This is a genomic window from Anoxybacillus sp. P3H1B (assembly GCF_001560855.1).
GTDB lineage: Bacteria > Bacillota > Bacilli > Bacillales > Anoxybacillaceae > Anoxybacteroides > Anoxybacteroides rupiense.
Genome location: NZ_LPUG01000009.1, coordinates 115,344 through 172,365, shown reverse-complemented (window position 1 = coordinate 172,365; position 57,022 = coordinate 115,344). Strand labels below are relative to the sequence as shown.

Below are 57,022 nucleotides of genomic sequence, written 5' to 3'. Positions count from 1 at the left end.
GGGGAGGGAAGACTGTTGGCGTTGGCTTTTTCACGTAAGAAATCGTCCCCCTTTTTATCCAAAACATGAATCCAATACATTTGAATGGCTTAGATGATTGGAAAAAAAGGGGAGTGGAAAATCATTCAATATAGTATAATAAAAAAGAATATGATGAAGAGACGGGAGAGAAAAGAAATGGATCATCTAATGGAAAAAACGATTCACAAAGAAGAAATTTTCAAAGGCAAAGTCATTGATGTATATGTGGAGGATGTTGAGCTGCCAAATGGAAAGACGAGCAAGCGGGAAATCGTCAAGCATCCGGGCGCGGTGGCGATTATTCCAATTACAGATGAAGGAAAGCTAGTGCTTGTCAGACAATATAGAAAAGCGCTTGAACGGGTGTTAGTTGAAATTCCTGCAGGAAAATTAGAAAAAAACGAAGAACCTGCGATGACTGCACGCCGTGAGCTGGAGGAAGAAACCGGCTATGCTGCCCAAGAGCTGCATCATTTGTTGTCGTTTTACACCTCGCCTGGGTTTGCTGACGAAATCATTCATTTATACGTGGCGAAAGGATTAAAAAAACTAGAATCGGCTGCACCACTTGATGATGATGAATTTGTCGATCTGTTGGAAGTGACGTTGGAGGAAGCATTGGCGATGCTACAAAAACAAGAAATTTATGATGCGAAAACAGCCTATGCCTTGCAATATTTACAACTGCAGTATGCATTACAAAAGTAAAACGGGAGTTGCAAGCATGAAAAATTATTACGTGGATTTACATATTCATATAGGACGGACAGCTTCTGGCAGACCAGTGAAAATTACAGGCGCCCGAACGCTGACCCTTGCCAATATTATAGATGAAGCGGCGCGGATTAAAGGACTGAATATGATTGGCATTATCGATAGCCATGTTCCTGAGATCCTTGATGAATTGCAACGAGCGATGACTGAAAATGACTGGCGTGAAAATGAAGAAGGCGGGGTGTCAACGAAAGATCTTACCTTGCTACTGGGAAGCGAAATTGAAATTTACGACGAACACTGCCAAGGACCGCTTCATGTTCTTGTTTTTTTGCCGACGATCGCCGCCATGCGTTTCTTTTCAGACTGGTTAAAAAAACGAGTGAAGAATGTTTCGTTGAGCTCACAGCGAATGTATGGGACAGGAAGAGAACTGCAGCAGCTGATTCAACAATTGAACGGCTTGTTTATTCCGGCTCACGTTTTTACTCCATTTAAAAGCTTGTATGGAAAAGGAGTGAAACGAAGCTTGCAAGAGGTGTTTGATCCTGAATGGATCGACGCGATCGAGCTTGGGCTGAGTGCTGATTCGAGCATGGCTGATCAGATTGCTGAATTGCATCGCTATCCCTATCTTTCGAATTCAGACGCTCATTCGTTGCGGAAGATTGCGCGGGAATATCAAGTTATTCGCATGAAGAGCTTAACGTTTGCCGAGCTTAAAAAAGCGCTCAAAGAGGAAGAAAATCGCGGAATTGTCGCTAATTACGGACTAAATCCTAAGCTGGGGAAATATCATCAAACGGCGTGTGAGCGTTGTGCGGCACTGATGAAAATCTATGACGAATGCTGTCCGAGCTGTGGGCACGAGCGATATGTAAAAGGCGTATTTGATCGGCTTCAAGAATTAAAAACGGACACGATTCCACCCAAACGTCCGCCATACGTACATCAGGTGCCACTTGAATTTATTCCGGGCATTGGACACAAAACGTATAAAAAGCTGCTTGAGCGTTTCAAAACAGAAATGTACATTCTTCATGAAGCGACAGGATTACAGTTGGAAGAGGCCGTCGGTGAAAAGCTTGCCCAGCTCATTTTGCTTGCTAGAGACGGAAAGCTTTCCATGACAGCAGGAGGCGGCGGCAAATATGGAAGAATCGCTTCTCGATAGAAGCGATTCTTCTCTTTTCTCTTCAAGGTGTCATAGATTTGCTCTTTCCTCATACAATCTAGTAAGAGGCAGATAGGAGGACGGAGAGCAATGAGAAAACAGCCATTGAAGTCAGTGATTGCGATGCATTTAAAAGAGCATGCGTCGATTTATTTATTTATTATTGTCCTGTTTCTCATGGGCGTGATTTTTGGGGCGATTGTCGTCAATAGCTTGAATTTTAATCAAAAACAAGATTTATATTATTATTTAATGCAGTTTTTCGGACAAGTATCCAAAGGGCAGTTTGCGAGTGCGAGCGATATGTTTCAACAAAGCTATTTCCATAATTTACAGTATATTGGGTTTATGTGGGTGCTTGGTATTTCGATTATTGGATTGCCGCTTATTTTAATTTTGCTCTTTTTAAAAGGAATTGTTGTCGGCTTTACGGTCGGATTTCTAGTTAATCAAATGGGGTGGCAAGGGTTCCTATTATCGTTTGTTTCAGTTATGCCGCAAAACTTTGTTGTGGTTCCCGCTTTTATTATAATGGGAGCTGTCTCAGTTTCCTTCTCATTAAAAATGGTGCGGAATCAATTTATGAAGCGGATGCATGAACCGATTTTTCCCATGATTATCCGTTACACACTCATTATGTTGGCTATTAGTGCTTCCTTGATTGTGTCTGCTGGCTTGGAGGCATATATTTCTCCGGTCATTATGAAACAAGTCGTTCAACTAATCAATAACAAATAACAATAGCATGGAACGCATCACTTGATTCTTCAACCTTCGCTTCCCATGTCAGCAGTCGATGGTCAAACAAGTCACTGACTTGTCTTTGACCATCGAAAACATGAGGTTTCGCTTTTTGATGAGATATATGTCCATTTTCCAACTGCATCGAATCTAGGTGCTCAAAACAGCGCCATCTTCATGACCAATGAAAATTTTTAGCTTGTAATTATTTTTATATAATAACCATTTTACTTATTTACTAATAATGATTTTTATTTTGATACTTTCCTCTCTCTTTTGTTATAATGATATTTGAATGACGAGGGAGGGATAAAGATGGAAGAACGGGTTGAACGAATAAAAAAGCTCCTGCATACCGCTGGATACAAATTGACGCCACAGCGCGAGGCGACTGTCCGCGTCCTTTTGGAGCATGAAGAAGATCATTTGAGTGCGGAAGATGTCTACCTCCTCGTTAAAGAAAAATCTCCAGAGATCGGTTTAGCAACAGTCTATCGAACACTGGAGCTGTTAACGGAGTTGAAAATCGTCGATAAAATTAACTTTGGCGATGGTGTATCGCGATATGATCTTCGTCAAGAAGGAGCCGCGCATTTCCACCATCATTTAGTATGTATCGAATGCGGAGCAGTAGCGGAGATTCAAGAGGATTTGTTAGAGGAAGTAGAAGCCATTGTCGAGCGGGACTGGAAATTTAAAATTAAAGATCATCGTCTCACCTTTCACGGGATTTGTTATCGTTGCCAGGAAAAAGATAAACAAGAAGAATAACAAACCTTTTCCAGCGGGAAAGGTTTCACGTTGTAGACAAAGTCAAAACGGACTTTGTCTACAACCATTTTTATCAGATTGGCTTGAACATGCTTGGCAAACGAGGAACACCGCCAAGTGAAGACACGAATGGAACCAAAACGTTCATGAGCGGACGAACGAGACCCGTAACGCAGGATAAAAGCGTTTGTCAGCAGTCTAAACCTTTTCCAGTGGGGAAGGTTTTGATCATCATCAAATGATATCTATCATGAATCCAACAGATTTCTCACCCTGTCTATTTTATATATAAGGAAAAACGAAAGCATTCCAATGGACGAAGAAATGGAAAAGGAACGGGCGCTGATATAGTCGGATGGCCGAACGACACGGCTCTCAGACAAATGAATTTGTCTGAAAGTGGCTGGTTGTTCGGCGTTCGGTCACGCTTCGGCGTGACGGGGGCAAGCCGTCGCTTTTCCTCTGCCGCATATAGGTTTTTACACATATCGTTCATTCACAATTTATACAGTATAAGGAAAACGAGTGAATCGATTTTATCGGACACCAAGGGTATACATAGTATAAAATGAGAAAATAATGGCATATCCTCATAATAAATAGCATGAGCGAATGAGGAGGATATGCGATGAAAACGGCATGGCAAATGATCAAAGTATTTGTTTTATTTACGAGCTGCACACTTTTGTTTTACTATAGTCTTGTATGGTTTTATCGAGAATACGAGAATTACCATCGCTATAATGAGCCACAAGGATCTGCGGTAAAGGTGTCGACAACGGAAAGCGTATCAACGGATTGGGTAGAACGGTTGATATTTTTTTATAGAGACGGGGAGTAGAGAGCCTTGGAACATGAATTGAAGGATTTTCTTCATTATTTAACAGTCGAACGGAATTTGGCCCAAAACACAATTATTTCATATGAACGTGATTTAAGAAAATATGCCCGCTATTTGACGCATGCGGAACAAATTCATTCATGGAACGATGTGTCTAGGCTTCATATTTTGCAATTTTTAAAGTTTTTAAAAGAACAAGGAAGCTCTGCCAAAACGATCGCCCGCCATATTGCCTCTGTTCGATCATTTCACCAATTTCTTTTGCGGGAAAAAATAGCGGAGCAGGATCCTTCTGTTCACATCGAGACACCGCAAATGGAGCGAACGCTGCCAAAGGTGCTATCGATGGCAGAAGTTGAAGCATTACTAGAAACACCAAAGACGAATACGCCCTTTGGCATGCGCGATAAGGCGATGCTTGAGCTATTGTATGCAACAGGGATGCGTGTAAGCGAGCTTGTGAACTTGAATCTGTCGGATGTGCATTTGACTATGGGGTTTGTTCGATGCTACGGGAAAGGAAGCAAGGAACGGATCGTGCCGGTGGGGCGCATGGCTCTATCGGCGCTAAAAGCATATATCGAAGAGGCAAGACCGAAGCTGATTCAGCCAAAAAAGCGCGCGAATGACGCATTATTTTTAAATCATCACGGAGATCGTTTAACACGTCAAGGGTTTTGGAAAATTTTAAAAAAATTAGCGAAGGAAGCGAACATCGAAAAAGAATTAACTCCGCATACGCTGCGGCATTCCTTTGCTACACATTTGCTGGAAAATGGAGCAGATTTGCGGGCTGTTCAAGAGCTTCTAGGACATTCCGACATTTCAACAACGCAAATTTACACTCATGTAACGAAAACAAGATTAAAAGATGTGTATCAACAATACCACCCGCGCGCATAGCGGGTGGTTTTTTGTCCAAAATGTTCACAGCGGTTTTTATTGCGTATAAGCATGAAAACGTTTTATAATATAGTTGTCAGACTTCTGACAAATAAGGGTTTTATGGTTTTTGCAATCATTAGGATATGATCTACCAAGAACGTCACGCTCGATGAAGTAGGAGGAATCAATGATGAGCCATACATACAAACGCGTTTTTTTAATTGTGCTGGATTCCGTTGGCATTGGAGAAGCGCCTGATGCTGAAAAATACAATGATAAAGGAGCCGATACGCTTGGACATATTGCTGAGCATCGCGGCGGTTTAAACATGCCGCATATGGCGCAGCTTGGCCTTAGCAACATTCGAGAAATTCGGGGAATCGCGAAAGCTGAGAAACCGATGGCGTACTATACAAAAATGCAAGAAGCATCGGCTGGAAAAGATACGATGACTGGTCATTGGGAATTAATGGGATTGCGCATTGATACGCCATTTCAAGTGTTTCCAAACGGCTTTCCAGAAGAATTAATTGCGGAGCTTGAAAAACGGACAGGACGGAAGGCCATTGGCAACAAACCTGCAAGCGGGACAGCCATTATTGAAGAACTGGGAAAAGAGCATATGGAAACAGGTGCGATCATCGTTTATACTTCGGCCGACTCCGTCTTACAAATTGCTGCTCATGAAGAAGTGGTCCCGCTTGATGAGCTTTATCATATTTGCAAAATTGCTCGTGAGCTGACACTGGATGAAAAATATATGGTCGGCCGTGTCATCGCGCGTCCATTTATCGGCCATCCGGGCAGCTTCCAGCGCACAGCGAATCGTCATGACTATGCCTTAAAACCATTTGGTCGCACGGTTATGAATGAATTGCAAGATGCTGGATACGATGTGATTGCCATTGGCAAAATTTCCGATATCTATGATAACGAAGGCGTGACCAAAGCGTTGCGCACGAAATCGAACATGGACGGAATGGATAAATTCATCGATACGCTCAAAATGGATTTTACAGGTTTAAGCTTTTTAAATCTTGTCGATTTCGATGCTTTATATGGACATCGCCGCGATCCGAAAGGATATGGTGATGCGCTGGAAGAGTTTGATATGCGCCTTGCTGAAGTATTGCCGCTTTTAAAAGAGGATGACTTGCTCATGATAACGGCGGATCATGGCAATGATCCTGTGCACCATGGGACAGACCATACGCGCGAATATGTGCCGCTTCTTGTGTACAGCCCTAGCATGAATGGCGGAAAGGAACTGCCGCTGCGGAGCACATTTGCTGATGTTGGGGCTACCATTGCGGATAATTTTCAAGTGAAGCTTCCAAAATACGGTCAAAGCTTTCTAGCCAGTTTGAAATAAGGAGGAACATTCATGAATCAAGCAGCGATTGAACAAGCGGAGCAGTTTTTAAAGGAAAAATGGACCGAACCGCCGCAAATCGGGCTCATTCTTGGCTCAGGACTCGGCGTATTGGCTGATGAAATTGAACAAGCCGTAAAAATTCCCTACAACGCGATTCCTGGATTCCCTGTTTCAACAGTTGAAGGGCATGCGGGGCAGTTAGTATACGGTCGGTTGGAAGGCGCTGTCGTGTTAGCCATGCAAGGGCGATTCCACTATTATGAAGGATACAGTTTTGATAAAGTAACCTTTCCCGTTCGCGTAATGAAACGATTGGGCGTTCAACAATTAATTGTCACCAATGCTGCTGGAGGTGTCAACGAATCATTTCAGCCAGGGGATTTAATGATCATCGCAGACCATATTAATAATATGGGAACCAATCCACTCATTGGTCCGAATGATCCATCATTCGGCGCCCGGTTCCCTGATATGTCAAAGGCTTATAGCAAATCATTAAGAGAATTGGCCAAAAACGTTGCTTCACGTTTAGGTATTCGCATACAAGAAGGCGTATATGTAGCGAATACAGGCCCATCATATGAAACACCTGCAGAAATTCGCATGATTCGCGCTATGGGCGGCGATGCGGTCGGCATGTCAACCGTTCCTGAAGTGATTGTAGCCCGCCATGCCAATATGGAGGTGCTCGGCATTTCTTGCATTTCTAATATGGCTGCTGGCATTTTAGATCAGCCGCTTACGCACGATGAGGTGATCGAGACGACAGAAAAAGTGAAGGCCGACTTTTTACGTCTTGTCAAAGCGATTGTCGCCGAAATGCGTAAATAAAACGATCGTACGTATTTTTTAGACGGTGGGATGATCATGAGCCGCTTCACAGGATGATGAATGAATCGGAAACAACGTCGTTCGGATTTTTGTCACGCATTTAGGTGGCAAAGACAATCCAGTGGAGTTGTCTTTAACCGCCGATGTTTCAAAGACCATTCGTCCCCTCTTTAGATTGTATTTGATAGAGAAAAAAATCAATGAAAAGGTGATTTTATATGAGAATGGTAGACTTAATTGCGAAAAAACGAGATGGCCAGTCTTTGACGAACGAAGAAATCCAATTTATCATGAACGGATATACCAATGGCGACATTCCGGATTATCAAATGAGTGCATGGGCGATGGCGGTATTTTTTCGCGGAATGACAGAAGAAGAAACAGCCGCATTAACACTGGCAATGGTTCATTCTGGAGAAACGATTGATTTATCAAAAATAGAGGGAATAAAAGTGGATAAACATTCGACGGGAGGTGTAGGCGATACAACTACGCTCGTATTAGGCCCTCTTGTTGCTTCTGTTGGTGTGCCGGTAGCCAAAATGTCGGGGCGTGGGCTTGGCCATACCGGTGGCACGATTGATAAATTAGAATCGGTGCCAGGATTTCATGTGGAAATAAATAACGATCAATTTATCGAATTGGTTAACCAAAATAAAATTGCGGTCATTGGTCAAACAGGCAATCTAACTCCGGCTGATAAAAAGCTTTATGCGCTTCGAGATGTAACGGCAACAGTCAACAGCATTCCTTTAATTGCTTCATCCATTATGAGCAAAAAAATTGCCGCAGGAGCCGATGCGATTGTATTAGATGTCAAAACAGGGGCTGGAGCATTTATGAAAGATTTGGAGGATGCCAGAGCGCTAGCTGAAGCGATGGTGGAAATCGGAAAGCGTGTAGGTCGGAAAACAATGGCTATTATTTCGGATATGAGCCAGCCTCTTGGTTATGCAATTGGGAACGCGTTGGAAGTGAAAGAAGCCATTGATACGCTCAAAGGAGAAGGACCGGAAGATCTGCAAGAGCTCTGTCTTGTGCTCGGAAGCCATATGGTCTATTTGGCAGAGAAAGCGGCGTCTTTAGAGGAAGCGCGGGCCATGTTGGAAAAAGCCATGCAAGATGGCTCTGCATTAAATACATTTAAAAAGTTCTTGGCTGCTCAAGGGGGAGATGTGTCTGTCATCGATGATCCGTCCAAACTGCCGCAGGCGAAATATCAAATAGAGCTAATCGCGCAAGAAGATGGCTATGTAACAGAGATTGTTGCCGATGCAGTCGGTACAGCGGCAATGTTGCTTGGCGCTGGGCGGGCGACAAAGGAATCGTCCATCGACTTGGCGGTTGGGCTTGTGTTGCGCAAAAAAATCGGAGATGCTGTTCATAAAGGGGAATCGCTTGTGACGATTTATAGCAATAGCGAACAAGTGGATGAAGTCAAGAACATGTTATATGAAAACATCAAAATTACTCCAGAGCCTGTTCAAGCGCCAACGCTGATTTATGACAAAATTTTATAAGGAGGCTGTCTCAAAAGGTCGTTAAATCGACCTTTTGGGGACTGCCTCTTTTTTATTACTTGATTATTTATTTCTTTTTTGAATCAGGAATGGCTCCTTATTTCTGAATTTTATCCTGTTTTTTTCTTTGATGGATCGGTTGTGGTCGTCCACTTTCCCAAATGGTGGGCAGCACAAATAAGCCCCCATTCCAAGGTGATTTTTGGGAGCCCTCTTAACCAAAAGCGCTGAAATTGCTGGTTGTGCTTGATGGGCCCAAACACCGGCTCCTTTTCGATTGATCGTTTTCGATACGTCGCCGCTCCTTCTTCCGCGGACAGCTGTTCCCGGATCTCCTGCCGTTGTTATTGCGGATGGTTTTCGTGCTTTTGCCTTTGGCGCATGCTGTCTGAAACGGGTATCCGGCACAAGCCATACAACGATACGTCCGTTTGATGGCAACATACCCGTTGCCCGTCGTTTCTTTCCGTTCATACACAAACACCAACCGTCTCCCTTTGGCGCCAATCATTCATCCAGCTCCTCCTCATATGTCATGTCCTCGATTCAGCGGCTCTCTTTCGCCCACGCTTTCGTTGATTCCCGATCCAACGTATTGTACTTGATCAGGGCGACGATCTCCTTTTTCTCACAATACGTGTAGTTCTCCTCTTTATCCAAAAAAGTACTCCAAAAGCGAGCGCTATGCGAACACTTTTGGGACCCTCTTTTGTTGGGGACAAGCAGTGATCGATTTGCTTTTCAACATGATGAAATCTAAGCATTTTCGTTTGCGGACTAGCGTGCTTTAACAAGTTGTGTAGATCGAAAGTCATGGTTTGAAACCATCATGACAGCCGACGTTTTTGGCTGATCGCATAAATTAGCTTCTCTCACCACTCTCCACATGTATAAAAAAATAAAAATTGGAAAAGATGGCATGTATAAAGAATGGAGGGTTGGGAGATGAAGAAAGCCATTATTGGTTTGCTGCTCATGATTTGTTGGACGATACCAATATCAACAGGAGTTCAAGCAGCTGAAAAACAAGCGAGTCCAAATGCGGATCTCGTCAGTCAAGCAAAATCGGCTATTTTAATTGAACGCGATACAGGGACCATCTTGTATGAAAAAAACGTTCACCAAAAGTTGCCTCCTGCCAGCATGACAAAAATTATGACTATGCTGCTGATTATGGATGCAATCGATCAAGGAAAGCTCAAATGGAATGAAAAGGTGCGAGCAAGCGAGTATGCCGCATCAATGGGAGGCTCACAAATTTTTTTAGAGCCTGGTGAAGAAATGACCGTTGATGAGCTTATGCGCGGAATCGCGATTGGTTCTGGTAATGATGCAGCAGTAGCGATGGCAGAACGAATTGCTGGCTCCGAGAAAGCTTTCGTAGAAATGATGAATAAAAAAGCAAAACAGATGGGGCTTAAGGATACCGTCTTTAAAAACGCCACCGGTTTGCCTGCGGAAGGTCATTATAGTAGCGCATACGATATGGCGATGATGGCAAAGGAACTATTAAAATATGACGAGGTTACGAAGTATACGGGAAAATATGAAGATTATTTACGGGAAAATACAGACAAAAAATTTTGGCTTGTGAATACAAACCGTCTTGTGAAGTTTTATCCGGGAGTGGATGGAGTGAAGACCGGTTTCACAGCGGATGCAAAATATTGTTTAACAGCCACAGCCAAAAAAGATGGTATGCGTGTGATTGCCGTCATATTTGGAGCACCGACGCCAAAGGAACGCAATGAACAAATTACCAAATTATTAGATTATGCCTTTAGTCAATATCAAACCCATCCTGTTTATAAACGCAATGAAGTCATCAGCCACGTCAAGATCAGCAAAGGAAAGAAAAAGGAAGCTGAACTGGTGACAGCAGAGCCGATTTCTGTATTGACGAAAAAGGGAGCTAATGTTAAGGATATTCAGAAAGTGGTGAAGCTCAAGGAGAATGTAAAGGCGCCGATTCAAAAAGGAGAAGAGCTTGGCACGCTTGTTTTAAAGCAGAATGGAAAAAAACTTCTAGAGAGCCCGCTTGTTGCTAAGCAATCTGTCCAAGAAGCTAGTTGGTGGGATTTATGGAAGCGGACGCTGAGTTCGTTTGTCAAATCTGCTTAAATAAACAAATAGCGTCGATTTCTGTAGATTTTGCTCTACTTTTTTTGGATTCGCACTAGTTTTGTCAAACGGCAGGACTTCCCCGTCATTTTAGAGAAATAGTTCCATATCTGAAATGACAAGGGGGAAAGTGTAGTGAGTCTAGTGATGGACTTTGAAGTGAGACAAGATGTGTTGCTCATTCGGCTTGCCGGTGAGCTCGACCATCATACAGCGGAAGAGCTGCGGGAAAAAGTGACCGATACTCTTGAAAAAGAACATATTCATCATATTGTATTTAATCTTGAAAATTTAATGTTTATGGATAGCTCCGGACTTGGCGTTATTTTAGGGCGCTATAAGCAAATCAAAAATTTGGGTGGAGAAATGATTGTTTGTTCTGTTTCTCCAGCTGTTAAACGATTGTTTGATATGTCCGGGCTATTTAAAATTATCCGTCTAGAAGAAGATGAACAATTTGCATTACAGACATTGGGGGTGGCGTAAATGAGAAACGAAATGCACCTCCAATTTTCGGCACTTAGTCAAAATGAATCGTTTGCCCGTGTAACAGTGGCCGCATTTGTTGCCCAGCTTGATCCAACAATGGATGAACTGACAGAAATCAAAACGGTTGTGTCAGAAGCGGTGACCAATGCGATTATTCACGGGTATAACAATGATCCAAACGGAATGGTCTATATTTCTGTCGTGATAGAGGAGGGGGCTGTCCGCATTACAATCAGAGATGAAGGAGCGGGAATCGCGGACATTGAAGAGGCGCGGCAGCCATTGTTTACAACGAAACCTGAATTAGAACGATCGGGAATGGGGTTTACCATTATGGAAAACTTCATGGATGAAATCTCGATTCACTCGGAAGTGAACAAAGGGACAACTGTTCATTTAACGAAATATATTACGAAAAGCAAAGCGTTATGCAATTAAGGGAGACATGCCTATGGATGTCGATGTCAAGCAAGAACAGACGCCAATTAAGGATCAGGCAATGAAAGAGCTGATTCGACGCAGCCAAGAAGGCGACCAAGCAGCGCGTGATGAAATTATTCAAAAAAATATGCGGCTTGTTTGGTCTGTTGTCCAGCGTTTTTTGAATCGCGGCTATGAGCCGGATGATTTATTTCAAATCGGCTGTATCGGATTGCTCAAATCGGTGGATAAATTTGATTTATCGTATGATGTTAAATTTTCAACCTATGCAGTGCCAATGATTATTGGCGAAATTCAGCGGTTTATTCGAGATGATGGAACCGTGAAGGTGAGCCGTTCTCTCAAAGAAACGGGCAATAAAATACGCAAGGCAAAGGATGAATTATCCAAACGTCATGGGCGTGTGCCGACCGTAACGGAAATTGCCGAATATTTACAAATTTCGCCTGAAGAAGTCGTGCTTGCTCAAGAAGCAAGCCGATCCCCGGCGTCCATTCACGAAACGGTCTATGAAAACGATGGCGATCCCATCACTCTTCTTGATCAAATCGCTGACCAAGATGAAGATTCGTGGTTCGATAAAATTGCGTTAAAAAAAGCAATAGAAGAGCTGGATGAGCGAGAACGGCTGATTGTATATTTGCGTTATTACAAGGACCAAACGCAATCAGAAGTGGCATCTAGATTAGGCATCTCTCAAGTGCAAGTATCACGACTGGAAAAGAAGATTTTACAGCAAATGAAACAAAGAATGGATGAGTAAGCATCCATTCTTTTTCTTTTTTATAGAATTGATGGTAATTGACATCAAACCGAATGATTCCTTTTTTGTCCAAACATACTATTCATTAAGAAATTAATGAGGTTGAGGGTGTGAGGCAAATGGAAAAAGCCGTATTTGTGAAATTGCGCCACCGTGTTCAAGTCAAACCTGATGATGTCATATTGGTAGGAGATGTGGCGCAAATCATTGCTAGTGATAAGCAAATGCTTCAGCAATTAAAGCGAATTCCTTTATATCGTATCCAACGAAGCGACAAAAATATTGTCATTGTCGATGTAATGAAAGTGGTGGACGCGATTGTCCGTTTTGATCCTTCATTAGAAATTCAAACGATCGGCTCAGCTCAAACGATTGTAGAGGTGGTATATCCGAAACGGACGATTTCATTTGCCTATTTTTTAGCGGTTTGGCTGCTGCTTTTTATTGGCTCGGCCATCGCGATTATTAATTTTCATGAAGATGTGAGTATGCAGGAAACGCATCAGCATTTATACACGATCATTACAGGGAAAAAAGCCGACAAGCCTCTTCTCTTCCAGATTCCCTATTCGATTGGTCTGGGATTAGGGATGATTATCTTTTTTAATCATGTGTTTCGTAAGCGGATTAACGAAGAACCGAGTCCTCTCGAAGTCGAAATGTTCAATTATCAGCAATCGCTCGATCAATATGTGATTTTACATGAAAATAAGGAAAGCATGAAGCAAATTGACGACCGTTAAGGCGATTGCTGTTATCGTGATTGGCTTAGCGGGAGGACTGGCGGTAGGCACAGGATTTGTGGCTTTTTTGGCCGTTCTCGGCGTAATCCCAAGACTGACACAATTAACGAAAACAATGAAATGGATTTATGCCTATGAATGGAGTGCTGTTTTTGGAGCAGTAACTGGCGGATGGATGAGCCTTCGTTCTTCTGCTTTAGATATCTCTAAATATTGGCTTATTCCGTTAGGCTTATTTAGCGGAGTATTTATTGGGATGTTGGCAGCAGCGCTGACAGAGGTGCTGAATGTGTGGCCTATTTTAGCCAAACGGATCGGGATGGTAGATAAAATTATTTTATTGATGATGGCCCTTGTCTTCGGAAAAGTGTTTGGCTCTTTATTTTATTGGATGTATTTTGCAGAGGTGATGTCATTATGAAACTGCGCGATCATTACCAGCAGGCTGTCAGAAAATTTCAGCCTAAGCCTTCCTATTTAGCAAATAGCTTTCAAGCATTTATCAGCGGCGGTTTGGTTTGTGCCGGCGCAGAGGGGCTGCGGGCGTTATATATGAATAGTTGGGGATTTTCATCAGATGCTGCTCAACATTTAATGATGTTAACCGTCATGGGCTTAGCTGTTTTGCTGACAGCCATGGGACGATATGATGCTTTGAGCCAATTTGCTGGTGCCGGCGCGACCGTGTTGCTTACCGGCTTTGCGAATTCTTTAGCGAGCGCGGCTATGGAGCATCGAACAGAAGGATGGGTTAGCGGAATCGCTAATCATATGTTTAAAATCGGCGGTGTCGTCATCGTCTATGGAATGGTCATTGCCTATGTTTTAGGAGTGATATATTACATCGTGTAAATGAAAGGGGGAGTTCTGTGCGACTTGTTGGAAAACAAACATGGGTATTTGAGAACAATATATATATTCAGGCAACAGGAACGGCAGTTGGTCCTTTTGAAGCGGACGGCCCCCTTGGAAAGCAATTTGATGTAGGATATCGCGATTTGTATTGCGGAGAAAAAACATGGGAGCTTGCGGAGCGGCGTCTGATGAAAGAAGCGATTACTATTTGCATGAATAAAGGAAATGTGACAGCAAATGAAATTGATGTGTTTCTTGCTGGGGATTTATTAAATCAAAATGTTACAGCCAATTATACAGCGCGTGAGCTTCCAATTCCGTTTTTATGCATGTTTGGAGCGTGCTCTACTTCGATGGAAACGCTGGCCGTCGGGGCGGCTCTTGTCGATGGGGGCTTTGCCAGACAAGCGCTTGTGGCAACAAGCAGCCACAACGCGACAGCGGAGCGACAATTTCGTTATCCAACGGAGCTTGGTATTCAAAAACCGAAAAGTGCAACATTTACAGTAACCGGAGCGGGGGCAGCGCTTATCGGCAGCCAAAAGGGCCGATTTCGAGTGACGGCGGCTACCATTGGAAGAGTGATCGATGCCGGCTTAAAAAATCCGATGGATATGGGAGCGGCGATGGCGCCGGCCGCTGCCCACACGATCGAGCAGCACTTTTTGGACTTAAATCGTTCGCCCGCTGATTATGACTTGATTGTAACAGGGGATCTATCAGGAATCGGCAGTGTGATTGTCAAAGAATTATTGATGGAAGCAGGCTATGATATCACGGATGGTTACAGCGATTGCGGGCTCATGATCTACCGGCCGGATCAAAGAAAATTTGCCGGCGGAAGCGGGTGTGCCTGCTGTGCGGTTGTTACGTATGGCCATTTATTAAGAGAAATGGAAAAGGGGACGTTTCGCAAAATATTTGTTGTCGCAACAGGAGCGTTATTAAGTCAGACTATGATTCAGCAAAAACAATCGATTCCAGCGATTGCTCACGGCGTTGTGATCGAATCGGTAGGAGGATGAGAAATGGACTATTGGATGGCCTTTTTAGTGGGTGGAGCGATCTGCGGGGCGGCTCAATGGCTGATGGATCGCGCCAATATATCGCAAATCCATATGCTTGCCGGACTTGTAAGCGTCGGTGCTCTGCTGGGAGCACTTGGTGTATATGACCAATTAGTAGAGGTCGCAGGCGCGGGCGCTTTGCTGCCAATGAGCGGCTTCGGCTATTTGCTTGCCAAAGGGATCGCGTCCCATGAAGCTGGACAAGGATGGATGAATATGGGGGCCAACATGTTCCAATATATTGGTCTCGAGCTTTCATTTGTCATTACGCTATCATTTGTCGCGGCCCTTATTTGCAAACCAAGGGGATAACGATGATGAAAAAAAGACGGGTCATTATTGTAACAGATGGCGATGATTTTGCATGGCGGACGATTCAGCATATTGCGAAGGAAATTGGCGGCCGCTGCATTAGCCGCTCTCGGGGGAATCCATCAAAACTGACAGGTGAACAGCTCGTGGAGCTTATTTTACAGACGCCGTATGATCCTGTATTTGTGATGTTTGATGATTGTGGAGCAGTCGGTGAAGGCGCAGGCGAACAGGCGCTAAAGTACGTGGCGACCCATAAACAAATTGAGGTGATGGGGGCTATTGCAGTCGCCTCCAATACTCACCAGAATGAATGGACAAAGGTACATGTCAGCATTGATCGAAATGGAAAATTGACAGAGCGCGGAGTGGATAAAGAAGGAATCCAAGAAATGGAGTTGGGGCGTATCAATGGTGATACCGTTTATTGCTTAGAGCAGCTACCCATTCCGATTATCGTTGGTATCGGTGATATCGGAAAGATGGGCTATCGCGACCACGTTAAATACGGTTCGCCCATTACAAAAAAAGCGGTTGAGGTTATTTTAGAAAGGAGTGAAAATGGTGGCAGCAGACACAAACAGCATCCCGATTTTTGAAAAGCTTACGGATAATGAAGCCTATTTAAAAGAGAAAATCGGGATTGGAACAAGCTTTGATTTAGGAATTCGCAAAGTCTATGTGCTAACGAGAGAGGTGCACATTTATTATTGTAACGGCCTGTGTGATACACAATATTTAATTGAACTGCTTAAACAAATTGTGCAAATTAATGATAACGAGCGCCAAGAAGCTCGAGCGAAGCAAATTCTTGCTAATCGTCTTGTCCATCAGCAAGTCAGTCCCGTTCAGGATTTGAATGATGCGATTAATCAATTGTTGTCAGGGCTTATCATCATTTTAATGGAAGGAGAAACAAGCGGATTTGTCGTTGATGTCCGCAGTTATCCAGGCCGTCAGCCGCAAGAGCCCGATACGGAAAAAGTCGTACGCGGAGCACGCGACGGCTATGTTGAAAATATTATTGTCAATACGGCATTAACGCGGCGCCGCATTCGTGACGAACGGTTGCGCTTTGAAATTATGCAAGTAGGCGAACGTTCCAAAACGGATGTATGCATTGCTTATATTAAGGATGTAGCGGATCCTGGATTGATTGAGCTTGTAAAAAAAGAAATTCAACAAATTAAAATTGATGGTTTAACGATGGCGGACAAAACGATTGAAGAATTTTTAGTCAAGCAGGGATATAATCCATATCCCCTTGTGCGATATACGGAGCGTCCTGACGTAGCCGCAACTCATTTATTAGAAGGACATGTCATTATTATGGTGGACACTTCACCAAGCGTGATTATTACGCCGACCACCTTTTTTCATCATGTGCAGCATGCCGAGGAGTATCGGCAAAATCCTGCGGTTGGAACGTTTGTGCGCTGGGTGCGGTTTCTAGGCATTTTAGCCTCCATCTTTCTATTGCCGCTTTGGATTTTATTTGTGCTAGAACCTTCCTTGTTGCCTGACAAAATGGCATTTATCGGACCAAATAAACACACAAATATTCCAGCCATTGTCCAAATTTTCCTTGCCGATTTCGGGATTGAATTTTTGCGAATGGCAGCTATTCATACGCCGACCTCGTTATCAACAGCCATGGGATTGATTGCGGCTGTATTAATTGGGCAAATTGCGATTGATGTTGGCTTGTTTGTGCCTGAAGTCATTTTATATGTCTCTATTGCTGCGATTGGCTCATTTGCTACACCAAGCTATGAATTAAGTATCGCTAATAAAATCGCCCGTCTCCTGCTCGCTTTAGCAGTGGCTATATTTAAAGTGCCAGGGCTTATTATCGGAACGACCATTTATTTAATTTGGTTAGTTCGAATTCGTTCGCTGAACACCCCGTATTTGTGGCCATTTATTCCGTTTGATCCAGCTGCGTTTATGCAAATTGTTGTTCGCCGTTCACTGGCGGGCGGAAAAGTGCGACCAAGCATTGTTCATCCGCAAAATCAGCAAAGACGCCCCGTGTAAGGAGGGTCTCTTGGTTGCTGAAAGATTTTGCTGAATGAGGAAACAATAAAAATAACGGATTATTCACATTTGTATTGCAACTTTTTTTATTTTATGGTACGTTATACGTAATCTTTTCCGCAGAAAAGGCAGTTAATCCCTATTTGTTAACTGTCTTTTTTGCTTTCAGATCGCATAAAAATTTGTGATTTTGAATATTTAATCTTTTGGAATGAGGGATCGGCATGTTTTTTTACGGAACGAGTCGTGTGAATGACAAAGGACATTTAGAAATTGGCGGTGTTGATACTGTTGATCTCGCAAAGGAATATGGAACGCCGCTGTATATTTATGACGTGGCGTTAATTCGCCAGCGCGCCCGCGCGTTTAAAGAAACGTTTGAAAAGTACGGGGTAAAAGCGCAAGTGGCGTATGCTAGCAAAGCGTTTTCGACGGTTGCTATGGTTCAATTAGTGGAGGAAGAAGGATTATCGCTTGATGTAGTGTCTGGCGGAGAGCTATATACAGCCCTAAAAGCGGATTTCCCTCCTGAGCGCATCCATTTCCACGGGAATAATAAAAGCCGCCAAGAGCTGGAAATGGCGTTGGCGCATGGTGTCGGCTGTATTGTAATAGATAATTTTTATGAATTGCAGCTGCTCGAACAAATTTGTGCAGAAAGAGGAATGACGGCGTCTGTTTTAATTCGGGTAACACCAGGAATTGAAGCGCATACTCATGATTATATTTTGACAGGTCAGGAAGATTCTAAATTCGGCTTTGACTTAAACAATGGACAGGCTGATCGCGCGTTAAAGCAAGCCTTATCTTCTCCATCGTTCCACGTGCTGGGGATTCATTGTCATATTGGTTCACAAATTTTTGAAACAACAGGCTTTGTGCTGGCGGCGCAAAAAATTTTCCACAAAATCGCCGATTGGAAAGAGGTCTATGATTTTGTTCCGAAGGTTGTCAATCTTGGCGGCGGCTTTGGAATTCGCTATACAAATGAAGATACGCCTCTTCCGGCTGCGGAATACGTAGAAAATATTATTGCTGAAGCAGCAAAACAGGCAGCAGAGCTGGGCATTGCTATGCCGGAAATTTGGATTGAGCCAGGCCGTTCGCTTGTCGGTGATGCCGGAACCGCGATTTATTCGATCGGTTCGCGCAAAGAAGTGCCTAATGTGCGTCATTATGTGGCTGTTGATGGGGGAATGAGTGACAATATTCGGCCAGCATTGTATGAAGCAAAATATGAAGCAGTGTTGGCGAATCGAGTTCTTGATGAGAAGCAAGAGGTTGTGGCGATTGCCGGAAAATGCTGTGAATCAGGTGACATGCTGATCTGGGACTTGCCGCTGCCAAAGACAGAAGCAGGTGATTATTTGGCTGTATTTTGCACCGGGGCATATGGCTATTCGATGGCCAATAACTATAATCGCTTGCCTCGCCCGGCTGTTGTTTTTGTTGAAAACGGCGAGGCGCAGCTCGTCGTTCGCCGAGAAACGTATGAGGACTTAGTTCGTTTAGACGTGCCATTACGGGCGAAAGTCAATAGATGACCATGCTATAGGAATATCACAATGAAGGTACATTGGATATCACGTACTCCTTGAAATGAAAACGTGTGATAAACCAAAGAAAAAATCGCTCAAACGTGTAGAGCGGTAATTAGCTATTGACCGATTAAGCTACAAGCCTATTGTATGGATATGCGAAACGGCCAAAAGGTGCCCTGCTTGGGCACCTTTTGGTCATTGTTGCTGCTGATTGGATGAAGTAAACACGGATTTGATGGCATTCCAAATTTCTTTCAAAATATCGATGATATTCTGAATAAATGTTTTTCCTTCTTCTGAGTTCAAAAAGGTGGAAATCTTGTTTTTTGCTTTGCTAAGTTGATCGTTGACCTGATTCCAGTCAATGTTGAGATTCTTCATTTTATTAAATAATGATATTAGGCTATTGATTTCATCCTGAGTGAGCGTAATACCTAAATCCTTGGCCGCTTTTTCGATAAGGGAGCGCAAATCCGCGTCGGTTTGCGGCGGATTTTTGGCCATTTCTTCTTTAATTCTTGTTAAAAGGGCAACGGCTTGATCGTTTCCAATCGATTTGCCCAGCTGGGCGGTTTTTACCATTTCTTCATTTGCCACTTTTTTTACATCGTCAGGAATCACTTTATCGGATGAAAGCTCGTACGCTTTCATTAAACCGGTTAGCGCTGCGGTACCTGAAACAGGGAAAGGAGCTGTAATATAAATTTTAGCATCCTTGACACCTGCCGTGATGAGCGCGTTTGTATACATTTCCTTTGTGACCCAAGTAATATTATGCGTTTCTACATCAAGGCCGGAACCATTCGCTCCAATTGTAATCATAGATGATGAAATGGCTTTTGTGCCAATTTGCGCTTTTGGAATTAGGCCATCCAGATATTTATGCTCTTCTGTGTTTGACACGGTAATGGTTTGAGCATTTTCCGGAGCGTTCATTTCATTTAATACTTGCTGCTTTTGTGAGTCGGTTAAGTTTTCTCCAAGTGTAATAATAACATCGCCTTCTGCTGCATCCGCCGCTGCCGCTATCGGATACGCAAGGAGCAAAGACGCCATGAGACAGCCTATCAAGGTCCGTTTCATTCTTGCAACCTCCTTATTCTTTCTTTATTTCCACCATTCCTATTCTACATGCAAATGGAATAAGATAGAAGCGAAATGATGCGTATAAATGCCACTTGCTCTATGAGCAGCGGGATGAATATAGCGCTCGTTCATTTTGTCTTTTAGTTGTGTTTTATATAAAAGAGCACTAATGTTAATTATCCATTATTTTACTTGAAAGCAAAATGATCGGGCTTAACACTCGTTTTTCTGCTTCTTTCTCGAACAGGGAATGTCAGTGAACAACATCATTTGCTTACAAAGCGCTCCTTGTTCAAGAAGGGCATGCCCTAGTCGGCAAGCAAATCGGTTTGCCGGCTTCAGCAGAAAAGCGAGGAATCTAGTACGATCCGTTGGTTTTTATTGAATCCTCAACACGCCCGATAAAATATGACTTGCTTTTTTTGTGTAACAAACAATGGTATGATAAGGGAGTATGAAAGAAAGGAGAATGAGAAAATGGCAAAAAAGGGTCATATTTTACTGGAAAACGGTGCAAAAATTGAGTTTGAATTATTTCCAAATGAAGCCCCAAAAACAGTGGCAAACTTTGAAAAGTTAGCAAATGAAGGGTTTTATAATGGCTTAACGTTCCATCGCGTCATCCCTGGCTTTGTCAGCCAAGGCGGTTGTCCGCGCGGAAATGGAACCGGCGATGCGGGCTATACGATTCCGTGTGAAACGGACAACAATCCTCATCAGCATAAAGAAGGAGCGATTTCGATGGCGCATCGCGGCCGTGATACAGGAAGCTGCCAATTTTTCATTGTTCATGAGCCGCAGCCGCATTTAGATGGAGTACATACCGTTTTTGGTCAAGTGACGTCAGGAATGGACGCGGTCAAAGCGATGAAAAATGGCGATGTAATGAAAGAAGTTAAGGTGTGGGAAGAGTAAAAGTTTTTACTCGTAGTATTAGTTGGGCATCACGATAAGGATAGGGATACCTCAATATTTGTCTTAGCGTGAACAAGTGATGGCATGATTTCGATGGCCGACGCTTGTTCACGTTTTGGCGTGAACAAGGCAAGTCATAGACTTGCCCTTTTTGGATCGTAGGTTTGTACAAATTGCGGTTTGTTCATATTTATACAGCAAAAGAGCAACCAACCCGATTGTATTGGATACCACCAATACAACTTTATATGGAAGGAAAGTGGTTTTTGAGCGTGAAGTGTTTCCGCTTTGTTTAGAACGACAGGGAAATAGGCTGCTGGGAACGCGCAATTTTTATAGAAGCTTAACAGGATGAACGGTGTTGAGCTTTTTTGAAAGGATGAGGAAACGATGAAGAAAAATTGGATCCTGTTCTTTGCTCTGCTCGGTGTCAGCTTGATTTGGGGGCTTATTTATTGGTTATTCATAGCGAAGTGAGTGCGTGAGCATAGACAAACGATTGGATTGTGATATAATGATAAAAAATTACATAATCGTTTTGTATCCTTCGGGGCAGGGTGTAATTCCCGACCGGCGGTATTGAAACCGATGCGTTTCTAAGCCCGCGAGCCGAAATAGGCACGATCCGGTGCGATTCCGGAGCCGACAGTATAGTCTGGATGGGAGAAGGATCACATAAAGGCAGCACATTGCCGTAAGCGGAGCAGCACCAAAACCGTTTTTCCTTGCACTGTCAATGTGGATGGTAGATGTAGCGCTCCCCATAGTGGAGGTGTTTACTGAAAAAACGGAACAAACATTCGTGTTTGATGTCCGGTTTTGTTTTAGAACGGTGTTGTTCATGAAATGTGCAGCTTTTTTGGCATGCAAAACAAACATGTCAGTTTGTGGTTCTTACATATTTCTGCCCTGGGAGATGCGATTCCTAGGGCTTTCTTTATGGTGAAAAAGGAGGGATGGAACATGCAGAGCGATGAACGGTATATGCGTTTGGCGCTTGAAATGGCTAAAATAGGAAGCGGACAAACCTCTCCGAATCCAGCGGTAGGGGCAGTCGTGGTGAAAAATGGAGAAATCGTCGGTCTGGGCGCCCACTTAAAAGCTGGAGAGCCGCATGCTGAGGTTCATGCCATTCGCATGGCGGGAGAAAAAGCCGCTGGTGCGACAGTTTATGTTACGCTTGAACCTTGCAGCCATTTTGGAAAAACGCCTCCATGCGCAGATTTGCTAGTGGAAGCAAAAGTAGCGCGCGTTGTCATCGCTACGACGGATCCAAATCCGCTTGTAGCTGGGAAGGGGACGGAAAGGCTAAAACAGGCAGGAATTGAGGTTGTGCTCGGTACGTTGAAAGAAGAGGCCGATGAATTAAACCGTGTCTTTTTTCACTATATCACGACAAAAACTCCATTTGTTACATTAAAATACGCAAGCAGCTTAGATGGAAAAATCGCGACGAAAACAGGTGATAGCAAATGGATTACTTCAGAAGCTGCGAGAGAGGATGTGCACCGCTATCGAGCCGCAAATGATGCGATTTTAGTGGGGGTTAATACGATCATGGCTGATAACCCTCATTTAACGACGAGATTACCTGAAGGCGGGAAAAGTCCGATTCGGATTATTCTCGATACAGACTTGCGCACACCGCTTCATGCAAACGTGATATCTAATGATGAAGCGGAAACATGGATGGTTGTCGGCAGTCAAGTATCCAGCGAACGCATGGCCTTATACCAAAGATCGCATGTGCGAGTCATGCAAATGAACCAGCCGCATATCGACATTTGGGAGATGTTGCGCATGCTAGGGGAGCACAAAATTACTTCTCTCTTTGTGGAAGGAGGGTCACGCATTCACGACAGCTTTGTGCGCAGCCGAGCCTTTCAAGAAATTGTTGCCTATTTTGCGCCGAAGTTGATTGGCGGCCATGAAGCGCCTACTCCGGTTGGCGGCACAGGGATTTTGCGCATGGCAGAAGCGGCTGAATTAGCGATTAAGCGCGTTGAAATGGTTGGACCGGATATCAAGGTCATTGCCATACCAAAATAAAGAGGTGGAACATCATGTTTACCGGAATCATTGAAGAAATGGGTACGATTGAACAAATGAATCACTCAGGAGAAGCGATTACGGTTACGATTCGCGCGGAAAAGGTGCTTGAAGATGTCCGATTGGGCGATAGTATTGCGGTTAATGGGGTATGCTTAACAGTAACATCATTTACCGCTCGTTCCTTTACAGTTGATGTGATGCCAGAAACCATTCGAGCCACCTCATTGCGCATGTTGTCAAAAGGGTCAAAAGTCAATCTAGAGCGGGCGATGGGAGCAGGCGGACGGTTTGGCGGCCATTTTGTATCCGGGCATGTTGATGGAGTGGGCGAGATTATCAACAAGAAACCGGTTGCCAACGCTGTGTATTATGAAATTAAAATTCCAAGAGAACTGCGAAGCTATATGATTTTGAAAGGTTCCGTCGCTGTTGACGGGACGAGCTTAACGATTTTTGGATTGACCGATGATACATTTACGATTTCGCTGATTCCGCATACGCGTGCCGAAACGATATTGGGCGATAAGCAAGTTGGCGATATCGTCAATATTGAGTGCGATCTCATTGGCAAATATGTAAAGCAATTTGTAGAAGGAAACAAAGCAGCGAAGGAACAGGGCGCGATTACCCTTGAATTTTTAGAAGAGCATGGATATAAATGAACGGAAAGGTGGGGACGACATGTTCGATACGATCGAAGAAGCCATTTATGAGCTCATGCAAGGAAATGTCATCATTGTTTGTGATGATGAGGATCGAGAAAATGAGGGGGATTTTGTTGCATTAGCTGAAAAAGCGACACCTGAAGTCATTAACTTTATGATTAAATATGGACGTGGGCTTGTCTGCGTACCAATCACAGAAGAGCTGGCAGATAAGTTGGATTTAGTGCCGATGGTCAACCATAATACAGATGCGCACGGAACGGCTTTTACTGTAAGCATCGACCATAAATCAACGACAACAGGAATTAGCGCATATGAGCGTTCCACAACAATTCGGGAGCTTTTGAATCCAAATGCGAAAGCAAGCGACTTTAAACGACCCGGCCACATTTTTCCGCTTGTGGCGAAAAAGGGAGGCGTTTTGCGGCGCGCCGGACATACGGAAGCAGCAGTTGATTTGGCTCGTCTATGCGGGGCAAAGCCAGCCGGTGTCATTTGTGAAATCATTAAGGAAGACGGGGAAATGGCCCGCGTACCGGATTTGCGAAAAATAGCCGATGAATTTGATTTGAAAATGATTACGATTAAAGATTTAATTCAATACCGCAACAAAAAAGAGAAGTTAGTAAAAAGAGAAGTAGAAATTACCTTGCCGACGGAATTTGGCGAGTTTAAAGCGATCGGCTACACAAACTCAGTTGATGGAAAAGAGCATATCGCGCTTGTCAAAGGGGAAGTGATTCCCGATGAACCAATACTTGTCCGCGTTCATTCCGAATGTTTAACCGGAGATGTATTCGGCTCATATCGTTGCGATTGCGGTCCACAGCTTCATGCAGCTTTGCGGCAAATTGAAGAGGCAGGAAGAGGCATTTTATTGTATATGCGTCAAGAAGGACGCGGAATCGGCTTATTGAACAAACTTCGCGCCTATAAGCTTCAGGAACAAGGATACGATACGGTTGAAGCGAATGAAAAGCTAGGCTTTCCAGCTGATTTGCGCGATTACGGAATTGGCGCTCAAATTTTAAAAGATTTAGGCGTAACGAAAATGCGATTACTTACGAACAACCCGCGCAAAATCGCCGGATTGAAAGGATATGATTTAGAAGTGGTTGAGCGCGTGCCATTGCAATTGCCAACGAAAAAGGAAAATGAGAAATATTTAAAGACGAAATATGAGAAGCTAGGGCACATGCTTCATTTTTGACGGACTAAGCATCATTTTGATTATGATTGAAAAAAATAGGAGGAGATTTGGATGAAAGTAATGGAAGGAAATTTAGTTGGGACAGGATTAAAGATCGGAATTGTGGTTTCTCGTTTTAATGAATTTATCACAAGCAAATTGCTTTCAGGGGCGCTAGATGGCCTTAAACGGCATGGTGTCGACGAAAATGAGGTTGCCATTGCTTGGGTGCCAGGAGCCTTTGAAATTCCGCTTGTGGCGAAAAAAATGGCGGAATCTAAGCAGTATGATGCAGTCATTGCGCTTGGAACGGTGATTCGCGGTGCAACAAGCCACTATGATTACGTATGCAATGAGGTAACTAAAGGAATTTCGCACGCATCCTTAACAACCGGGACACCTGTCATTTTTGGCGTATTAACGACCGATACGATCGAGCAAGCGATTGAGAGAGCGGGAACAAAAGCGGGCAATAAAGGCTGGGAAGCTGCTGTAGGCGCGATTGAAATGGCGAACCTGCTTCGCTCTTTTTCATAGAAAGAGTTCACAAGAGAGCAAATAGCGTTTATAATACGTAATGAGAAAACGGCTTTTGCGCTTTTCTGCCGCAGAAAAGTATCGCCAGTAATGAGGGGTTTTTTATGTTAATTCGTTATCGAAAAAACTATGAAAAAATTGCGATGGGGCTTCTGTCGTTTATGCCGACAGAAAAAGACTTGAAAAAGTTGCAGCAAACAATTAAGCAATATGAGACGAGCGACGACTGGCAGCTGTTTTTATGGAAAAAGGAAGAAGACATTCTTGGGAGTATTGGTATTTTATTATCGGGTGAGCATGTAGCGGAAATTCAGCATATTAGCGTGAACCCTTCGCATCGTCATCAAGGGATCGGAAAGCAAATGGTAAAGGCATTAAAAGAATTATATCCGGATCGCGAGTTAAGGGCGAATGAGTATACAGCTGCATTTTTAGACAAGTGTGAGCTGTAGGAAGAGGCGGCCTAGTGTTTAGGCCGTCTCTTTTTTTGCTTGCTTTGCATGCGGGCAGCGATCACATCAGAGCGGTCGCGCAAAGCATGCTTATGGAGCAAAAATTCATTGCGAAGATCGCTTTCTTTTCCCCAGGCTCCTCCTCTTTTTTGGCAATATTCCAAGCATTTGGCGAGCAGTGCTTCATCAGCGATCGGCAAGTTGATGCTTTGATATGTTTCCCCTTGTTCGACCCGTTGAATGTACCATTGTAGAAGCTGCTCCAGCTGTTCATAATGGATGCCAAGCTGTTCCACCGCTTCTTTTTCTCGATGAAGAAGCAAAGCTGCCTTTTTCATCATGCGTTTTGCTCCTTGGATGTTATTGCGGCGATGATGATAAAGCGCTACGGCTATTTGAATCAGCCCTACCCACACGGGTCTTTTGTGATCCTGCTTCCAATGCTCTTCTAATATTTCATGACATTCAAAATAGTCACGGTCTGTATGAAAGTGAAACAAATAATCGATATATGCATCCGGGTACAAGATAGCCACCTTCTTTTCTATGACGAATCCAAATGGTTTTTTGGTATGATATCTTTCTCAAATAAAAACAGAGAGAGGGATGAGCGAAACGGCAACGGTGGGCTTTATTCGCTCTCGCAGTTGGCGCCGCTTAGATGAATTGAGCCACCAGCTTGCTTTCTTGCTTCTAATCATATTGTATCATAGGATCGGGAAAAATTTGCTTGGACAACATGCAATTATCATCTATACTTAACGGTAGTGTCATTATAAATGGTGGGATGAATGTGCAGTACAATGTAAAAATTGATGCGTTTGAAGGTCCGCTTGACCTGTTGTTGCATTTAATTAACCGATATGAAATTGATATTTATAATATTCCGGTTTCGGAAATCACCGATCAATATATGGAATATATTCATGCTATGCAGGAGCTGCAGCTTGATATTGCAAGTGAATATTTAGTGATGGCAGCGACGCTGCTGGCCATTAAAAGCAAAATGCTGCTTCCTAAACATGAAGAGGAACTACTTGATGAAGAAATCAGCGACTTAGCCGAAGATCCGCGCGAAGAGCTTATGCACCGTCTATTGGAATACAAAAAATATAAAGAAGCGGCTCATGAGCTGAAAAAGAGAGAGGAAGATCGCTCTCTTTTATTTACAAAACCGCCAAGTGATATGAGTGCTTATGCATCAGAGCTGGAAATAGAAAAACGGCCTCTTGATGTTACCGTCTATGACATGCTTGGTGCTCTATCAAAGCTTTTACGCCGGAAAAAGTTGCAGAAGCCGCTCCATACAAAAGTGGCGCGTCAGGAAATTCCCATTGAACGGCGAATGGAGGAAATTTTGGAGGAATTGCAGAAAACAAAGACGCGGAAAAGCTTTTTTGATTTATTTCCGTATTATGACCGTGAGCATATTGTTGTCACCTTTTTAGCGATTTTAGAGCTTATGAAGAAAGATTTAATCATTATTGAACAGGAACGGAATTTTGCTGACATTTTCATTGCGAGCAATGAAAGGATGAAACATCATGGAAATGAACGGCTATAAAGCCATTATCGAGGGATTGTTATTTGCTGCTGGAGATGGGGGACTATCGTTGAAACAAATCGCGATCGTCCTTGAAATTTCAGAGGAACAAGCGATCAGCGTACTTGATGAACTGAAGGCCGACTACAGCAAAGCGGATCGCGGCATCCAATTAATTGAGCTTGCGGGTGTATATCAGCTTGCTACGAAGAAAGAGCATGCTCCATATTTAAAAAAGCTTGTCGAAGCGCCGGGCTCTTCCTCTTTATCACAGGCAGCGCTTGAGACTCTTGCGATTATCGCCTATCGTCAGCCGATTACGCGAGCAGAAATCGAAGAAATTCGCGGCGTTAAAAGCGATAAACCGCTGCAAACGCTGATCGCGAAAGCGCTTGTGAAAGAAATAGGAAGGGCGGAAGGAACAGGACGACCGATTTTATATGGAACAACAAAGGAATTTCTTGATTATTTTGGATTAAAGACGATTGAAGAGCTGCCGCCGCTTCCAGAATTGAATGAAGAGGAAGAAACGGAGAGAGAGGCTGATTTATTCTTCGAAAAATTTGAAGAAACTTTTAAATAATCAAAATAATTATGATAAGATAAACTTATAAAAACAAGATAATAGACGCAGTTAATGAAACATCCAGTCATGTCGATTTTTTTCTTATCAGACCTATTTGTAAATATTTACCTAAAAAAGAGCACCGGTGAATGAGGCTCGTGACATAGGATCAACGCGTTTGCCAACAGTTTGAATCCAATCTTCTCTATTTGCATGATGTAACATTTGGATAAACAAGAGGATGATGGTGTATTTCGACGGCTGGTGGTCGACGCAAATGGCTTCACGGGCTGCCATGGCTGTCGGTGTCAAAAGTCCTTCCTTCGGTTCTGCAAAGCTGCATTTGTAAATAAAGGAGGCATGGATCATGCGAATTCGCCGCTGCAAAGGGTATGAATTAGAAAAAGCGCAACCGAATACATCGGAGGATTTTTTCAATCGCTCTGAGGTGACATTTGTAGAAGATGGGGTGGAGCGGACGTTGCATGTTTTATATGTGCGCTATTTTGATGAATGGTTTTCATCATTGACTCCATATGAACAAAACCCTATTTTTGCCGTCCATGAGCGTGAGGTTTATTTTAAAGATATTGTGGCGCTTGTATGTTTGCTGCAAAATCCGGACTTTCGTCATCGAAAGCGGGTTTATATCAATGATGAAACGGAGTTTCGTCGCTATTTTGCGCAAATGGAATATGAGAAGCTTCCTGAACTTTTTGCCAGCTTGGAAACAAAAGGGGAGTATGAGCTTCCATCACCGCTTTTGTTTATAAAACAACCATCATAAAATGGGGGTCTTTATTTATATGGGAAATTCCATTGTCATGAGCCAGACCAAGCAGGTCGAGGCGTTTCTGGAACAAACGGTTCAAACCATTTCACACTATCTAAATGAAACAACGCTGACGGGGTTATTAAAGGAGCAGGAGGATGGAAAGCGAACATATAATGAGCTGCTGCTTTCCAATTTGCGCCGTCTCGTTGTTTATTGCGAGGAAGGGCTGGAAGCGTGCCGAGTGGTGTTGAATGATGAGCCATTTCGCAAAGCGGCAGCTGAAAAAATTCTGTATCGCATTTATCATTCATGCATTACTGAGTTTTTTGCGCCGAAAAACGATGTGTGGTATGAAGATAGCCGCTCTGCTTATACCGGACGAAATTCGATTAAATTTCGGGAGGTTCCTCCTCCTTCTTTTCAGGCGCTGATTGCTTCGCTTGAAGGCCCGTTTCAAACGATCCGCGAAGAGCTGGAATTTTACGAAACCGATTATCGAACCAAAATGATTCAATCGAAATAGCGAGAACATCATCCGCTTTCTAAAATAAGGAAAGCGGATGTTTTTTTGTGGGAGAGATGAACCATTTTTTTTCATTCGTCATAGGATAATGGCGAATAAAAAAGAGGAGGTTGCCATGGAAAAACAAGCTCAACTTCGGGAATATATCGATCAGGTGGCTGAATGGGCGAAGCAATTGGAAGCATGGTGGAGGGGGCATGATGATCCCGATATTCACTACGATTTTAATAGACTATGGAGTCGTTTGAAGGAGCAAGAGGAATGGACAGACGTGGAAGTGTATGAGCTGCAAGGAATGGCTACTCAGCTTTATGAAAAAACCGTGCGGTTGATTCAAGAACAACCGCTGGATTCGGTAGCCGATAGAGAAAACGAGATGGAGGAACAGAGAGAAGCGCGTGTCCCAATCGGTAGGCATCAATTGCCGCCGCTTCCTTATCGCTATGATGCACTTGAACCCCATATTTCCGAAGAAATTATGCGCCTGCATCATACAAAACATCATCAAAGCTATGTCGACGGATTAAATCAAGCGGAAAAAATGATGCAAAAAGCGCGGGAAACTAATCAATATGGTTTGCTGAAGCATTGGGAGCGCGAGGCTGCATTTCATGGATCTGGACATTATTTGCATACGATTTTTTGGAACAATTTGACGCCTAATGGCGGCGGAAATCCACACGGTAGGCTGCTTGAGCAAATAAAAGAGGATTTTGGAAGTGTGGAGCGCTTTAAGCGACATTTTACGGAAGCAGCCAAAAGCGTCGAAGGTGTGGGATGGGCTATTCTTGTTTGGGCGCCGCGTCCTGGACGTTTAGAAATTTTACACACAGAAAAGCACCAATTCATGACGCAATGGGATACGATTCCTTTGCTTGTGCTTGATGTTTGGGAACACGCCTATTATCTGCAATATAAAAATGACCGTTCTGCCTATATTGAAAGCTTTTGGAAGATTGTGAACTGGCGCGATGTCGAGGAGCGATTTGTCCAAGCGAGCCGTCTACGTTGGAAGCCATTTTAACACCATCCATCGAGAAGCCTCCCACCTCTACACGAAGGGAAGATGGGGGAGGTTCATTCTATACGAAGAGAAGGATGTCCCAAAAGAAAGGGACGTCTTTTTTATTATAAAGATGGAACGAATGGTGTCTGTAAAAAGCACGGTGACAAACATCGCATGATTGTCATTCGATTGGGCTGTCGGATCTTCAGACAAAGATTCTAGACCGTTTTCCCACCTTGCCAATGATGTGTGATCTTTGCGGAGACTTGGACATTTCCAAGCATATCCGCTCAGCTGATGCATACACTTGTACAAAACGGCAAAAGGGATGGGGATTACATGGAGCAAAAGAAACGATGGATGATGTTCATCATAGCGCTTGCGGTCATTTTTTCATGTATTCCGATGCGAGCGGAGGCCCAAGGAGTTAGTGCGCAAAGTGCGATTTTAATGGAGCAATCCTCTGGGCGCATTTTATTTGAAAAGGATGCTTTTACGAAACGGCGTATCGCTAGCATTACCAAAATTATGACAGCGATTATTGCGATAGAGTCAGGAAAAATGAATGATACCGTTACGGTGAGCTCTCGTGCAGTGCGAACAGAGGGGTCATCCGTTTATTTGAAAGAAGGGGAAAAAATCAAGCTGCGCGATCTTGTCTATGGTTTGATGCTCCGTTCTGGTAATGATGCCGCTGTCGCTATCGCTGAGCATGTGGGCGGAAGTGTGGAGGGGTTTGTTTTTTTAATGAACCAAAAGGCGCTGGAAATAGGAATGAAAAATACGCATTTTGCCAATCCGCACGGTCTTGATGACTCGGAGGATCATTACTCAACCGCTTATGACATGGCATTATTAATGCGCTATGCTATGCAAAATAAAGAGTTTCGCAAGATTTCCGGGACGAAAACATATCGCGCGCCAAACCCTGATGAAAAATGGGACCGTATCTGGCGCAATAAAAATAAACTACTAACGAACCTTTATGAATACTGCACGGGCGGAAAAACAGGATATACGAAGAAGGCGAAGCGAACGCTTGTCACGACTGCTTCTAAAGAAGGATTGAATTTAATTGCCGTGACACTGAATGCCCCTGACGATTGGAATGATCATATTTCTATGTACGAATATGGCTTTGACCATTATGTGGTGGCAAAAATAAACAGCAAAAAAATGGGTCGGAAAGTGGACGATCGCTTTTATCGCTATCATATTCAGGCCACTCGCGATTTGCGATATCCGGTTACTGACAAAGAAATGAAAAAGCTGCGTCTCCATGTTCAACTCATTCGTCCAAAAAAGCAATGGAAAAAGGATCAAGAACTCGTTCCCAAAATTGTCGGTAAGGCCACTCTGTACTTGAATGGAGAGGCAGTAGATGAAGTGCCGCTTTTATATAAGCCTTCTTTGCGGCAAACGTCAAAAGACGCTGCTGAACCAGTTTGGAAGCAAGTTTTCTTTTTAGGTGTGGGCGGCAATGGTTAATCTTATTTGGGCTATGCTGGCACTCGTCGGAATTGTTTTTGCGATGTTTAACGGAACCATGAATGAAGTGAATGAAGCGGTATTCAAAGGAGCGAAAGAAGCGGTTACCATCAGCATCGGAATGATAAGTATCTTAGTGTTTTGGCTTGGCTTGATGAGAATTGCTGAGCATGCAGGTTTGCTTACGAAGCTGGCGCATCTATGCAAGCCGCTCGTCCGCCGCTTATTTCCAGAAGTGCCGGCGGATCATCCGGCAATGGGATATATTGTTTCGAATATGATCGCTAATATGTTTGGCCTTGGAAATGCAGCAACGCCGATGGGAATTAAGGCGATGGAGGAATTAAAGAAACTCAATGGGAATCGCGACACAGCCAGCCGTTCAATGGTGACATTTTTAGCGATGAATACGTCGGGAATTACATTGATTCCAGCCACAGTGATTTCGATCCGCATGACCTATGAATCATCAGCGCCGGGGGAAATTATTGGAACGACTCTTGTTGCCTCAGCGATTTCAACGATAGGTGCGATTTTCATTGATCGCTATTATTATTGGAGGCGAACAAGAGGTGGAAAGCGATGATGGAGATTGTTCAAATCATTTCGCTGTGGCTGATTCCGCTCACCATTGGTTTTATTTTATTATACGGCACATGGAAAAAAATACCTACCTATGAGTCATTTGTTGAAGGGGGCAAAGAGGGAATTTCCATTGCTGTTTCGATTATTCCTTATCTAGTCGGTATGCTTGTCTCCATCTCTATTTTTCGTGCATCCGGCGCTTTAGATTATATGATGAGATTTATAAAGCCATTAGCTGAAGCGATTGGTCTTCCTGCAGAAGTGGTGCCATTAGCCATGGTAAGGACGATTTCAGGAACAGCGGCGCTAGGGATGACGACAGATTTAATTGCAACATACGGCCCTGATTCATTTGTAGGAAGACTTGCTTCAACAATTCAAGGCAGCACGGAGACGACATTATATGTGCTGACCGTTTATTTTGGGGCTGTCGGCATCCGTAAAATGGGGGATGCGCTAAAGGTCGGAATTTTAGCTGATATTTTGAGTTTTGTTGTATCCTTTATCATTATATTGCTCGTATTTGGAAGATAAAGCGGCCGGCTCGGCTGCTTTTTTATTTGCTTGAAAAAACAAGGGTATGATAAAAATAGGATGGTGTACCTGCCAGACTGTTGACGAACTCTTTCTTTTTGCCCGTTCGCTTATGAATGGTCTTGGCCCGATTAATCGTTTCATTCGAATGTGTTTTTTGTCTACCAAGCATTTTCAAGACAGTCAAATATGAAACATTCTCATAAATGAATGAGGCCAAATCGTTGTAGACAAAGTCGGCATAGACGTGGTCTACAATCTCGTACTTGTATCTTTTTGTCGAAAAGAGTAAGATGGTTGAAGAGGTGAAAATGATGGAACGGTTACAAAAAGTGATTGCACATGCTGGAATTGCATCACGCCGAAAAGCTGAGGAGCTTATCTTACATGGAAAAGTAAAAGTAAATGGAAAAGTGGTGACAGAGCTTGGCTTAAAGGTAGGTCCTCAAGATAAAATCGAAGTGGAAGGGATTCCGGTCGAGAGAGAAGAGCCTGTATACTATCTTCTTTATAAGCCGCGCGGTGTGATTTCAAGCGTTCAAGATGATAAAGGCCGAAAGGTTGTTACTGACTTTTTCCAGGATATTGATAAACGAATTTATCCCATTGGGCGCTTAGATTATGATACATCCGGTATCTTATTATTAACAAACGACGGCGATTTCGCGAATCTTCTTATGCATCCACGCTACGAAATCGAGAAGGTATATGTGGCGAAGGTTAAAGGAATTCCAGCGAGGGCCCAGTTAAAGCAGCTGGAAAAAGGAATTTTGCTTGAGGACGGGATGACCGCACCGGCAAAAGTAAAAATGCTTTCATTGGATAAGCGGAAGAAAACAGCGGTCATTGAGATTCGCATACATGAAGGACGCAATCGTCAAGTGCGCCGCATGTTTGAAGCAATCGGCTGTCCGGTTATGAAATTGAAACGGGAAAGATATGCCTTTCTCGATTTAAAAGGATTGAATCCTGGCGATTATCGCGAACTATCCCCGCATGAAGTGAAGCAGCTGCGCGCGCTTGCGTTATCTGGGAACGGCATTCACAAATAACCGGAAACTTTTCTCATTTGTCACATAACATTCATAGAATTTTCATTATGAATATAGTGAATATTGCTATAATGATAGGTGGCACATCTTTTATTTGGGAGAGTTAGTGTGATGAAAAAGCAGCGACTTGTTTTACGAACCGTGATTTTAATTGTATTGCTAGGAGCGGTTGGGTATACCATCTATTCAAACTTTTTTATGGAAAAAGCAGAGATCAAGGTTGGCGCAGAGGCTCCTGATTTTGTATTGACAGATTTGCAAGGAAAAACGCACCGTCTGTCTGAATATCGCGGAAAAGGCGTGTTTTTGAATTTTTGGGGCACATGGTGTAAGCCGTGTGAAAAGGAAATGCCTTACATTAGCCGACAGTATGAAAACTTTAAAAAGCAAGGAGTCGAAGTGCTGGCGGTGAATGTAGGGGAGCCGAAATTAAGCGTACAAAAATTCGTAGACCGGTATCAGTTGACATTTCCAGTTGTCATTGACCGTGAGGACCAAGTCATGAACGCTTATGAGATTGACCCGTTGCCAACGACATTTTTAATCGATAAAGATGGCAAAATTACGAAAATTATTACCGGAACCATGACAGAAGAAATGATTAAACAATACATGGAAAGCATTAAACCGTAGGGAGTTTTTGATTATGGAACAAGTAAAATGCGAATGTGGCCACGTCAATCCATACGGTACCGTGTTATGCGAATCTTGCGGAAAGCCGCTGGAGCATACGGCGAAACCGTTGCTGGATATGCGCTATGAAGGGAGCGCTCGGCGTTCCCAAACCTATAACAAAACAATCATTGATAAAATTTGGAATTTCTTTTCGTCTGTCAAGGTCGGAGTATGGCTCATTGTGATAACGCTGATTGCTTCGGCGATTGGTACGATTTTTCCACAAAAAATGTATTTGCCGCCTAATGTGACGCCTGCCGAATATTATGAGGACCAGTATGGCTGGGCGGGAAAGTTATACTATGAGCTAGGGTTTGATAATTTGTATGGTTCATGGTGGTATATTCTGCTGCTTGCATCCATCGGGGTATCGCTTGTGATCTGTAGTTTAGACCGAGTTGTGCCTCTTTATCGTGCGCTAAAAAAGCAAGGGGTGACACGCCATGAATCATTTTTGCGCCGTCAGCGCTTATTTAGCGCAACAAGCATGGAAGATGAATCTTTTTTAGAAACCGTCAAGCAGCGTTTGGCGAAGCGGCGGTATCATGTTCGCGAAGAAAACGGTAATATTTTGGCGGAAAAAGGCCGGTTTTCGCGATGGGGTCCATATGTCAACCATATCGGACTTATCATTTTCTTGATTGGCGCCATGCTTCGCTTTGTACCAGGCATGTATGTGGATAAGGTACTTTGGATTCGCGAAGGAGAAACGAAAGAAATTCCCGGAACAAACGGCCAGTATTTTTTAAAAAATGAAAAATTTGTTTTTGAAACATATGAAAAAGGAAAAGACAATCCGGCTTTTAATGAAGCGATTGATCGTGTCGGAAGCGGAATGGTGGCGAAAACCTATCAAACAACTGCGGTGCTATATAAGCGAGTAGGTCCAACTGTGCCTGGTGAAGAACCGAAGTTAAAAAAAGTGAAAGAATATCGCATTCGTGTCAACGACCCGCTTAAGTACGACCATTACGCATTGTACCAAGTAGATTTTAAGCTGAATGAATTGAACAAAATGTCCTTTGAGCTGATTGACAAACAAACGGAAACCGTATTTGGAAATCTTTCAATCGATTTAAATAATCCGAAGCCATCTTATGATTTAGGAAAAGGCTATCGGGTGGAGTTGCTCAGCTACTTTCCTGATTTTTATTTTGATGATGACGGCAACCCGGCGACAAAATCGCGAGTTCCTAACAATCCGGCCTTTGTTTTTAAAATGTATACGCCGGACAAGCCAAAAGGAGAGGTAAGCTTTGTGGCCATTCGCCAGACAATTGAACCGTTTGGTGATAACAAATATAAAATGGCGTTTGCTGGCGTAGAGACAAGAAATGTATCTGCGCTGACGGTGCGCCGAGATTTTACTTTATGGATTTTGGGAGTCGGCGGAGCCATTTTTATGATTGGCGTTATTCAGGGAATGTATTGGAATCATCGCCGCATTTGGCTTAAACTTGTTAACGGGGAAGTGCTGCTGGCTGCTCATACCAATAAAAACTGGTTTGGTCTGAAAAATGAAGTGAGAGCTATTATTGAAGGAACGGGATTAATGATGCCGATCGATCAGGCAGAGGAAGAGAAGAAAGAAGCGCAAGGGGGAAAAGGGAATGGCGCAACTAAGTAGTACGCTGCTATATATCGCATTCGTTCTGTATTTAATTGGCACATTTTTTTTCGGTGGAACGATTCGCGATAAAAAAGATCGACCACAAACGAACCGTTGGGCAACGATTGGGATTGTGATTACCATTGTAGGCTTTCTGTCTCAGGTAGGATATTTTATTACGCGATGGATTGCAGCTGGACATGCTCCTGTCAGCAATCTGTTTGAGTTTACTACTTTTTTCGGAATGATGCTTGTCGGCGCATTTATTATCATTTATTTCATTTATAAAACAAGCATTCTTGGCGTCTTTACACTACCGGTTGCTCTTCTTGTGATCGCTTATGCCAGCATGTTCCCGCGGGAAATTACACCGCTGATTCCGGCGCTGCAAAGCGATTGGCTACATATCCATGTCACAACCGCTGCTGCGGGAGAAGCGATATTAGCGATTAGCTTTGCGGCAGGATTGATTTATTTGATTCGTGTAGTCGATCAGTCCAAATCGTCAAAACGGACATTTTGGCTGGAATTTGTGCTATTTTGCTTGATTACGACTCTCGGGTTTGTTGCGGTTTCTAGCGCCTTTGGACTCGCTGATTATGAAGCCAAATTTAAATGGGTTGATAAAAATAAGGAAACGCAAGAAGTGGTGTATCAAATGCCGGCGCTTGTCGGTCCGCATCAATGGACTCTGGAAAAGCAGAGCGCGGACCGTCTAAAGCCGCTTGTAGAAATGCCGGCCATCATTAATGCCAAAAAGCTGAATACCGTCATTTGGTCATTATTTGGCGGTGCAGTGCTTTATTTGCTGCTGCGTCTCCTATTGCGGAAGCGTGTTGCTGCTGCGCTACAGCCGTTTGTCAAAAACGTCAATTTAGATTTAACTGATGAGATTGGTTATCGTGCAGTTGCGATTGGATTTCCTGTGTTTACGCTTGGAGCGCTGATCTTTGCTATGATTTGGGCGCAAATTGCCTGGACACGTTTCTGGGGATGGGATCCGAAGGAAGTATGGGCGCTGATCACATGGCTTTTTTATGCTGCGTTTTTGCACTTGCGCTTATCGAGAGGATGGCATGGGGAAAAGTCTGCATGGCTTGCGGTGATCGGTTTTGCGATTATTATGTTTAACCTCGTTGCGGTCAATTTAGTTATTGCTGGATTGCATTCTTATGCCGGCTCATAAGCATCAGCGAAAAAAGGGGTATCCTCTCAAGGGATCCCCTTTTTCTTGTTTTTGGATAGTAGTTTCAGGATAACATATTCATATTATAGAAGAAACTCCCATTTGTTCATGTTGATATCGATTTGGAGTGAACAATCGACATAAAGGAACAATGACAACGCTTCAATGGATAGAAAGAATAGGGGGAAAGGGTTGCGAAATCTGGAATCAGCTCGCATTGATTTTATATCGACACAACTTACCGCGTCAGCATTTGTTCCTAAGCGTTCAGACGATAGCCGATATCGGTGCTTGATCACATACGTTGGCATGACCGAGGACAATCACCGATTTACTTCAATTGTAAAAAAATAGGAATTCTCGTTTTTAAAGCATCAGTCGCATCTTCTCATGAATGGGTCGTTGTTCAGGATTTTTTCGCCTGAACGTCTTTCGGCTGTTCCAAATGGACAATGTTCGCATTGGTTTGAATACGGAGTTAAGCCGTTTTTTATGGCCGCGTTCGTTACGAGGATTTTCAACCATTGGCTTTTGCAGATGCCATTCGTTCCATCTTTAAGTTGTATTTATATAGATAAAATGGTGCGGTTTTTGTAAAATAGTGAGCAAGGGAGGATGTTCAATATGGATAAACAAATCAAAATTTTAGTTGTTGATGATGAAGAGAGGATTCGCCGTTTGCTGAAGATGTATTTAGAACGTGAGGAGTATGTGATTGAGGAGTCTGATAATGGGGGGGATGCCCTCAAAAAAGCGTTGGAAAATGATTATGATTTAATTTTGCTTGATTTAATGTTGCCGGGTAAGGACGGCGTAGAAGTATGTCGAGAAATACGTGAAAAAAAGGCAACACCAATTATTATGCTGACCGCTAAAGGAGAAGAAGCGAATCGCGTGCAAGGGTTTGAAGCCGGCACGGATGACTATATTGTAAAGCCGTTTAGTCCGCGCGAAGTCGTGCTACGAGTCAAAGCTTTGCTTCGCCGTGCAGCCAATATGACTTATGTCCAAACGGATACAACAGCGAAGGATGTGCTTGTGTTTCCACACTTAACGATTGATAATGATGCCCATCGCGTGACGGCTGATGGAAAAGAAGTCAGCTTGACGCCAAAGGAATATGAGCTGCTGCTATTTTTAGCTAAATCGCCTGATAAAGTATTTGATCGCGAGCAGTTGTTAAAGGAAGTGTGGCATTATGAGTTTTTTGGCGATTTGCGTACAGTGGATACACACATTAAGCGGCTTCGTGAAAAATTGAATAAGGTTTCCCCAGCCGCTGCTAAGATGATTGTCACCGTCTGGGGAGTGGGGTATAAATTTGAGGTTGTGAATGAATGATGTGGTTTTTGCGGAGCGTCGTCGGGAAGCTATGGGCGACTATTTTGCTTCTCGTTTCATGTGTTTTATTCATTTTAACCATTCTATTATTAAAGTTTTTCGAAACCTATCATGTGCAGGAGGCAGAAAAAGAGCTCACACAGCTGGCCGTCAGAGTATCAGAAGTGATGCAGGAGCATCGGGATGAAGCGCTTGCCCGTTCGATTGCGGCAACGTTAGTGGGAAATACATCCAAAGCGATCATTGTCGCGGATAAAACTCACTATTGGTATTTGCCGGCTAGCTCACAGATTCGTGATTTGCCGATATCGTTTGTGGAAGAAGATCAAGAGCTTCGCGCAGTCATCACAAAGCAAAAGCAAGTGAAAAAGAAAACCTATTTGCCTAGTCTTCAAGCAAAAGAAGATCGTTATAATGAATGGTTGATTGTAGGTGTGCCTGTTGCTCTGAACGATGGAAAACACGGCGCCGTGTTTGTTTACCAATCGCTGAACGCCGTGGAGGATACGACCCAGCAAACGAAAAGGCTCATTTTTCTGGCTGCGTTTATTGCCATTGTCATGACAACCGTATTTGCGTTTTTTTTGTCCACGCGCATTACCGCGCCGCTGCGCAAAATGCGGCAAGCCGCTTTTGAAGTGGCGCGTGGCAAATTTGACACCAAAGTCCCGATTCTAACGCATGATGAAATTGGGGAATTGGCGATGGCGTTTAATCAGATGGGAAGGCGTTTGCAGTTTAATATTAATGCCCTTAATCAAGAAAAAGAGCAGCTGGCTAGTATTTTAAGCAGCATGGCAGATGGAGTCATCACATTCAATCGCGATGGGGAAATTTTAATTACCAATCCGCCCGCTGAGCGTTTTTTGCAGGCTTGGTATTTTGAACAAGGAAATGAAAGCGAAGCCATGGCAGCCTTGCCGCCGCAAGTAAAAGAACAGTTTGCCCGCGTGGTAAAGGAAGAAACAAGACAGGTGGCAGAGGTGACGCTGCAAGGGCGGACATGGGTGATTTTAATGACGCCGCTTTATAATCAAACCGCTGTTCGTGGAGCCGTGGCGATGCTGAGGGATATGACGGAAGAGCGCCGCTTGGACAAGCTGCGCAAGGATTTTATTGCCAATGTATCACATGAATTGCGCACCCCTATTGCCATGCTACAAGGGTATAGCGAAGCCATCATTGATGACATTGCGGCAACAGATGAAGAGAAAAAAGAAATGGCAAAGGTAATCTATGATGAATCGTTGCGAATGGGGCGACTTGTCAATGATTTATTGGATTTGGCGCGAATGGAAGCCGGACATATTACGCTCAATTATGAAGATGTTCAGCTTCGGCCATACATTGAACGGGTGACTCGCAAATTTCAAGGATTAGCGAAAGAAAAGCAAATTGATTTATCTACAGAGTTTCGGAGTGAGGATTTGCATATAAACATGGATCCGGATCGCATCGAACAAGTATTGACCAATTTGATTGACAATGCCCTTCGCCATACAGAGGAGAACGGCATGGTGAAGGTGGTTGTCGAACAAACGGGAGAAGGGGTATCCATTCATGTGCAGGACTCGGGATCAGGCATTCCTGAGGAGGATTTACCATTTGTATTTGAGCGCTTTTACAAGGCGGATAAGGCACGTACTCGCGGACGTTCTGGCACAGGGCTGGGGCTTGCCATCGCTAAAAATATTATCGAGGCGCATAAAGGTACGATCCATGCTCATAGCAAGCTCGGCGAGGGGACAACGTTTACGTTTACGTTGCCGCTGAACGAAACAAAGGGTGTCTAAAAGCGTTTGAAACATTCGCTTTTCAGACACCCTTTGCACTTACTTGCCGGACGGCAAAGAAACAAAAATGGTGGTTCCTTTTCCTTTCGTTGATTCGACTTTGATGTCGCCGTGATGCATGGAAACGATTTTTTTGACAATTGTAAGCCCTAAGCCATTTCCGCCTTCAGAGCGATTTCGCGAGCGGTCTGCTTTATAAAACCGTTCAAACATATGCATTTTTTCCTCTTCAGACATGCCAATCCCTGTATCGGAGACAGCGACCTGAATCTTTTGTCCGCTTTGAGACACACTGATTGAAATTTTTCCTTTTTGGGGAGTAAACTTAATGCTGTTATGGAGCAAGTTCACCCATACTTGATCGAGTAAATCTTTGTCCGCCACAATTTCGGTTTTATCGAGCACGATATCGATGTCAATGGCTTTTTCTAGCCACTGCGGCTCGCAAGCAAGCACAATGTTTTTTAGCTGCTGATCCAGCCGGTATTTTTTCGGTTCAAATGGATGATGCTCTGATTCAAGCGAGGTCAGCTTTAAAAGGTTATCGCTTAATTTCGACAGCCGTTTGCTCTCAGTTTCGATAATATGAAGATAGCGGGCGCGCTGCTCGGCGCTGAGCTTGCCATTTTTCAACGCATGGATAAAGCCGATAATCGATGTTAGCGGCGATTGAATTTCGTGAGAGACATTGGAAACAAATTCTTGCCGCAGCTGTTCCATTTCGCTTAATTCTTGGGCCATTCGGTTAATGCTTTCTACAAGCTCATTAAACGGAGAATGCGGCGAAATGGATTCAAGCCTGATGTTAAAATTTCCGTTGGCAATTTGCTCAAATGATTTTTTCATGGAATGGAAAAATTCCATTTGTTTTGCCCGCCATCCCCCCATTTTCTCAAGAAATTGAACGGCTACTCCCAGAATGAAAAGGCCGACGATAAAATTAATCAGCTCGCGCACATAATCGGACGGATGGTAATGAAAATGGCGGTACAAGTAATTCGTTAAGAAAAAAGCGATCGTCCAACAAGAAATTAACGAAAAGATCCCGATGAAAAAACGCCATATGAAAAGAAAGATGGAAGGACGCTTGTTCACGGCTGCTGCACCTCTAAGCGGTAGCCTAAGCCGCGGACAGTTATGATTTTAAAGCCGCTCTTTTCTTCAGAAAATCGTTCGCGCAACCGTTTGATATGGACGTCGACGGTTCGTTCATCCCCTTCATAATCATAGCCCCAAATATCTTCAATTAATTCATCTCTTGATAGTGTCCTTCCAGGATAGCTCGCTAGCTTGAATAAAAGCTCAAATTCTTTTTTCGGAATCGTGAGCATAGAATCGTCCCACGTGATCGTGTAAGTTTTCTCATCAAGCAACAGCCTTCCTGCTTGCACTGTGTGCGAATTCGCGATGCGGTAGCGTTTCAACAAGGCTTTAACCCTTGCTATCAGCTCCATTGGTTCAAAAGGCTTGACTAAGTAGTCATCCGCCCCCAGCTCAAATCCCCTCACTTTTTGTGATGTCTCGCCTTTAGCGGTAAGCATTAAAATGGGGATATCGGCAAAATGCCTAAGTTCTTCGCACAATTCCCAGCCGTCCATTACCGGCATCATAATATCGAGAATGGCCAGATCTATTTTGACGGTTTCTAGCAATCGAAGCGCCTGCCGGCCGTCAGCCGCTTCATAAGTTTCAAACCCCGCGCTTTCAAGCAAAACTTTCAAAAGCTCGCGAATATGATCATCATCATCCACAATCAATAACTTTGCCATACGTTCTCATCCTTTAGCCGTATTTTTTTGCATTTCTTCATGAAGATGCAATTGTTGGATGGCGAATTCTCGATAAAGCGCATGGGTGGCAAACAGCTCTTGATGCGTCCCCATTCCCGTAATCTCGCCTTTTTCCATGAAAATGATTTGATCAGCGTTGATGACCGTCGATAATCGATGGGCAATCACGATCGTCGTTCGCCCTTTCATTAAGTTTTGCAGCGCTTTTTGCACCGCCATTTCCGATTGGCTGTCGAGGTTGGACGTGGCTTCGTCCAATAATAAAATGCGCGGGTTGCGCAGCAGCGCGCGGGCGATGGCGATGCGTTGGCGCTGCCCGCCGGAAAGCTTGATGCCTCTCTCGCCGACCTCTGTTTCATATTTTTGTGGCAATTCTTCAATAAACGGAGAAGCATAGGCCATGTCGGCTGCCCATTTTAATCCTTCGTCACTTACTTGATGATCAAGCCCGTAGCAAATATTGTCACGAATCGTTCCAGCGATAAGCGGACTTTCTTGAGATACATAACCAATTTGCTGGCGCCATGAAGATAAAGAAAGGGCATGAATAGGTTTCTCGCCGAGAAAAATGCTGCCGCTTGTCGGTGTATAATACCGCTCTAAGATGGAAAAGAACGTCGTTTTTCCTGAACCGCTCGGGCCGACGATCGCTGTCACTTTTCCCGGTTCAATCGTAAAGTTTACGTTCTTTAAAATCGGTTCACCGTTTTCATATGAAAACGATAAATGATTGACATGGATCGGTTCATCAATGCGAGCGACTTCTTCTCCAGACAGATAGTCTTCTTCCTGCTCGCGCAGCGTGGCTATGATGCGTTGTGTGGCTCCCATCGCTTTTTGCAATTGTGTAAAGAAAGTACTGAATGCAGCAAGCGGCATGACCATCTGGAAAAGATATAAAATGTAAGCAACGAGCCCTCCGGCCGTCATTGCCCCTGTAGAAACCCGATATCCGCCAAAGCCGAGAATGACAACAAGCAGAAGCATAAGCACAATTCCCATCAATGGCATGACCATGGCCTGAACTTTTGCTTCCTTCAATCCATAGCGAAATAAATGCGAAATGCCTTTTTTTCCTTTTTCATATTCAAGCTGTTCGGCATTGGATGATTTCACAAGGCGAATTTCTGACAGCACTTGTGTAATAAAAGCAGTAAATTGCGCCGTTTCATCCTGCAGCCTTTTAGAGTTTTTAAACATTTGTCTTCCTAACGGGATCATAATGCTAACGGCTAGTGGAAGCAGAATAAAGATAATCAACGTCATTTTCCAATCTAAGTACAGCAATAATGCGACAGAGCCGGTTATGGAAATAATGCCATTGAAAAAGTTGGCTGTATGCTCTGTAATTAATCCTTTCACAATAGCGGTATCATTTGTAATTCGGCTAACCGTTTCCCCTGTACGATGACGATCATAGTACGGAATGGTCAAATGCAGCAGCTTCTGCCATACTTGTTCTCTTAGTCTGGATACAACCGTTTCTCCTGTATAGTTAATCAAGTAGATGGAGAAGCCGCTAGCGATCGTTTGCGCAATAAAGGCGCCAACAAGCAAAATGATCGTCGTTTTATTTAATGATGAAACGGTGAAGCCATCGATCATTTTTTTCGTAAATAGCGGAATCGTTAAGCTGACGATGGAAGACGCCACGCTTAAGAATAGCGCAATAATCATGATCATTTTAGGCGGCTTCGTTGCTTGAATCATCCAGATAAACGAGCGCCAGTCTGCTTTTTCTTCTAATGATTGCTTTTGCACGATTTGATCACCACTCTTTTTGCTATGATTTTTATGCTGTCGTGTATGTATTGTACTTGATGTTTATGAACAGAATATGAACTTTGGGACATCATCATAAATATATTATAGCACTCGCATCGTCTCTTGATCCTGTGACAAGGCACGGAGGTTTCAGCGAAGAATGACGTTTATAAAAAGTTGTATTGGACAGTGTTCTATGATTTGCCTCCATCTGTTAAAAAAGGATTGTGCTTTTGAATCGGCTATAAATCCATTTTTTATTTTTTCTGTTTATCGGATCTGGAAAGCAAATGGATGGTATAATGGGATTGTAAGAAAAGAAAGGGGAGGAGATGCTGGATGTTTGGCAAAGTTGCTGCTGATGTTCTCGGATTAAGTGATATCGGCTCTGTCATTAAACCCGAAAATTATGATAAAGTGGACGCAGACGATTATGTGATGCATGAAGATGGAGAAAAGATTTATTTTTTGATTAAGTCCAAATCAGATGAATATTGCTTTACTAACCGAGCGCTTATTCATTTAGATGGGACGAGCGCGACAAGTAAAAAGCGAACGCTGCGCCGTTATGATTACTATAAGCATCCAATTGCCGGCGTATCGCTTGAGACGGCAGGCACGGTCGATTTAGATGTAGAGATTAAATTTACTATCGGATCGGAGCACTATTCGATTGATGTGCATAAAAAGCATCTGGAAGAAGTGAAAGATTTATATAAAGCACTTTTAAAAATTTCAGAAATTTGCCATGAAAATGAAACGACGCTCGACTTTGCGCGAAAAAGTCTCGATGTTGCCTCCTCCGTGCTAGGGCGTGTCGCCAGCACTCCAAACAGCATTGCTGAACAGTTTAAAGAGCTAAATCAAATCGCGTTCAACTGGCTTGTTGAGACTAAGAAGCAGTATACAGTGAAAGATTTTGGGGATGTATTTGAACGCTATATTAACAATTAATAGCGATCCAAACGACTCGAATGGCGATAAACTGCTGTTCGAGTCGTTTTTGCGGTAAGTCGGTGGATGTGCTTTCATCACGCCAATGCGTTAAAAAATGAGATCCGTATAAGTAGAGACGGGAAAAATGGCGAATTCCGTCATTTTTTTGTTGCCAAACAGCCTTTCGTCCTTTAATATTGTAACTGTCAATTGTTCGATTATTTTTTACAATTGTATATCGATGCAGAAGGGTGCCGAAGTGAGCGAATCGCTAATAGGCTTAATAGGGAATCTGGTGCGAATCCAGAACTGTCCCCGCAACTGTAAATGCTGACGAAATGAAATAACCACTGTGCGGTATTGATGGGCAAGCTGTTGGCCGCATGGGAAGGTTCAAAGTAGGATGAAGCATAAGTCAGTAGACCTGCCCTGACTGCTCGATGTTTCCAATCTTCGGGGGGTGAGATGGCGAAACGGCAAAAGGTGGTTATTATGCTGCCACAACTCTATGGTTTGTCGTTTCTTGCTCATTCCGTCCGGGATGGGCATTTTTTAATTTATATGTGCAGGAGGAGAAACCATGATGAAGCAACTGAGGTATTATACGTGGCTGCTTGTGTTGATGCTGACGTTCGGCCTTCTTGCCGCGTGCGGTAATCAAGAAACAGACAAATCCACTCATTCATCCAATGCGAAGCAAGAAGCAACAGCTGCTTTCCCGGTAACCGTTAAGGACGGATTAGGGGAAGAGGTCACGATTCAGTCCGAACCGAAAAAAATCGTTTCGTTAATTCCGAGCAATACGGAAATTGCCTATGAACTTGGTTTAGGAGAGAAAATTGTTGGAGTCAGTGATTTTGATAACTATCCGGAAGATGTAAAAAATAAAGAAAAAATTGGCGGCATGGAGTTTAACGTGGAGAAAATTATTTCACTCAAGCCTGATTTAGTGCTTGCCCACGCATCGAGTGCCCATAATTCGCGGGACGGCCTGCAGCAGCTGAAGGATGCGGGAATTACAGTGCTTGTTGTGAACGATGCCAAAACATTTGATGATGTTTACCATTCGATCCAATTAATTGGACAAGCAACAGGGACAACGAAAAAAGCCGATCAAATTGTTAACCAGATGAAATCAAAGCTTGAAGCCATCAAGGAAAAAGCAAAAAACGTGAAAAATCCGGTAAAAGTATGGGTGGAAGTGCAGCCGGCGCCACAAATTTATACAGCAGGAAAGGGAACATTTATCAATGACATGCTGCAAGCGATTTCAGCAGAAAACGTGGCTGGCGATCAAGAAGGATGGCCGATGTTTACGGAAGAAAAAGCGGTAGCGCTCAATCCGGATGTAATTGTTGTCACGTATGGAGACTATGTGAAAGATGCTGTAAAGCAAGTGATGGCACGACCGGCGTGGAAGGACGTTTCGGCGGTTAAAAATCAACGCGTATATGAGGTGAATTCTGATTTAGTCACAAGATCAGGCCCACGCCTTGTTGAAGGGGTAGAGGAACTTGCCAAAGTCATTTATCCGGAAATCTTTAAATAATATAATTGCCTACGTCATCGCTCTTACGGCGGTGGTCGTGTGCATGTTGTTAGGGATATCGATAGGCTCACTATCGATTCCCTTTTCGTCTATTATTGACATTTTTTTAGAGCAATGGTGGGGAATTGCGCCGTCCCCTGACATTCCTGATACGCTTGTGCAAATTGTGATGGCCATCCGCTTGCCGCGCGTTGTTTTGGCTTTTTTAGTCGGCGCTTCCCTTTCGTTGGCGGGAGCGGCGTTTCAAGGATTGCTAAAAAATCCATTGGCTGATCCTTATACGCTTGGAGTATCATCGGGCGCGTCAGTCGGAGCGGTCGTCGTTTTGTTCTTTCATCTGCAATTGCCGTGGTTTGGATCGTTTACATTACCGATCATGAGCATTGCGTTTGGATTGCTGACTCTTTTTCTCGTTTTGTTTTTTACTCGCGCCGTCGATCCGCGCATGTCAGTGGAAACGATCATTTTAACCGGAATTATTTTCAGCGCATTTTTCAGCGCGTTGATCTCGCTTATGATTGCGCTGACAGGAGAGGAACTGCGGCAAATTATTACTTGGTTGATGGGAAGCGTCGCGATGCGAAGCTGGAAATATGTTGTCATGATGCTTCCGTTTTTTATAATAGGATGTTTGCTGTTATTAGTGAATCACCGCGAGTTAAACGCTTTTGCCTTTGGTGAAGAGGCAGCTGCTCACATAGGTGTCCATGTTGCCAAGCGCAAGCTGGTCATTTTAATCGGCGCTTCCTTATTAACAGGGGCGGCTGTTGCTGTGTCGGGGGCGATTGGCTTTGTGGGCTTGGTCGTTCCTCATATGATTCGTCTTGTTGCGGGACCGAATCATCGCTTGCTTTTACCGCTATCGCTTTTATACGGGGGCGCTTTTTTAGTGCTAGCCGATTTAGCGGCGCGAACCATGATTTCACCGAGTGAATTGCCGATCGGCATCATTACTTCGTTAATTGGCGCACCTTTGTTTGCGGGGTTATTTTTAAATAGAATGAAAAGGAAGACGTGAAAATGATGTTAAACGTTCATGATGTTTCCTATCAATACGGAGAAAAAGCGGTGTTGCAGAACATTACCTTCACTGTGGAACAAGGACAGTTTTTTGGAATTTTAGGACCTAACGGCAGCGGCAAAACAACATTATTAAAGCTGTTAAGCAGAGAGCTTTCTTTACAAAAGGGGACCATTACACTGAACGCCGTCCCGCTTGCTTCCTTTTCGTCAAAAGAACTGGCGCGCCTTGTCGCTGTTCTCCCGCAAAGCGCCGATTCAGCATTTGGCTATACTGTCAAAGAAACGGTAGAGTTAGGACGCTATGCCCATCAAACAGGGTTATTTCCAACATGGACAGAGGAGGATGAACAGGCGGTAGCCGAAGCGCTTGAACAAGTGGGGATGGCACATAAAGAACAGGAAACCATCGACCGTTTAAGCGGTGGAGAAAGGCAGCGCGTCTATTTAGCAAGAGCGCTTGCCCAAAAGCCGAGCTTGCTTTTTCTCGATGAACCGACCAACCACATGGATATTGCCCAACAAATCAAACTGCTAGATCAATTAAAAAAATGGACAGAAGAAAATCAGTTAACGGTTGTAGCCATTTTTCATGATATGAATCTAGCTAGCTTATATTGTGACCGGCTTTTGTTGCTTCATGAAGGAAAGATGGCGGGACTCGGCGAACCAAGCGATATGATTGAAGAAAAACAATTAGAAACCGTATTTCAAGCGTCTGTGCGGCGTCAAGCGCATCCCGTTGTGTCCAAGCCGCTTCTCACGTTTGTTCCTCAGACCTATTCCGATACGAGGCAACAGAACGATTCCTTAAGTGCGTTAACGATTGCTCAAGACGGCGAACAGATTGTCATTACCACACCGCAGCCTTTTAAAGTGCTGTCATCGGCTGTGGTTGGCGCTGGTTTTCAATGGGCTACACACTTTGTGAATAGACATGTGCCGAAGCATTATCGCTGTGATGATCCAGAGACAGAAATGAAGCAATATTTACAATCCCATTCTTTTGCCGTGCATCGTACCATTGGCATGATGACCGCTGTCTATTTAGAGGATGCCGTATGGATAAAGAGCAGCGAAGAGGAAGTGCCATTATTCGTGATGGTGACCGCGGGCGTTGGAAATGCGGTGGATGCTGCAAAAGCGTGGGAAAAAAGGGAGACAGCGGAAGGAATCGGTACGATTAACGTATTTATTTTTATTGATGGCCAATTAAATGAGACAGCATTTGTACAGGCCATGATGACGACAACGGAAGCGAAAGTGAAAGCGTTATATGATGCACACGTACTTGATCCGGAAACACATACGCTGGCTACTGGCACATCCACTGATTGCATTGCCATTGCCTCATCACAAACAGGACGCTTGTTTGAGTATGCTGGAACGGCTACGCCGCTTGGCAAAGCGATTGGCCGTTTTGTGTATGAGGCGACAACGGAAGCGTTGCGCAAATATAAAAAACGGAGAGGCGATGGGAAGTGACCTATCATTTGCTCGCAATGGCTTTAGCGGTCGTCATTGATTTTTTCATCGGTGACCCGCGTTGGTTGCCGCACCCGGTGCGCGGAATGGGCCGATTGATTGCCTGGCTGGATCATCGGCTGAATCGTGGACGAATGCGGCGGGTAAAAGGGATCGTAACGATTGGAATCGTTGTTGCAGTGGTCTATGGAATCAGTTCGATCATCATATATGAAAGCTACCGCGTTTCCGTTGTATTTGGCGTCGTAATCGAAGCTTTGCTTATGTTTACGACGATTGCCGCCAAAAGTTTAAAAGAGGCAGCGTGGAATGTGATGATTCCGCTTGAACAAGGAGATATAGAAAAGGCAAGAAACGAGCTAAGCATGATTGTTGGCCGCGATACGGAAACGCTGAATGAGCCGGAAATTGTTAGAGCTTGTGTCGAAACGGTGGCTGAAAATACGAGCGATGGAATTACGGCACCGCTTTTTTATGCGCTTGTCGGCGGCGGAGCATTGGCTTTAGTTTATCGCGCTGTTAATACGTGCGATTCTATGCTTGGCTATAAAAATGAGAAATATGGCGATTTTGGCTGGGCATCTGCACGGCTAGATGATGTATTAAATTACATACCAGCTAGGTTGACGGGAATTGTGATGGTGCTTGGAAATAGCCGGCACATTCGCGGCTGCCTTCGTCTGGTGTTGCGCGATGCCCGCAAGCACCCAAGCCCGAATAGCGGTTGGGGCGAAGCTGCCATGGCTGCCTTGTTGGGCGTACAGCTAGGAGGAACCAACACGTATCAAGGCGTCATCTCGCAACGTCCGAAAATAGGAGAGGCGCTGGTTGAGCTGAAAAAAGAGCACATTCGCCAAGCTGTTCATGTGATGTTTCGAACGGTTGTCGTATTTCTTGCACTGCTTTCGTTAGGAGGGATGATCGTTGAAGCTGCCGGCACATGGGGCTAATCCGCAACAATTATATCAAAGCGTCGGTCTCTCTATTCCGGATGAATGGATTGATTTTAGTGTCAATACCAATCCGTTCCCCCTTCCTCTTGCTGTCTGGCCTACACAAACAGAGTTTTATCAATGGGCAATGGAATATCCAGATCCGTCAGCTTCAGAATTGAAGCGCTATCTTGCACGTATGGAGCAGCTCGATGTTCAGCAAATACTGCTTGGGAACGGCGCTTCACAATGTATTGATCTCCTAGCGCAATTATTTTCCGGGAAACGAATCGGCATTGCGGAACCGACATTTTCTGAATATCGCCTCGCTTGTCTTGCCCGCGGCTGTGAGATTGTTTCCATCATGGCTGATGAAGCAAGCCAATGGATGTACAAGCAAGAGGACTGGCTTAAGCTGATCGAACAGACCGATGTTATTTTCTTATGCCAGCCTAATAATCCGACTGGGATCGTGATGGAGCCGCAACAGCTCCGTTGGCTGTTGGAAAAAGCGGAGCAAAAACGGACGGTTGTCGTGATTGATGAGGCGTTTATTCCATTTTGCGAACCTTCTTTTACCGCTATAAAATGGCTAGATTTTTTTCCGCGTCTGATCGTGCTTCGTTCTTTAACAAAAATGTATCATTTAGCGGGGGTACGTGTGGGCTATATCGCAGCTCGTCACGAGATCATTGAGCAGCTTGAAGCACTTCAGCCGCCATGGAGCATAAGTCAAGTAGCACAGCAGCTCGCTCTGCGCCTGTTGCCAATGAACGAGTTTGTCGTCCATACGAAGCGAATGATCGCTAAGGAACGAGAGCGAATGACGGCGGCGTTTCGGCAATTGGGCTATTACGTATCACCATCAGCTGTAAATTTTTATTTGTTACGAGCGCCTAGTGGTTCAATGGATCGTTTATTTTATGATTTGCTACAAGAGGGATTCATTCCTCGGCATACAAAAAATTTCATGGGACTCGAGGGCCGCTATTTGCGTTTTGCTGTGAGGAGCAAAAGAGAAAATGATCAGCTTCTATCGTTTTTCACGAGGTGGCAGCCATGATGATCTTTATTAGCGGCGGTGTTCGCAGTGGGAAAAGCGGAATTGCGGAGCAATGCATTCAAGCGCTTGCTTCGCGGCAAAATACGGTCCATTATATTGCGACTGCGAAAACAACCGATCAGGAAATGAAGGAGCGCATCATTCATCATCAGCGACGGCGCTGTCAGCAATCCATCCAGTGGACCACGTGGGAGCAGCCGCTTCATTTACATGAGTTAGCCTCCCAATTTGGGCCGAATGATATCCTTCTTGTTGATTGTTTAACGAATGGGCTTGCGAACGAGTTATTTGATGAAGAGGGATGGGAAATAGAAGCGGTTTGCTTGCAGAAGGCTGAGAGGATGCTGCGGACTGTTTCACAATTGAGCACTGTTGTGAGAGCGCTTGTCATGGTATCCAATGAACTGTTTTCCGGGGGAGTGCCGCAAGACGCAGGAACCTATCATTTTATGAAAATGCTGGGCTGGCTTCACCAGCGTATTGTCCATAGCGCTGACTATGCGATTCTTGTACACCATGGTGTGCCGATTTTAAAAAAAGGAGAGTGCCTTCCATGGCTGTTAGGGATGGATGGGTTTTAGCCTTGCAATTTTTAACTGTTTTTCCATTGCGAAAAGAGGTGAATTGGCAAAGAGATACAGCCCGCTGGTCCGTTCGTTTTTTTCCGGCTGTCGGCTTATTGATTGGTGCAGCTCTGGCCGGCTGGTACCTCCTGTTAAGGTGGACACCGACGTCTTCGCTGTTTTTGGCCCTTTCGCTGCTATTTTTGTCTATTTTTTTATCGGGCGGGCTGCATGCGGACGGTTGGATGGATGTAAGCGATGCGTTTTTTTCGTATCGCGATACAGCTAGGAGACTGGAGATTTTGAAAGATTCACGAGTTGGGGCGTTTGCGGTTTTATCTGTCGTGTTTCTTTTAGCGTTTCGGTTTTTATTTTTATATGAAACAATCGTTTCTGGCATCTCGCCGCTCGTCTTTGTGGTCATTCCGTTTTTTTCGCGAACATTTATGGCGCTTTTGCTGATGGCAGCCCCGCTCGCTAAGCCGACAGGAATGGCAGCCGCATTCCGTGAGCACGTAACGGGAGCGGATCAAGCGTTTATTCTTTCTTTTTTTGCCCTGACTGTTGCGATATTTGGATGGTTTCAGCCGCATCTGATGTTTGTATTATTGATTGGCGTTGTTCTTTCTTTTTGGATGGCCCGAACATTTTATAAACAGCAGTTTGGCGGTATCACCGGCGACATGCTTGGCGCTTTTGTAGAGGGAACGGAGGCATGGCTATGGTTTATCATCTGGCTCTTACATTTCTTCGTCATGGAATGACAAAAGCAAATAAAGAGAAACGCTATATTGGTTTTACGGATGTGCCGCTCGCTTTAGAAGAGCAGGCACGTCTCCAAGCACGAGATCCTCGCGCTTATCCTCGCGCGAAGGTCGTGGTGACAAGCGATTTGTTGCGCTGTCGGCAAACATGCGCCCTGCTGTTTGGCGAGGAAGACGTGCTAGTTTGGGAAATGAGTGACTGGCGTGAAATTAATTTTGGAGATTGGGAAGGAAAAACGTTTGCTGAGTTGAAAGAAGTAAAAGAGTATCAGCGCTGGATTCAAAGTCCTTTTTCCATTGCCCCGCCCAATGGCGAGCATTATCGAGATTTTGGTCGGCGAATGGAGCAAGCCTTGGACAAAACACTCGAACTCGCTTGCCATACAAAATCGTCTCATCTTGTTGTCATTACACATGGGGGACCGATTCGCTATGTATTGGAGCGATATGCTTCATTAGAACGTCCATTTTGGGAATGGTCGATCCCGTTTGGCGGCGGTTTTATGCTGCAATCGACAGTCGAGCGATGGAAGGAGCGAAAACGATGCATTTCGTTAGTGGAGGTGCCTTTCAAGGAAAACGGAAATGGGTGTGCGACTATTATCAATTAAATGAAAAAGTGTGGTACCGTTGGTGCGATGGGTATAAAGGCGATTATTTTTTTCCGGAGGAAAAGATGGAGAATGTTGTCGTGTTTGAAGGGATGGAAGCATTGATTTGGCGCTTGCCAGATCGCGAACATTGGGCAATGTTTTTTCAGTCGTGGCATCAATGGGAGCAAAATAAGCCGGGAAGAAATGTGGTATGGATCGGTTGTGACATCACTCAAGGAATTGTGCCGCTTACAGAAGAAGAACGGGACTGGCGTGATGTAACGGGGTGGTGCTACCAAGAGCTGACAAGCAGATGCAATCGTGTCGATCGCTTGTGGTGTGGTTTGGCCGAACGAATCAAATAAGGGGAGGAAAATCAAGATGAAATTGTATACAAGAAAGGGAGACAAAGGGAAAACAAGTTTAATAGGCGGACGCGTAGACAAAGACCATTTGCGCGTAGAAGCCTACGGAACATTAGACGAAGTGAATTCATTAGTAGGACAAGCCATGACACTGCTTGAAGAAGAGAAGTTTCAAGATATTTATAGCGAATTGCAAAAGATCCAACATGAACTGTTTGATTGCGGTGGTGATTTAGCCATTGTGAATCAAAAGCTTCCATATAAAGTGAAAGCAGAAATGGTCACCTTTTTAGAGCAAAGAATTGATGAATATATTAAAGAAGCGCCACCGCTTGAAAAATTTATTTTGCCGGGCGGTTCCAAAGCGGCTGCAGCCATTCATGTGGCACGGACGGTGACGAGACGAGCAGAACGTTGCATCGTGTCACTGAGCAAGGCGGAGCCGATCAATGAAATTGTTTTGCAATATGTTAATCGTCTTTCTGATTACTTTTTTGCAGCCGCTCGCGTGGTGAATGCAAGACTAAACGTGAATGACATTGAATATGAACGAAGCGCGATCGTTTTTCGTGATAAAGGAGAGCAATAAGCGATATGGAAAACCTTCATTTGAAACAGTTTGCCGCTTTGATTTTATGCATCAGTCTATCTGTCGTTGGCGCCTTATTAAAATTCCCCACTCATCTTGGCAGCATTGCTCTTGATAGCGCACCAGCGCTTGTGGCTGGTGTGCTGCTCGGCAAAAAGGAAGGGGCGCTTGTAGCTGCCGTTGGCCACCTTTTATCAGCCTGGTTTGCGGGTTTTCAGTTAGGGGCTTTTCACGGGCTGATTGCATTGGAAATGGCTGTGCTTGTTTATATATTTAGTTTACTGTTTCACAAGGGCTGGAGAAAAACAGCACATGCTGCTTTTTTTATCGGCAACGTATTTCTTGCGCCGCTTCCGCTTATTTTCAGCTTTGGGGGGATGTTAATCGTCGCTGTTTTGCCGGCTCTTGCTATTGCCACCGCATTGAATGCTGCTATCTGCTTTATTGTAGCGCCGGTGCTGCTAAAAACCAACATATTGGATCGTGGGAAGATGCACAATGCGTGATGTATTGTTCTTGCCGCTATACGAAAATGAAGAGCTTGTTATTGCTGCCGACGGTTCTGCTGCGATCGGCCTAAAAGAGCTGGATCTTGTTTGCGCATCATATGAGACAGTCAGCTATTTTGCCGCGCGTGTGGCATTGATGGAAGCGTTATGTGTCGGCGCCGAACCCCTAGCTGCCGTTTTGCAAAATTTTAATGGTGATGAATCATGGGGGGCTCTTTGTGCAGGAGTTCGCCAGGCTTTGCTGGAGCTTAGCCTCTCCTTGCCGCTTGTCGGAAGCACTGAATCGAACTTTACCACACAGCAATCTGCGTTTGGCATTACGGTGGTTGGCAAGGTTCAAAACAAGCAAAAGCGAATGGGCATAACACCTCGCCATGCCAAATTCGCCGTCATTGGCGAGCCGCTTGTTGGCGATGAGGTGTTGAAGAAACAAGATCGTCTGCTTCCGCTGCCATTATTTCGTCAACTATTATCAAGATCGGAAATTTTTGAGCTTGTGCCAATCGGGTCAAAGGGAATTTGGTATGAGCTGCAACAGCTGTTAAACGATAATGGGCTGACAGCGTCAAGCTGCTACTGCCCTTTGCCGCTGCACGCTTCAGCGGGTCCAGCTACTTCGCTGTTGATTAGTTTTCAGCCGGAGATGGAGGAAGCTATTCGGAAAATGACAAATCGCTACTTTTTTCCTATTGAGATTGTTCAATAAAAAGGAAGAATATCTGTCATGTTCTTCCTTTTTTTATTGTAAAATTTTTAGGGAGCCTGTAACGAAACGGATAATTTTAACGACGAATATGGCAGAGCGGGAGGAAAAAGAATGGATTCCGTTTTTGACGAACTATATGAAAAATATCATCATGATCTGTTTCAATTTTTATTTTATATGGTGCGAGATCGCGAGCAAGCGGAAGATCTTGTTCAAGAAGTATACATAAAAGTGTTGAATTCATATGGACGTTTCGAAGGGCGCAGCAGCGAAAGAACATGGCTGCTATCGATTGCGCGCCATGTCGCCATCGATTTTTTTCGAAAGCAGAGAAGCTGGAGGGCTAAAATCATTGGATCATTTGATTGGACAGTTAAGCCCATTCAGGATCCGCAGGCGTTACCTGAGGAAGTAGCGCTGCAAAAAGAAGAAATTCAATTGATGTATCAATGTCTGGAAAGGTGCACGCTTGATCAAAGAAGCGTGCTGGTGCTTCGATTTATTCAAGGGCTATCGGTTTCAGAAACGGCTGAGGCGCTAGGATGGACGGAAAGCAAAGTAAAAACGACTCAGCATCGGGCGCTAAAGCATCTAAGACAGCAAATGGAGGAAGAGGCAGCGAAGGGAGGATGGCATCATGAAAAAATTCCAATGGAGTGAAGACGATATTCAAGTAGTGCTCAAGCAGATGCCGCTGGTGCATGACCGCCGCTCTAAAGAAGAGATTTATAATCAGATGATTAAAAAGAAAAAAATAATTCGGAAAAATGGGCGAATCGTCTCCGCTCTTGTTTCTATTGCTGCTGTTTGTTTTTTTATGATGATCGGTGCTTCTTTGAACTTGTCTTCGTCATCCAAAAAGGACAAAGCAGAAGAACATGAAAACGAAATGAAGGTGTTGATGAATGCGGAAGAATCGTCCCCAAAGCAAGCGGTGATGATGAGTACAGATTCAGCGGACAAAGTGGCTTCTCGCGTTGTTAAAGATCGTAAGGTTGTGGTTTTAGCACTTCCGGACCTTAATAGAAAAGCGGTGATTCCCGTTAGCGTTTCTGCTTCGCCAAACGAACATTCTCGAGAACGGCAGCTTCAATTTGCCAAAGAACAATTGCCAGGACAATTAGGGCTAGATAACCATTGGTTTGATCGAATAACGTTTTCTAATGCTTCTGACGATCAGACTGAATGGGCGGTACACGTTGCGAAAAAACATCCGGTTTTTTCTAATGATCCGGCCGTGACGACGGTGTTTCTCTCTAGCATTGAAGAAACGATCCGTTGGCTTGGAGGAACGAATGTCCAATTTTTCACAGAACATAAAAAAGGAATTAATTTGCCATCTATCGGTCGTCTGGAATCGCTGCGTGTCTCTCACAAAAAACGGGCGTATTATTTTTATCAGTCCGATCCGTCCCATCCTTTGTTTCTCGCACCATCGACTGAGCCTTTTTCAACTATTGAAGATGCATTTCAAAGCATGCAAAGGATGAAAAGCGCCATTTTTCGTCCGTCTATTTCGCAACATGTACACATCATGGATATACAAAAACAAGGCAGGCATCTTATTGTTCAATTTACGCC

62 protein-coding genes and 2 riboswitches (1 of these 64 running past the window's edge) are annotated in these 57,022 nt (G+C 44.0%); of the genes, 56 read left to right on the top strand and 6 right to left on the bottom strand.

Annotated elements, in window-relative coordinates:
* Positions 1-177: 177 nt before the first annotated feature.
* From AT864_RS01185 to AT864_RS01145, 9 genes are all read left to right on the top strand, one after another.
* Positions 178-729 carry an NUDIX domain-containing protein gene (locus tag AT864_RS01185; protein WP_044746545.1) on the top strand — a complete coding sequence of 184 codons (552 nt, stop codon included), beginning with the start codon at positions 178-180 and terminating at the stop codon, positions 727-729.
* A gap of 16 nt (positions 730-745) precedes the next feature.
* Positions 746-1,909, top strand: coding sequence for an endonuclease Q family protein (locus tag AT864_RS01180; RefSeq protein WP_066145651.1), 1,164 nt, complete (start codon positions 746-748; stop codon positions 1,907-1,909).
* A gap of 90 nt (positions 1,910-1,999) precedes the next feature.
* Entirely contained in the window at positions 2,000-2,647 is a 648-nt protein-coding gene (spoIIM, locus tag AT864_RS01175; RefSeq protein WP_044746543.1) for a stage II sporulation protein M, read from the top strand.
* A 318-nt stretch (positions 2,648-2,965) separates the two neighbouring features.
* Positions 2,966-3,421 (top strand): Fur family transcriptional regulator, encoded by a 456-nt coding sequence (locus tag AT864_RS01170; RefSeq protein ID WP_044746542.1) that lies wholly within the window; start codon positions 2,966-2,968, stop codon positions 3,419-3,421.
* Between the two features lie 628 nt (positions 3,422-4,049).
* The gene (locus AT864_RS01165) at positions 4,050-4,262 is read left to right on the top strand and encodes a YqzK family protein (RefSeq protein WP_066145649.1); all 213 of its coding nucleotides are present in this window, start codon (positions 4,050-4,052) and stop codon (positions 4,260-4,262) included.
* Between the two features lie 6 nt (positions 4,263-4,268).
* Positions 4,269-5,165 carry a site-specific tyrosine recombinase XerD gene (gene xerD, locus AT864_RS01160; protein WP_044746540.1) on the top strand — a complete coding sequence of 299 codons (897 nt, stop codon included), beginning with the start codon at positions 4,269-4,271 and terminating at the stop codon, positions 5,163-5,165.
* A gap of 172 nt (positions 5,166-5,337) precedes the next feature.
* Entirely contained in the window at positions 5,338-6,519 is a 1,182-nt protein-coding gene (gene deoB / locus AT864_RS01155) for a phosphopentomutase (protein WP_066145646.1), read from the top strand.
* 12 nt (positions 6,520-6,531) lie between these two features.
* Complete coding sequence (locus AT864_RS01150; protein ID WP_044746538.1) at positions 6,532-7,353, top strand: purine-nucleoside phosphorylase; 822 nt, start codon at positions 6,532-6,534, stop codon at positions 7,351-7,353.
* 218 nt (positions 7,354-7,571) lie between these two features.
* Positions 7,572-8,873 (top strand): pyrimidine-nucleoside phosphorylase, encoded by a 1,302-nt coding sequence (locus AT864_RS01145; protein ID WP_066145643.1) that lies wholly within the window; start codon positions 7,572-7,574, stop codon positions 8,871-8,873.
* 110 nt (positions 8,874-8,983) lie between these two features.
* Here AT864_RS01145 and AT864_RS18600 read toward each other — a convergent pair whose 3' ends face one another.
* On the bottom strand, positions 8,984-9,193 hold the full coding sequence (locus AT864_RS18600) for a transposase (protein WP_369815479.1): 210 nt from the start codon (positions 9,191-9,193) through the stop codon (positions 8,984-8,986).
* 625 nt (positions 9,194-9,818) lie between these two features.
* Here AT864_RS18600 and AT864_RS01135 point away from each other — a divergent pair.
* The 12 genes from AT864_RS01135 (at position 9,819) to lysA (ending at position 19,245) form a co-directional block, all read left to right on the top strand.
* Complete coding sequence (locus tag AT864_RS01135; protein WP_044742164.1) at positions 9,819-10,994, top strand: D-alanyl-D-alanine carboxypeptidase family protein; 1,176 nt, start codon at positions 9,819-9,821, stop codon at positions 10,992-10,994.
* Between the two features lie 147 nt (positions 10,995-11,141).
* Positions 11,142-11,480 (top strand): anti-sigma F factor antagonist, encoded by a 339-nt coding sequence (spoIIAA, locus tag AT864_RS01130; protein WP_221212008.1) that lies wholly within the window; start codon positions 11,142-11,144, stop codon positions 11,478-11,480.
* Positions 11,481-11,921: an anti-sigma F factor gene (gene spoIIAB / locus AT864_RS01125; RefSeq protein WP_044742166.1), complete on the top strand. Its 441-nt coding sequence runs from the start codon at positions 11,481-11,483 to the stop codon at positions 11,919-11,921.
* A 13-nt stretch (positions 11,922-11,934) separates the two neighbouring features.
* Positions 11,935-12,687: an RNA polymerase sporulation sigma factor SigF gene (sigF, locus tag AT864_RS01120; RefSeq protein WP_044742167.1), complete on the top strand. Its 753-nt coding sequence runs from the start codon at positions 11,935-11,937 to the stop codon at positions 12,685-12,687.
* Positions 12,688-12,806: 119 nt separating this feature from the next.
* Positions 12,807-13,430 (top strand): stage V sporulation protein AA, encoded by a 624-nt coding sequence (locus AT864_RS01115; protein ID WP_044742168.1) that lies wholly within the window; start codon positions 12,807-12,809, stop codon positions 13,428-13,430.
* Positions 13,417-13,851, top strand: coding sequence for a stage V sporulation protein AB (locus AT864_RS01110; RefSeq protein ID WP_044742169.1), 435 nt, complete (start codon positions 13,417-13,419; stop codon positions 13,849-13,851). Before AT864_RS01115 ends, AT864_RS01110 begins: the two co-directional genes overlap by 14 nt.
* Complete coding sequence (locus AT864_RS01105) at positions 13,848-14,282, top strand: SpoVA/SpoVAEb family sporulation membrane protein (protein ID WP_066145637.1); 435 nt, start codon at positions 13,848-13,850, stop codon at positions 14,280-14,282. Before AT864_RS01110 ends, AT864_RS01105 begins: the two co-directional genes overlap by 4 nt.
* 17 nt (positions 14,283-14,299) lie before the next feature.
* Positions 14,300-15,310, top strand: coding sequence for a stage V sporulation protein AD (gene spoVAD / locus AT864_RS01100; RefSeq protein ID WP_044742171.1), 1,011 nt, complete (start codon positions 14,300-14,302; stop codon positions 15,308-15,310).
* Between the two features lie 3 nt (positions 15,311-15,313).
* Positions 15,314-15,664, top strand: coding sequence for a SpoVA/SpoVAEb family sporulation membrane protein (locus AT864_RS01095; protein WP_044742172.1), 351 nt, complete (start codon positions 15,314-15,316; stop codon positions 15,662-15,664).
* Between the two features lie 5 nt (positions 15,665-15,669).
* Complete coding sequence (locus AT864_RS01090) at positions 15,670-16,263, top strand: stage V sporulation protein AE (protein ID WP_066146516.1); 594 nt, start codon at positions 15,670-15,672, stop codon at positions 16,261-16,263.
* On the top strand, positions 16,226-17,701 hold the full coding sequence (locus AT864_RS01085; protein WP_044742173.1) for a spore germination protein: 1,476 nt from the start codon (positions 16,226-16,228) through the stop codon (positions 17,699-17,701). The genes AT864_RS01090 and AT864_RS01085 overlap by 38 nt, the downstream gene beginning before the upstream one ends.
* Positions 17,702-17,925: 224 nt before the next feature.
* Complete coding sequence (gene lysA / locus AT864_RS01080) at positions 17,926-19,245, top strand: diaminopimelate decarboxylase (RefSeq protein ID WP_066145634.1); 1,320 nt, start codon at positions 17,926-17,928, stop codon at positions 19,243-19,245.
* 192 nt (positions 19,246-19,437) lie between these two features.
* On the opposite strand, the gene AT864_RS01075 is transcribed toward lysA, so the two are convergent.
* On the bottom strand, positions 19,438-20,325 hold the full coding sequence (locus tag AT864_RS01075) for a DUF1002 domain-containing protein (RefSeq protein ID WP_044742175.1): 888 nt from the start codon (positions 20,323-20,325) through the stop codon (positions 19,438-19,440).
* A 480-nt stretch (positions 20,326-20,805) separates the two neighbouring features.
* On the opposite strand from AT864_RS01075, the gene AT864_RS01070 reads away from it, so the two are divergent.
* From AT864_RS01070 to AT864_RS01045, 6 genes are all read left to right on the top strand, one after another.
* On the top strand, positions 20,806-21,243 hold the full coding sequence (locus AT864_RS01070) for a peptidylprolyl isomerase (protein WP_044742176.1): 438 nt from the start codon (positions 20,806-20,808) through the stop codon (positions 21,241-21,243).
* A gap of 539 nt (positions 21,244-21,782) precedes the next feature.
* Positions 21,783-21,918: riboswitch (FMN riboswitch) on the top strand.
* A 288-nt stretch (positions 21,919-22,206) separates the two neighbouring features.
* Positions 22,207-23,292 carry a bifunctional diaminohydroxyphosphoribosylaminopyrimidine deaminase/5-amino-6-(5-phosphoribosylamino)uracil reductase RibD gene (gene ribD, locus AT864_RS01065; RefSeq protein WP_066145631.1) on the top strand — a complete coding sequence of 362 codons (1,086 nt, stop codon included), beginning with the start codon at positions 22,207-22,209 and terminating at the stop codon, positions 23,290-23,292.
* 14 nt (positions 23,293-23,306) lie between these two features.
* Complete coding sequence (ribE, locus tag AT864_RS01060) at positions 23,307-23,957, top strand: riboflavin synthase (protein WP_066145627.1); 651 nt, start codon at positions 23,307-23,309, stop codon at positions 23,955-23,957.
* Positions 23,958-23,976: 19 nt separating this feature from the next.
* Positions 23,977-25,170 (top strand): bifunctional 3,4-dihydroxy-2-butanone-4-phosphate synthase/GTP cyclohydrolase II, encoded by a 1,194-nt coding sequence (locus AT864_RS01055; protein ID WP_066145624.1) that lies wholly within the window; start codon positions 23,977-23,979, stop codon positions 25,168-25,170.
* 51 nt (positions 25,171-25,221) lie between these two features.
* Positions 25,222-25,686 carry a 6,7-dimethyl-8-ribityllumazine synthase gene (gene ribE, locus AT864_RS01050; protein ID WP_066145620.1) on the top strand — a complete coding sequence of 155 codons (465 nt, stop codon included), beginning with the start codon at positions 25,222-25,224 and terminating at the stop codon, positions 25,684-25,686.
* A 104-nt stretch (positions 25,687-25,790) separates the two neighbouring features.
* Positions 25,791-26,138, top strand: a complete 348-nt coding sequence (locus tag AT864_RS01045; protein WP_066145617.1) for a GNAT family N-acetyltransferase — start codon at positions 25,791-25,793, stop codon at positions 26,136-26,138.
* Between the two features lie 11 nt (positions 26,139-26,149).
* On the opposite strand, the gene AT864_RS01040 is transcribed toward AT864_RS01045, so the two are convergent.
* On the bottom strand, positions 26,150-26,674 hold the full coding sequence (locus AT864_RS01040; RefSeq protein WP_369815474.1) for a DUF309 domain-containing protein: 525 nt from the start codon (positions 26,672-26,674) through the stop codon (positions 26,150-26,152).
* A 251-nt stretch (positions 26,675-26,925) separates the two neighbouring features.
* Between AT864_RS01040 and AT864_RS01035 the strand changes: the two genes are divergently transcribed.
* The 14 genes from AT864_RS01035 to AT864_RS00965 all read left to right on the top strand — a co-directional run bounded on the left by AT864_RS01035 (position 26,926) and on the right by AT864_RS00965 (position 40,813).
* Positions 26,926-27,702, top strand: coding sequence for a segregation/condensation protein A (locus AT864_RS01035; RefSeq protein WP_066145612.1), 777 nt, complete (start codon positions 26,926-26,928; stop codon positions 27,700-27,702).
* Positions 27,683-28,264, top strand: coding sequence for an SMC-Scp complex subunit ScpB (gene scpB / locus AT864_RS01030; protein ID WP_044742184.1), 582 nt, complete (start codon positions 27,683-27,685; stop codon positions 28,262-28,264). The genes AT864_RS01035 and scpB overlap by 20 nt, the downstream gene beginning before the upstream one ends.
* 349 nt (positions 28,265-28,613) lie before the next feature.
* Positions 28,614-29,033 carry a hypothetical protein gene (locus AT864_RS01020; RefSeq protein ID WP_066145608.1) on the top strand — a complete coding sequence of 140 codons (420 nt, stop codon included), beginning with the start codon at positions 28,614-28,616 and terminating at the stop codon, positions 29,031-29,033.
* 19 nt (positions 29,034-29,052) lie between these two features.
* On the top strand, positions 29,053-29,544 hold the full coding sequence (locus AT864_RS01015) for a YpuI family protein (protein ID WP_066145605.1): 492 nt from the start codon (positions 29,053-29,055) through the stop codon (positions 29,542-29,544).
* A gap of 115 nt (positions 29,545-29,659) precedes the next feature.
* Positions 29,660-30,568 (top strand): superoxide dismutase, encoded by a 909-nt coding sequence (locus AT864_RS01010; protein WP_066145601.1) that lies wholly within the window; start codon positions 29,660-29,662, stop codon positions 30,566-30,568.
* Between the two features lie 321 nt (positions 30,569-30,889).
* A complete protein-coding gene (locus tag AT864_RS01005; protein ID WP_066145597.1) occupies positions 30,890-32,038 on the top strand; it encodes a D-alanyl-D-alanine carboxypeptidase family protein in 1,149 nt (382 codons plus the stop codon).
* On the top strand, positions 32,031-32,624 hold the full coding sequence (locus AT864_RS01000; RefSeq protein ID WP_044742189.1) for a nucleoside recognition domain-containing protein: 594 nt from the start codon (positions 32,031-32,033) through the stop codon (positions 32,622-32,624). Before AT864_RS01005 ends, AT864_RS01000 begins: the two co-directional genes overlap by 8 nt.
* A complete protein-coding gene (locus tag AT864_RS00995) occupies positions 32,624-33,157 on the top strand; it encodes a spore maturation protein (RefSeq protein ID WP_044742190.1) in 534 nt (177 codons plus the stop codon). Before AT864_RS01000 ends, AT864_RS00995 begins: the two co-directional genes overlap by 1 nt.
* Before the next feature lie 314 nt (positions 33,158-33,471).
* Positions 33,472-34,209: a 23S rRNA pseudouridine(2605) synthase RluB gene (rluB, locus tag AT864_RS00990; protein WP_066145594.1), complete on the top strand. Its 738-nt coding sequence runs from the start codon at positions 33,472-33,474 to the stop codon at positions 34,207-34,209.
* A gap of 111 nt (positions 34,210-34,320) precedes the next feature.
* Positions 34,321-34,842, top strand: coding sequence for a thiol-disulfide oxidoreductase ResA (gene resA, locus AT864_RS00985; protein WP_066145592.1), 522 nt, complete (start codon positions 34,321-34,323; stop codon positions 34,840-34,842).
* A gap of 13 nt (positions 34,843-34,855) precedes the next feature.
* Entirely contained in the window at positions 34,856-36,511 is a 1,656-nt protein-coding gene (locus AT864_RS00980) for a cytochrome c biogenesis protein ResB (protein ID WP_066145589.1), read from the top strand.
* Positions 36,495-37,679, top strand: coding sequence for a c-type cytochrome biogenesis protein CcsB (ccsB, locus tag AT864_RS00975; RefSeq protein ID WP_066145586.1), 1,185 nt, complete (start codon positions 36,495-36,497; stop codon positions 37,677-37,679). Before AT864_RS00980 ends, ccsB begins: the two co-directional genes overlap by 17 nt.
* A 624-nt stretch (positions 37,680-38,303) precedes the next feature.
* On the top strand, positions 38,304-39,020 hold the full coding sequence (locus tag AT864_RS00970) for a response regulator transcription factor (protein ID WP_044742195.1): 717 nt from the start codon (positions 38,304-38,306) through the stop codon (positions 39,018-39,020).
* Positions 39,020-40,813: an ATP-binding protein gene (locus AT864_RS00965; protein WP_082741628.1), complete on the top strand. Its 1,794-nt coding sequence runs from the start codon at positions 39,020-39,022 to the stop codon at positions 40,811-40,813. Before AT864_RS00970 ends, AT864_RS00965 begins: the two co-directional genes overlap by 1 nt.
* 39 nt (positions 40,814-40,852) lie before the next feature.
* On the opposite strand, the gene AT864_RS00960 is transcribed toward AT864_RS00965, so the two are convergent.
* Genes AT864_RS00960 through AT864_RS00950 form a run of 3 tightly spaced genes read right to left on the bottom strand, consistent with a single transcriptional unit; the run spans position 40,853 to position 44,313 of the window.
* On the bottom strand, positions 40,853-41,908 hold the full coding sequence (locus AT864_RS00960; protein ID WP_082741623.1) for a cell wall metabolism sensor histidine kinase WalK: 1,056 nt from the start codon (positions 41,906-41,908) through the stop codon (positions 40,853-40,855).
* Positions 41,905-42,582, bottom strand: a complete 678-nt coding sequence (locus AT864_RS00955; RefSeq protein ID WP_066145579.1) for a response regulator transcription factor — start codon at positions 42,580-42,582, stop codon at positions 41,905-41,907. Before AT864_RS00955 ends, AT864_RS00960 begins: the two co-directional genes overlap by 4 nt.
* A gap of 6 nt (positions 42,583-42,588) precedes the next feature.
* The gene (locus tag AT864_RS00950) at positions 42,589-44,313 is read right to left on the bottom strand and encodes an ABC transporter ATP-binding protein (protein WP_156450487.1); all 1,725 of its coding nucleotides are present in this window, start codon (positions 44,311-44,313) and stop codon (positions 42,589-42,591) included.
* A gap of 393 nt (positions 44,314-44,706) precedes the next feature.
* On the opposite strand from AT864_RS00950, the gene AT864_RS00945 reads away from it, so the two are divergent.
* From AT864_RS00945 to AT864_RS00875, 15 genes are all read left to right on the top strand, one after another.
* Positions 44,707-45,321: a PH domain-containing protein gene (locus tag AT864_RS00945; RefSeq protein ID WP_066145573.1), complete on the top strand. Its 615-nt coding sequence runs from the start codon at positions 44,707-44,709 to the stop codon at positions 45,319-45,321.
* A 214-nt stretch (positions 45,322-45,535) separates the two neighbouring features.
* Positions 45,536-45,750: riboswitch (cobalamin riboswitch) on the top strand.
* Between the two features lie 136 nt (positions 45,751-45,886).
* Positions 45,887-46,852, top strand: a complete 966-nt coding sequence (locus AT864_RS00940; protein WP_066146510.1) for an ABC transporter substrate-binding protein — start codon at positions 45,887-45,889, stop codon at positions 46,850-46,852.
* Positions 46,818-47,870, top strand: a complete 1,053-nt coding sequence (locus AT864_RS00935; RefSeq protein ID WP_066145570.1) for an iron ABC transporter permease — start codon at positions 46,818-46,820, stop codon at positions 47,868-47,870. Before AT864_RS00940 ends, AT864_RS00935 begins: the two co-directional genes overlap by 35 nt.
* A 2-nt stretch (positions 47,871-47,872) precedes the next feature.
* The gene (locus tag AT864_RS00930) at positions 47,873-49,357 is read left to right on the top strand and encodes an adenosylcobinamide amidohydrolase (RefSeq protein ID WP_066145567.1); all 1,485 of its coding nucleotides are present in this window, start codon (positions 47,873-47,875) and stop codon (positions 49,355-49,357) included.
* A gap of 17 nt (positions 49,358-49,374) precedes the next feature.
* The gene (cbiB, locus tag AT864_RS00925) at positions 49,375-50,307 is read left to right on the top strand and encodes an adenosylcobinamide-phosphate synthase CbiB (protein ID WP_066146507.1); all 933 of its coding nucleotides are present in this window, start codon (positions 49,375-49,377) and stop codon (positions 50,305-50,307) included.
* Positions 50,282-51,352, top strand: coding sequence for a threonine-phosphate decarboxylase CobD (gene cobD / locus AT864_RS00920; protein ID WP_066145565.1), 1,071 nt, complete (start codon positions 50,282-50,284; stop codon positions 51,350-51,352). The genes cbiB and cobD overlap by 26 nt, the downstream gene beginning before the upstream one ends.
* Positions 51,349-51,933, top strand: coding sequence for a bifunctional adenosylcobinamide kinase/adenosylcobinamide-phosphate guanylyltransferase (locus AT864_RS00915; RefSeq protein ID WP_066145562.1), 585 nt, complete (start codon positions 51,349-51,351; stop codon positions 51,931-51,933). Before cobD ends, AT864_RS00915 begins: the two co-directional genes overlap by 4 nt.
* The gene (locus AT864_RS00910) at positions 51,906-52,679 is read left to right on the top strand and encodes an adenosylcobinamide-GDP ribazoletransferase (protein ID WP_066145559.1); all 774 of its coding nucleotides are present in this window, start codon (positions 51,906-51,908) and stop codon (positions 52,677-52,679) included. Before AT864_RS00915 ends, AT864_RS00910 begins: the two co-directional genes overlap by 28 nt.
* Positions 52,637-53,290: a histidine phosphatase family protein gene (locus tag AT864_RS00905; protein WP_066145557.1), complete on the top strand. Its 654-nt coding sequence runs from the start codon at positions 52,637-52,639 to the stop codon at positions 53,288-53,290. The genes AT864_RS00910 and AT864_RS00905 overlap by 43 nt, the downstream gene beginning before the upstream one ends.
* Positions 53,224-53,637, top strand: coding sequence for a bifunctional adenosylcobinamide kinase/adenosylcobinamide-phosphate guanylyltransferase (locus AT864_RS00900; RefSeq protein ID WP_066145555.1), 414 nt, complete (start codon positions 53,224-53,226; stop codon positions 53,635-53,637). Before AT864_RS00905 ends, AT864_RS00900 begins: the two co-directional genes overlap by 67 nt.
* A gap of 16 nt (positions 53,638-53,653) precedes the next feature.
* Entirely contained in the window at positions 53,654-54,226 is a 573-nt protein-coding gene (locus AT864_RS00895) for a cob(I)yrinic acid a,c-diamide adenosyltransferase (RefSeq protein WP_044742207.1), read from the top strand.
* 5 nt (positions 54,227-54,231) lie between these two features.
* Positions 54,232-54,732 (top strand): ECF transporter S component, encoded by a 501-nt coding sequence (locus AT864_RS00890; protein ID WP_066145552.1) that lies wholly within the window; start codon positions 54,232-54,234, stop codon positions 54,730-54,732.
* Positions 54,725-55,441: a hypothetical protein gene (locus AT864_RS00885; RefSeq protein ID WP_044742209.1), complete on the top strand. Its 717-nt coding sequence runs from the start codon at positions 54,725-54,727 to the stop codon at positions 55,439-55,441. Before AT864_RS00890 ends, AT864_RS00885 begins: the two co-directional genes overlap by 8 nt.
* Positions 55,442-55,552: 111 nt before the next feature.
* Complete coding sequence (gene sigX, locus AT864_RS00880; RefSeq protein ID WP_044742210.1) at positions 55,553-56,101, top strand: RNA polymerase sigma factor SigX; 549 nt, start codon at positions 55,553-55,555, stop codon at positions 56,099-56,101.
* Positions 56,079-57,022, top strand: partial view of a hypothetical protein gene (locus AT864_RS00875; RefSeq protein WP_066145548.1) — the 5' portion only. The gene runs 184 nt beyond the window's last position; 944 of the gene's 1,128 nt are visible here — the first part of the coding sequence; the start codon lies at positions 56,079-56,081; its stop codon lies beyond the right edge, outside the window. Before sigX ends, AT864_RS00875 begins: the two co-directional genes overlap by 23 nt.

What these genes read in the sequence shown, in the direction of transcription:
- AT864_RS01185 (WP_044746545.1), top strand. Translation starts at nt 178, where the DNA reads ATGGATCATCTAATGGAAAAAACGATTCACAAAGAAGAAATTTTCAAA.
- AT864_RS01180 (WP_066145651.1), top strand. Translation starts at nt 746, where the DNA reads ATGAAAAATTATTACGTGGATTTACATATTCATATAGGACGGACAGCT.
- spoIIM (WP_044746543.1), top strand. Translation starts at nt 2,000, where the DNA reads ATGAGAAAACAGCCATTGAAGTCAGTGATTGCGATGCATTTAAAAGAG.
- AT864_RS01170 (WP_044746542.1), top strand. Translation starts at nt 2,966, where the DNA reads ATGGAAGAACGGGTTGAACGAATAAAAAAGCTCCTGCATACCGCTGGA.
- AT864_RS01165 (WP_066145649.1), top strand. Translation starts at nt 4,050, where the DNA reads ATGAAAACGGCATGGCAAATGATCAAAGTATTTGTTTTATTTACGAGC.
- deoB (WP_066145646.1), top strand. Translation starts at nt 5,338, where the DNA reads ATGAGCCATACATACAAACGCGTTTTTTTAATTGTGCTGGATTCCGTT.
- AT864_RS01150 (WP_044746538.1), top strand. Translation starts at nt 6,532, where the DNA reads ATGAATCAAGCAGCGATTGAACAAGCGGAGCAGTTTTTAAAGGAAAAA.
- AT864_RS01145 (WP_066145643.1), top strand. Translation starts at nt 7,572, where the DNA reads ATGAGAATGGTAGACTTAATTGCGAAAAAACGAGATGGCCAGTCTTTG.
- AT864_RS01135 (WP_044742164.1), top strand. Translation starts at nt 9,819, where the DNA reads ATGAAGAAAGCCATTATTGGTTTGCTGCTCATGATTTGTTGGACGATA.
- spoIIAA (WP_221212008.1), top strand. Translation starts at nt 11,142, where the DNA reads ATGGACTTTGAAGTGAGACAAGATGTGTTGCTCATTCGGCTTGCCGGT.
- spoIIAB (WP_044742166.1), top strand. Translation starts at nt 11,481, where the DNA reads ATGAGAAACGAAATGCACCTCCAATTTTCGGCACTTAGTCAAAATGAA.
- sigF (WP_044742167.1), top strand. Translation starts at nt 11,935, where the DNA reads ATGGATGTCGATGTCAAGCAAGAACAGACGCCAATTAAGGATCAGGCA.
- AT864_RS01115 (WP_044742168.1), top strand. Translation starts at nt 12,807, where the DNA reads ATGGAAAAAGCCGTATTTGTGAAATTGCGCCACCGTGTTCAAGTCAAA.
- AT864_RS01105 (WP_066145637.1), top strand. Translation starts at nt 13,848, where the DNA reads ATGAAACTGCGCGATCATTACCAGCAGGCTGTCAGAAAATTTCAGCCT.
- AT864_RS01095 (WP_044742172.1), top strand. Translation starts at nt 15,314, where the DNA reads ATGGACTATTGGATGGCCTTTTTAGTGGGTGGAGCGATCTGCGGGGCG.
- AT864_RS01090 (WP_066146516.1), top strand. Translation starts at nt 15,670, where the DNA reads ATGAAAAAAAGACGGGTCATTATTGTAACAGATGGCGATGATTTTGCA.
- AT864_RS01085 (WP_044742173.1), top strand. Translation starts at nt 16,226, where the DNA reads ATGGTGGCAGCAGACACAAACAGCATCCCGATTTTTGAAAAGCTTACG.
- lysA (WP_066145634.1), top strand. Translation starts at nt 17,926, where the DNA reads ATGTTTTTTTACGGAACGAGTCGTGTGAATGACAAAGGACATTTAGAA.
- AT864_RS01075 (WP_044742175.1), bottom strand. Translation starts at nt 20,325, where the DNA reads ATGAAACGGACCTTGATAGGCTGTCTCATGGCGTCTTTGCTCCTTGCG.
- AT864_RS01070 (WP_044742176.1), top strand. Translation starts at nt 20,806, where the DNA reads ATGGCAAAAAAGGGTCATATTTTACTGGAAAACGGTGCAAAAATTGAG.
- ribD (WP_066145631.1), top strand. Translation starts at nt 22,207, where the DNA reads ATGCAGAGCGATGAACGGTATATGCGTTTGGCGCTTGAAATGGCTAAA.
- ribE (WP_066145627.1), top strand. Translation starts at nt 23,307, where the DNA reads ATGTTTACCGGAATCATTGAAGAAATGGGTACGATTGAACAAATGAAT.
- AT864_RS01055 (WP_066145624.1), top strand. Translation starts at nt 23,977, where the DNA reads ATGTTCGATACGATCGAAGAAGCCATTTATGAGCTCATGCAAGGAAAT.
- ribE (WP_066145620.1), top strand. Translation starts at nt 25,222, where the DNA reads ATGAAAGTAATGGAAGGAAATTTAGTTGGGACAGGATTAAAGATCGGA.
- AT864_RS01045 (WP_066145617.1), top strand. Translation starts at nt 25,791, where the DNA reads ATGTTAATTCGTTATCGAAAAAACTATGAAAAAATTGCGATGGGGCTT.
- AT864_RS01035 (WP_066145612.1), top strand. Translation starts at nt 26,926, where the DNA reads ATGAATGTGCAGTACAATGTAAAAATTGATGCGTTTGAAGGTCCGCTT.
- scpB (WP_044742184.1), top strand. Translation starts at nt 27,683, where the DNA reads ATGGAAATGAACGGCTATAAAGCCATTATCGAGGGATTGTTATTTGCT.
- AT864_RS01020 (WP_066145608.1), top strand. Translation starts at nt 28,614, where the DNA reads ATGCGAATTCGCCGCTGCAAAGGGTATGAATTAGAAAAAGCGCAACCG.
- AT864_RS01015 (WP_066145605.1), top strand. Translation starts at nt 29,053, where the DNA reads ATGGGAAATTCCATTGTCATGAGCCAGACCAAGCAGGTCGAGGCGTTT.
- AT864_RS01010 (WP_066145601.1), top strand. Translation starts at nt 29,660, where the DNA reads ATGGAAAAACAAGCTCAACTTCGGGAATATATCGATCAGGTGGCTGAA.
- AT864_RS01005 (WP_066145597.1), top strand. Translation starts at nt 30,890, where the DNA reads ATGGAGCAAAAGAAACGATGGATGATGTTCATCATAGCGCTTGCGGTC.
- AT864_RS01000 (WP_044742189.1), top strand. Translation starts at nt 32,031, where the DNA reads ATGGTTAATCTTATTTGGGCTATGCTGGCACTCGTCGGAATTGTTTTT.
- AT864_RS00995 (WP_044742190.1), top strand. Translation starts at nt 32,624, where the DNA reads ATGGAGATTGTTCAAATCATTTCGCTGTGGCTGATTCCGCTCACCATT.
- rluB (WP_066145594.1), top strand. Translation starts at nt 33,472, where the DNA reads ATGGAACGGTTACAAAAAGTGATTGCACATGCTGGAATTGCATCACGC.
- resA (WP_066145592.1), top strand. Translation starts at nt 34,321, where the DNA reads ATGAAAAAGCAGCGACTTGTTTTACGAACCGTGATTTTAATTGTATTG.
- AT864_RS00980 (WP_066145589.1), top strand. Translation starts at nt 34,856, where the DNA reads ATGGAACAAGTAAAATGCGAATGTGGCCACGTCAATCCATACGGTACC.
- ccsB (WP_066145586.1), top strand. Translation starts at nt 36,495, where the DNA reads ATGGCGCAACTAAGTAGTACGCTGCTATATATCGCATTCGTTCTGTAT.
- AT864_RS00970 (WP_044742195.1), top strand. Translation starts at nt 38,304, where the DNA reads ATGGATAAACAAATCAAAATTTTAGTTGTTGATGATGAAGAGAGGATT.
- AT864_RS00965 (WP_082741628.1), top strand. Translation starts at nt 39,020, where the DNA reads ATGTGGTTTTTGCGGAGCGTCGTCGGGAAGCTATGGGCGACTATTTTG.
- AT864_RS00955 (WP_066145579.1), bottom strand. Translation starts at nt 42,582, where the DNA reads ATGGCAAAGTTATTGATTGTGGATGATGATGATCATATTCGCGAGCTT.
- AT864_RS00950 (WP_156450487.1), bottom strand. Translation starts at nt 44,313, where the DNA reads ATGATTCAAGCAACGAAGCCGCCTAAAATGATCATGATTATTGCGCTA.
- AT864_RS00945 (WP_066145573.1), top strand. Translation starts at nt 44,707, where the DNA reads ATGTTTGGCAAAGTTGCTGCTGATGTTCTCGGATTAAGTGATATCGGC.
- AT864_RS00940 (WP_066146510.1), top strand. Translation starts at nt 45,887, where the DNA reads ATGAAGCAACTGAGGTATTATACGTGGCTGCTTGTGTTGATGCTGACG.
- AT864_RS00930 (WP_066145567.1), top strand. Translation starts at nt 47,873, where the DNA reads ATGATGTTAAACGTTCATGATGTTTCCTATCAATACGGAGAAAAAGCG.
- cbiB (WP_066146507.1), top strand. Translation starts at nt 49,375, where the DNA reads ATGGCTTTAGCGGTCGTCATTGATTTTTTCATCGGTGACCCGCGTTGG.
- AT864_RS00915 (WP_066145562.1), top strand. Translation starts at nt 51,349, where the DNA reads ATGATGATCTTTATTAGCGGCGGTGTTCGCAGTGGGAAAAGCGGAATT.
- AT864_RS00910 (WP_066145559.1), top strand. Translation starts at nt 51,906, where the DNA reads ATGGCTGTTAGGGATGGATGGGTTTTAGCCTTGCAATTTTTAACTGTT.
- AT864_RS00905 (WP_066145557.1), top strand. Translation starts at nt 52,637, where the DNA reads ATGGTTTATCATCTGGCTCTTACATTTCTTCGTCATGGAATGACAAAA.
- AT864_RS00900 (WP_066145555.1), top strand. Translation starts at nt 53,224, where the DNA reads ATGCATTTCGTTAGTGGAGGTGCCTTTCAAGGAAAACGGAAATGGGTG.
- AT864_RS00895 (WP_044742207.1), top strand. Translation starts at nt 53,654, where the DNA reads ATGAAATTGTATACAAGAAAGGGAGACAAAGGGAAAACAAGTTTAATA.
- AT864_RS00890 (WP_066145552.1), top strand. Translation starts at nt 54,232, where the DNA reads ATGGAAAACCTTCATTTGAAACAGTTTGCCGCTTTGATTTTATGCATC.
- AT864_RS00885 (WP_044742209.1), top strand. Translation starts at nt 54,725, where the DNA reads ATGCGTGATGTATTGTTCTTGCCGCTATACGAAAATGAAGAGCTTGTT.
- sigX (WP_044742210.1), top strand. Translation starts at nt 55,553, where the DNA reads ATGGATTCCGTTTTTGACGAACTATATGAAAAATATCATCATGATCTG.